The organism is Pseudomonas tumuqii (genome assembly GCF_013184545.1).
In the GTDB taxonomy this organism is placed as follows: Bacteria; Pseudomonadota; Gammaproteobacteria; order Pseudomonadales; family Pseudomonadaceae; genus Aquipseudomonas; species Aquipseudomonas tumuqii.
In genome coordinates this window covers 228,846-285,189 of sequence record NZ_JAAOJA010000004.1, presented here as the reverse complement: position 1 = coordinate 285,189, position 56,344 = coordinate 228,846, and the positions used below count along the sequence as shown (strand labels likewise).

At 65.8% G+C, this 56,344-nt stretch carries 50 protein-coding genes and 1 pseudogene (1 of these 51 running past the window's edge); 25 read left to right on the top strand and 26 right to left on the bottom strand.

Translation table 11 applies throughout. From position 1 onward, the window contains the following. A protein-coding gene (locus tag G9C89_RS10245) for a fumarate hydratase (protein ID WP_172147770.1) crosses the window boundary here: on the top strand, positions 1–1,331 show its 3' portion. The gene continues 193 nt to the left of window position 1, outside the view; only the last 1,331 of its 1,524 coding nucleotides appear in the window; its start codon lies beyond the left edge, outside the window; the stop codon is at positions 1,329–1,331. 62 nt (positions 1,332–1,393) lie between these two features. On the opposite strand, the gene G9C89_RS10240 is transcribed toward G9C89_RS10245, so the two are convergent. Together G9C89_RS10240 and G9C89_RS10235 are read right to left on the bottom strand one after the other, a co-directional pair. After that, entirely contained in the window at positions 1,394–1,795 is a 402-nt protein-coding gene (locus G9C89_RS10240; RefSeq protein WP_172147769.1) for a hypothetical protein, read from the bottom strand. Between the two features lie 97 nt (positions 1,796–1,892). Further along, positions 1,893–2,831, bottom strand: coding sequence for a class I SAM-dependent methyltransferase (locus tag G9C89_RS10235; RefSeq protein ID WP_172147768.1), 939 nt, complete (start codon positions 2,829–2,831; stop codon positions 1,893–1,895). Positions 2,832–3,083: 252 nt separating this feature from the next. Between G9C89_RS10235 and G9C89_RS10230 the strand changes: the two genes are divergently transcribed. The 7 genes from G9C89_RS10230 to G9C89_RS10200 all read left to right on the top strand — a co-directional run bounded on the left by G9C89_RS10230 (position 3,084) and on the right by G9C89_RS10200 (position 9,825). Next, the gene (locus tag G9C89_RS10230; protein ID WP_172147767.1) at positions 3,084–3,773 is read left to right on the top strand and encodes a thermostable hemolysin; all 690 of its coding nucleotides are present in this window, start codon (positions 3,084–3,086) and stop codon (positions 3,771–3,773) included. Next, on the top strand, positions 3,757–5,232 hold the full coding sequence (locus tag G9C89_RS10225; protein WP_172147766.1) for an AMP-binding protein: 1,476 nt from the start codon (positions 3,757–3,759) through the stop codon (positions 5,230–5,232). Before G9C89_RS10230 ends, G9C89_RS10225 begins: the two co-directional genes overlap by 17 nt. Next, positions 5,229–5,888, top strand: a complete 660-nt coding sequence (locus G9C89_RS10220) for a TenA family transcriptional regulator (RefSeq protein ID WP_172147765.1) — start codon at positions 5,229–5,231, stop codon at positions 5,886–5,888. Before G9C89_RS10225 ends, G9C89_RS10220 begins: the two co-directional genes overlap by 4 nt. Positions 5,889–5,893: 5 nt before the next feature. Further along, on the top strand, positions 5,894–6,718 hold the full coding sequence (locus G9C89_RS10215) for an SDR family oxidoreductase (protein WP_172147764.1): 825 nt from the start codon (positions 5,894–5,896) through the stop codon (positions 6,716–6,718). A gap of 97 nt (positions 6,719–6,815) precedes the next feature. Next, entirely contained in the window at positions 6,816–7,466 is a 651-nt protein-coding gene (locus tag G9C89_RS10210; RefSeq protein WP_172147763.1) for a hypothetical protein, read from the top strand. Between the two features lie 200 nt (positions 7,467–7,666). Further along, on the top strand, positions 7,667–8,326 hold the full coding sequence (locus tag G9C89_RS10205; protein ID WP_172147762.1) for a response regulator: 660 nt from the start codon (positions 7,667–7,669) through the stop codon (positions 8,324–8,326). Beyond that, a complete protein-coding gene (locus G9C89_RS10200) occupies positions 8,326–9,825 on the top strand; it encodes a sensor histidine kinase (RefSeq protein WP_172147761.1) in 1,500 nt (499 codons plus the stop codon). The genes G9C89_RS10205 and G9C89_RS10200 overlap by 1 nt, the downstream gene beginning before the upstream one ends. Here G9C89_RS10200 and G9C89_RS10195 read toward each other — a convergent pair. Further along, a complete protein-coding gene (locus G9C89_RS10195; RefSeq protein ID WP_172147760.1) occupies positions 9,818–10,537 on the bottom strand; it encodes a hypothetical protein in 720 nt (239 codons plus the stop codon). The two genes, G9C89_RS10200 and G9C89_RS10195, sit on opposite strands and share 8 nt — an antisense overlap. Positions 10,538–10,604: 67 nt before the next feature. After that, entirely contained in the window at positions 10,605–11,417 is an 813-nt protein-coding gene (locus G9C89_RS10190; RefSeq protein ID WP_172147759.1) for an SDR family NAD(P)-dependent oxidoreductase, read from the bottom strand. 143 nt (positions 11,418–11,560) lie between these two features. Here G9C89_RS10190 and G9C89_RS10185 point away from each other — a divergent pair, with 143 nt between their 5' ends. The 5 genes and pseudogenes from G9C89_RS10185 (at position 11,561) to G9C89_RS10165 (ending at position 19,677) form a co-directional block, all read left to right on the top strand. Continuing rightward, a complete protein-coding gene (locus G9C89_RS10185; RefSeq protein ID WP_172147758.1) occupies positions 11,561–12,496 on the top strand; it encodes a GlxA family transcriptional regulator in 936 nt (311 codons plus the stop codon). 337 nt (positions 12,497–12,833) lie between these two features. Continuing rightward, positions 12,834–13,951, top strand: a pseudogene (locus G9C89_RS10180) (S1C family serine protease). 361 nt (positions 13,952–14,312) lie between these two features. After that, positions 14,313–17,516 carry an ATP-binding protein gene (locus G9C89_RS10175; RefSeq protein ID WP_172147757.1) on the top strand — a complete coding sequence of 1,068 codons (3,204 nt, stop codon included), beginning with the start codon at positions 14,313–14,315 and terminating at the stop codon, positions 17,514–17,516. A gap of 72 nt (positions 17,517–17,588) precedes the next feature. After that, positions 17,589–18,971: an FAD-binding oxidoreductase gene (locus tag G9C89_RS10170; RefSeq protein ID WP_172147756.1), complete on the top strand. Its 1,383-nt coding sequence runs from the start codon at positions 17,589–17,591 to the stop codon at positions 18,969–18,971. Positions 18,972–19,008: 37 nt separating this feature from the next. Then, positions 19,009–19,677, top strand: coding sequence for a DUF1326 domain-containing protein (locus G9C89_RS10165; RefSeq protein ID WP_172147755.1), 669 nt, complete (start codon positions 19,009–19,011; stop codon positions 19,675–19,677). Between the two features lie 133 nt (positions 19,678–19,810). Here G9C89_RS10165 and G9C89_RS10160 read toward each other — a convergent pair whose 3' ends face one another. The 7 genes from G9C89_RS10160 to G9C89_RS10130 form a co-directional block, all read right to left on the bottom strand. Continuing rightward, entirely contained in the window at positions 19,811–20,152 is a 342-nt protein-coding gene (locus tag G9C89_RS10160) for an FKBP-type peptidyl-prolyl cis-trans isomerase (protein ID WP_172147754.1), read from the bottom strand. A gap of 315 nt (positions 20,153–20,467) precedes the next feature. Continuing rightward, the gene (locus tag G9C89_RS10155; RefSeq protein ID WP_172147753.1) at positions 20,468–20,770 is read right to left on the bottom strand and encodes a ribbon-helix-helix domain-containing protein; all 303 of its coding nucleotides are present in this window, start codon (positions 20,768–20,770) and stop codon (positions 20,468–20,470) included. 154 nt (positions 20,771–20,924) lie between these two features. Continuing rightward, positions 20,925–21,506 carry a DJ-1/PfpI family protein gene (locus G9C89_RS10150; protein WP_172147752.1) on the bottom strand — a complete coding sequence of 194 codons (582 nt, stop codon included), beginning with the start codon at positions 21,504–21,506 and terminating at the stop codon, positions 20,925–20,927. Between the two features lie 113 nt (positions 21,507–21,619). Further along, positions 21,620–22,777, bottom strand: coding sequence for a phospholipase D-like domain-containing protein (locus tag G9C89_RS10145; RefSeq protein WP_172147751.1), 1,158 nt, complete (start codon positions 22,775–22,777; stop codon positions 21,620–21,622). A 123-nt stretch (positions 22,778–22,900) separates the two neighbouring features. Continuing rightward, positions 22,901–23,239, bottom strand: a complete 339-nt coding sequence (locus G9C89_RS10140) for an amidase (RefSeq protein WP_172147750.1) — start codon at positions 23,237–23,239, stop codon at positions 22,901–22,903. Beyond that, positions 23,236–24,354, bottom strand: a complete 1,119-nt coding sequence (locus G9C89_RS10135; protein WP_172147749.1) for a serine hydrolase domain-containing protein — start codon at positions 24,352–24,354, stop codon at positions 23,236–23,238. Before G9C89_RS10135 ends, G9C89_RS10140 begins: the two co-directional genes overlap by 4 nt. Positions 24,355–24,664: 310 nt before the next feature. Beyond that, a complete protein-coding gene (locus G9C89_RS10130; RefSeq protein ID WP_172147748.1) occupies positions 24,665–25,555 on the bottom strand; it encodes an acyl-CoA dehydrogenase in 891 nt (296 codons plus the stop codon). 153 nt (positions 25,556–25,708) lie between these two features. Between G9C89_RS10130 and olsB the strand changes: the two genes are divergently transcribed. Beyond that, positions 25,709–26,467 (top strand): L-ornithine N(alpha)-acyltransferase, encoded by a 759-nt coding sequence (gene olsB, locus G9C89_RS10125; protein ID WP_172147747.1) that lies wholly within the window; start codon positions 25,709–25,711, stop codon positions 26,465–26,467. A 78-nt stretch (positions 26,468–26,545) separates the two neighbouring features. Continuing rightward, complete coding sequence (locus G9C89_RS10120; RefSeq protein ID WP_172147746.1) at positions 26,546–27,316, top strand: lysophospholipid acyltransferase family protein; 771 nt, start codon at positions 26,546–26,548, stop codon at positions 27,314–27,316. 49 nt (positions 27,317–27,365) lie between these two features. Here G9C89_RS10120 and G9C89_RS10115 read toward each other — a convergent pair whose 3' ends face one another. After that, entirely contained in the window at positions 27,366–28,214 is an 849-nt protein-coding gene (locus tag G9C89_RS10115; protein WP_172147745.1) for a universal stress protein, read from the bottom strand. A gap of 132 nt (positions 28,215–28,346) precedes the next feature. On the opposite strand from G9C89_RS10115, the gene G9C89_RS10110 reads away from it, so the two are divergent. Then, positions 28,347–31,064 (top strand): HAD-IC family P-type ATPase, encoded by a 2,718-nt coding sequence (locus tag G9C89_RS10110; protein WP_172147744.1) that lies wholly within the window; start codon positions 28,347–28,349, stop codon positions 31,062–31,064. A 69-nt stretch (positions 31,065–31,133) separates the two neighbouring features. Here G9C89_RS10110 and G9C89_RS10105 read toward each other — a convergent pair whose 3' ends face one another. Next, on the bottom strand, positions 31,134–31,718 hold the full coding sequence (locus G9C89_RS10105; protein WP_172147743.1) for an acyl carrier protein phosphodiesterase: 585 nt from the start codon (positions 31,716–31,718) through the stop codon (positions 31,134–31,136). 129 nt (positions 31,719–31,847) lie between these two features. Here G9C89_RS10105 and G9C89_RS10100 point away from each other — a divergent pair, with 129 nt between their 5' ends. Together G9C89_RS10100 and G9C89_RS10095 are read left to right on the top strand one after the other, a co-directional pair. Then, entirely contained in the window at positions 31,848–32,150 is a 303-nt protein-coding gene (locus G9C89_RS10100; RefSeq protein WP_172147742.1) for an ArsR/SmtB family transcription factor, read from the top strand. 61 nt (positions 32,151–32,211) lie between these two features. Continuing rightward, the gene (locus G9C89_RS10095) at positions 32,212–33,261 is read left to right on the top strand and encodes an alkene reductase (RefSeq protein WP_172147741.1); all 1,050 of its coding nucleotides are present in this window, start codon (positions 32,212–32,214) and stop codon (positions 33,259–33,261) included. A gap of 75 nt (positions 33,262–33,336) precedes the next feature. Here G9C89_RS10095 and G9C89_RS10090 read toward each other — a convergent pair whose 3' ends face one another. The 4 genes from G9C89_RS10090 to G9C89_RS10075 all read right to left on the bottom strand — a co-directional run bounded on the left by G9C89_RS10090 (position 33,337) and on the right by G9C89_RS10075 (position 37,531). After that, on the bottom strand, positions 33,337–34,098 hold the full coding sequence (locus tag G9C89_RS10090) for an amino acid ABC transporter ATP-binding protein (protein WP_172147740.1): 762 nt from the start codon (positions 34,096–34,098) through the stop codon (positions 33,337–33,339). An 11-nt stretch (positions 34,099–34,109) separates the two neighbouring features. Further along, positions 34,110–35,207 carry an amino acid ABC transporter permease gene (locus tag G9C89_RS10085; RefSeq protein WP_172147739.1) on the bottom strand — a complete coding sequence of 366 codons (1,098 nt, stop codon included), beginning with the start codon at positions 35,205–35,207 and terminating at the stop codon, positions 34,110–34,112. 10 nt (positions 35,208–35,217) lie between these two features. After that, positions 35,218–36,402, bottom strand: a complete 1,185-nt coding sequence (locus tag G9C89_RS10080; RefSeq protein WP_172147738.1) for an amino acid ABC transporter permease — start codon at positions 36,400–36,402, stop codon at positions 35,218–35,220. 100 nt (positions 36,403–36,502) lie between these two features. Next, positions 36,503–37,531 (bottom strand): amino acid ABC transporter substrate-binding protein, encoded by a 1,029-nt coding sequence (locus G9C89_RS10075; RefSeq protein ID WP_172147737.1) that lies wholly within the window; start codon positions 37,529–37,531, stop codon positions 36,503–36,505. A 481-nt stretch (positions 37,532–38,012) separates the two neighbouring features. Here G9C89_RS10075 and G9C89_RS10070 point away from each other — a divergent pair, with 481 nt between their 5' ends. The 3 genes from G9C89_RS10070 to rhlB all read left to right on the top strand — a co-directional run bounded on the left by G9C89_RS10070 (position 38,013) and on the right by rhlB (position 42,307). After that, the gene (locus tag G9C89_RS10070) at positions 38,013–38,699 is read left to right on the top strand and encodes an alpha/beta hydrolase (protein ID WP_172147901.1); all 687 of its coding nucleotides are present in this window, start codon (positions 38,013–38,015) and stop codon (positions 38,697–38,699) included. Further along, the gene (locus G9C89_RS10065) at positions 38,696–40,597 is read left to right on the top strand and encodes an acyl-CoA synthetase (RefSeq protein ID WP_172147736.1); all 1,902 of its coding nucleotides are present in this window, start codon (positions 38,696–38,698) and stop codon (positions 40,595–40,597) included. Before G9C89_RS10070 ends, G9C89_RS10065 begins: the two co-directional genes overlap by 4 nt. 249 nt (positions 40,598–40,846) lie before the next feature. Beyond that, positions 40,847–42,307, top strand: coding sequence for an ATP-dependent RNA helicase RhlB (gene rhlB / locus G9C89_RS10060; RefSeq protein WP_315852809.1), 1,461 nt, complete (start codon positions 40,847–40,849; stop codon positions 42,305–42,307). Positions 42,308–42,440: 133 nt separating this feature from the next. Here the strand turns inward: rhlB and G9C89_RS10055 are convergent, their stop codons facing one another. The 6 genes from G9C89_RS10055 to G9C89_RS10030 all read right to left on the bottom strand — a co-directional run bounded on the left by G9C89_RS10055 (position 42,441) and on the right by G9C89_RS10030 (position 48,168). Continuing rightward, positions 42,441–43,421, bottom strand: coding sequence for a LysR family transcriptional regulator (locus tag G9C89_RS10055; RefSeq protein WP_218575923.1), 981 nt, complete (start codon positions 43,419–43,421; stop codon positions 42,441–42,443). Between the two features lie 138 nt (positions 43,422–43,559). Next, positions 43,560–45,011, bottom strand: a complete 1,452-nt coding sequence (lysA, locus tag G9C89_RS10050) for a diaminopimelate decarboxylase (RefSeq protein WP_172147734.1) — start codon at positions 45,009–45,011, stop codon at positions 43,560–43,562. 79 nt (positions 45,012–45,090) lie between these two features. After that, a complete protein-coding gene (locus tag G9C89_RS10045; protein WP_172147733.1) occupies positions 45,091–45,873 on the bottom strand; it encodes an ATP-binding cassette domain-containing protein in 783 nt (260 codons plus the stop codon). Continuing rightward, positions 45,870–46,613 carry an ABC transporter permease gene (locus G9C89_RS10040; RefSeq protein WP_172147732.1) on the bottom strand — a complete coding sequence of 248 codons (744 nt, stop codon included), beginning with the start codon at positions 46,611–46,613 and terminating at the stop codon, positions 45,870–45,872. Before G9C89_RS10040 ends, G9C89_RS10045 begins: the two co-directional genes overlap by 4 nt. Beyond that, positions 46,610–47,335, bottom strand: coding sequence for an ABC transporter permease (locus G9C89_RS10035; protein WP_172147731.1), 726 nt, complete (start codon positions 47,333–47,335; stop codon positions 46,610–46,612). The genes G9C89_RS10040 and G9C89_RS10035 overlap by 4 nt, the downstream gene beginning before the upstream one ends. A gap of 41 nt (positions 47,336–47,376) precedes the next feature. Next, entirely contained in the window at positions 47,377–48,168 is a 792-nt protein-coding gene (locus G9C89_RS10030) for an ABC transporter substrate-binding protein (RefSeq protein ID WP_172147730.1), read from the bottom strand. A 705-nt stretch (positions 48,169–48,873) separates the two neighbouring features. Here G9C89_RS10030 and G9C89_RS10025 point away from each other — a divergent pair. The 4 genes from G9C89_RS10025 to argE all read left to right on the top strand — a co-directional run bounded on the left by G9C89_RS10025 (position 48,874) and on the right by argE (position 52,685). Next, on the top strand, positions 48,874–50,193 hold the full coding sequence (locus G9C89_RS10025; RefSeq protein WP_172147729.1) for a flavin-containing monooxygenase: 1,320 nt from the start codon (positions 48,874–48,876) through the stop codon (positions 50,191–50,193). Positions 50,194–50,241: 48 nt separating this feature from the next. After that, positions 50,242–50,661: a RidA family protein gene (locus G9C89_RS10020; protein WP_172147728.1), complete on the top strand. Its 420-nt coding sequence runs from the start codon at positions 50,242–50,244 to the stop codon at positions 50,659–50,661. A gap of 98 nt (positions 50,662–50,759) precedes the next feature. Next, a complete protein-coding gene (locus G9C89_RS10015) occupies positions 50,760–51,434 on the top strand; it encodes a DUF1028 domain-containing protein (protein ID WP_172147727.1) in 675 nt (224 codons plus the stop codon). 93 nt (positions 51,435–51,527) lie between these two features. Continuing rightward, positions 51,528–52,685, top strand: coding sequence for an acetylornithine deacetylase (argE, locus tag G9C89_RS10010; protein WP_172147726.1), 1,158 nt, complete (start codon positions 51,528–51,530; stop codon positions 52,683–52,685). A 243-nt stretch (positions 52,686–52,928) separates the two neighbouring features. Here the strand turns inward: argE and G9C89_RS10005 are convergent, their stop codons facing one another. The 3 genes from G9C89_RS10005 to G9C89_RS09995 all read right to left on the bottom strand — a co-directional run bounded on the left by G9C89_RS10005 (position 52,929) and on the right by G9C89_RS09995 (position 56,293). Then, positions 52,929–53,819: a DUF2950 domain-containing protein gene (locus G9C89_RS10005; protein ID WP_172147725.1), complete on the bottom strand. Its 891-nt coding sequence runs from the start codon at positions 53,817–53,819 to the stop codon at positions 52,929–52,931. Positions 53,820–53,833: 14 nt separating this feature from the next. Then, the gene (locus G9C89_RS10000; RefSeq protein WP_172147724.1) at positions 53,834–55,222 is read right to left on the bottom strand and encodes a DUF3300 domain-containing protein; all 1,389 of its coding nucleotides are present in this window, start codon (positions 55,220–55,222) and stop codon (positions 53,834–53,836) included. Positions 55,223–55,378: 156 nt separating this feature from the next. Further along, complete coding sequence (locus tag G9C89_RS09995; protein ID WP_172147723.1) at positions 55,379–56,293, bottom strand: LysR family transcriptional regulator; 915 nt, start codon at positions 56,291–56,293, stop codon at positions 55,379–55,381. Between the last annotated feature and the right edge of the window lie 51 nt (positions 56,294–56,344).

Below are 56,344 nucleotides of genomic sequence, written 5' to 3'. Positions count from 1 at the left end.
TCTGCCAGGACACCGGCATCGTCACCGTGTTCGTCCGCGTCGGGATGGACGTGCGCTGGGACGGCGCGACCATGAGCATCGACGACATGATCAACGAAGGCGTACGGCGCGCCTACAACCTGCCGGAAAACGTCCTGCGCGCCTCGATCCTGGCCGACCCGGCCGGCGCCCGCAAGAACACCAAGGACAACACCCCGGCGGTGATCCACTACTCCATCGTCCCCGGCGCCAAGGTCGAAGTGGACGTCGCGGCCAAGGGCGGCGGCTCCGAGAACAAGTCGAAGATGGCCATGCTCAACCCGTCCGACTCGATCGTCGACTGGGTGCTCAAGACCGTGCCGGAAATGGGCGCCGGCTGGTGCCCGCCGGGCATGCTCGGCATCGGCATCGGCGGCACCGCCGAGAAGGCCGCGCTGATGGCCAAGGAAGTATTGATGGAGTCCATCGACATCCATGAACTGAAGGCCCGCGGCCCGCAGAACCGCATAGAGGAACTGCGCCTGGAACTGTTCGACAAGGTCAACCAGCTGGGCATCGGCGCCCAGGGTCTCGGCGGCCTGACCACCGTGCTCGACGTCAAGATCATGGACTACCCGACCCACGCCGCCTCCCTGCCGGTGTGCATGATCCCCAACTGCGCCGCCACCCGCCACGCCCACTTCGTCCTCGACGGCTCCGGCCCGGCCGAGCTGACCCCGCCGCCGCTGGACGCCTACCCGGAAATCGTCTGGGAAGCCGGCCCGAGCGCACGCCGCGTCGACCTGGACAGCATCACCCCGGAAGACGTGCAGAGCTGGAAGCCGGGCGAGACCGTACTGCTCAACGGCAAGATGCTCACCGGCCGCGACGCCGCGCACAAGCGCATGGTCGAAATGCTCAACAAGGGTGAACAACTGCCGGTCGATCTGAAAGGCCGCTTCATCTATTACGTCGGCCCGGTCGATCCGGTCGGCGACGAAGTGGTTGGCCCGGCTGGCCCGACTACCGCCACGCGGATGGACAAGTTCACCCGGCAGATCCTCGAAAGCACCGGCCTGCTCGGCATGATCGGCAAGTCCGAACGCGGTCCGATTGCCATCGAGGCGATCAAGGACAACAAGGCCGTGTACCTGATGGCCGTCGGCGGCGCCGCCTACCTGGTATCGCAAGCGATCAAGAAATCCAAGGTGCTGGCGTTCGCCGAACTGGGCATGGAAGCCATCTACGAGTTCGAAGTGAAAGACATGCCGGTCACCGTGGCGGTCGACACCAAGGGCGAGTCGGTGCACATCACCGGCCCGGCGATCTGGCAGAAGAAGATCCACGACAGCCTGGCGGTTGAAATCAAGTAACCGCTAATCCGCTTAAACGACAAACCCGGCCATGTGCCGGGTTTGTCGTTTAAGCGCCAGCCTCAGTCCAGCGGTTCATCGTCGCGGATGAGGGTGTAGTGCCTGCCCTGCTGGTCCTCGCTGTAGTCGTGCACATAGAACATCACCACCTCGCCCAGCCCCGGCATGGTCGCCACATAGTCGCCGATGTCGGCCACAAAGAAGCCGGCCGAACCGGGCTTGGCCTCGCACTCGATATAGGCGGTGACGAAGGTATCGGGCTCGGCATCGCCGAAGAAGTCGGCACGCTCGAGTTCGTCCCAGTCGGCAGGCGCCTGGAACGCACCGCTGAACAGGATTTTGGCATCACCGAGGTCGAGTTCTTCGGCCTCGGGATCATCTTCATCCGGCCGGTAGACGGTGCAGTCCTGGGCGTCCGGGTTGCTGAGAATGGCCAGGCGCTGCTGGGGATCAATCGGGGGCATGTGGATCTCCTTGGGTCAGGATTGCAGCCTACAGGAGGCATCGGAGTCTGGGAAAATATCCAGCGCCGATGCAAGACGGGCGCAGTAGACGAGCGTCTCACGGCCGCTCGAAGACCAGGGCTTTCAAGCCGCTGTCGGGCTGGCTGTCGGCGAACTCCGGCGGGTTTTCCAGGCGCTGGACAAAGCTCAGGCTCGGTGCTTCAAGGGCCATGCTTTGCAGTAAAAAGTCGGGGCCGATGTCCGGGTCATTCATGCAGGCCAGGACCATGCCGTGCTCGCTGAGCAACTCGGGCAGGCGGCGCAGGACTTTTCGATAATCCTGGGTCAGGACAAAACTGCCCTTCTGGAAAGACGGCGGGTCGATGATGACCAGGTCATAGGGACCGCTCTTCTTCACCTTGCCCCAGGATTTGAACAGGTCGTGAGCGAGGAAACTCACCCGGCTCAGGTCATGCCCGTTCAGCCGGTGATTGTCCCGCCCGCGGCTCAGGGCCGCCCTGGCCATGTCCAGGTTCAGCACATGCTCGGCGCCCCCGGCGATGGCGGCCACCGAGAAACCGCAGGTGTAGGCGAACAGATTGAGCACCCGCTTGCCCTCGGCCTGGGCTTGCACCCAGCGGCGGCCGTAGCGCATGTCGAGAAACAGGCCGCTGTTCTGCTTCTTGCCCAGATCCAGCTGGAAACGCAGGCCATGCTCGCTGATCGGCCATTCATCGCGCACCTCGCCCAGCAGCCACTCCGTCGCGCTGTCCGGCAGGTAGCGGTGTTGCAGCAACAGGCTGTGCGCCTGGCTGTGCAGCCAGGCGGGCGACTGGGTCAGCGCCATGAGCATGTGTTTCAGCGCGGCCAGCTCGGCCTGCCCCGGCTCGCGGAACAGCGACACCAGCAGCACGCCCTGCAGCCAGTCGACGGTGACCTGCTCGAGCCCCGGCCAGCAGCGCCCGCGGCCGTGGAACAGGCGCCGCGCTTCGACGGGGGCGGGGTTCAATGCGGCGAGCAACTGCTGCTGCAGGGTAGCGATGGCATCTGAATTCATGGGGGGCTTATCACCTGGTCGTTGCGGCGCATTTTAAACGCAATGAAGGCCTGTCCCCGGAAAAACTCGGCGGTGGTGACAATATCCGGCGCCATCGCGAGACCGTCTCCCGGCGTTCGCGGCAAGCCGCACTGCGTTCAGCCCGGAGCGCAGCGACAGCCCGCCGCTCCCCGCACAAATGCCGATCGCTTAAGTCTGCGTTAAGACTCACCGCCGACACTCACACCCACGCCAACAGATGAGGTTCCGGTCATGGAGCTGCCTTGGGTGCAACACGACAACGCTTTGGCTCGAATCGGCCGCGATCACCCCCTGAGCCTGTACCTGGCTCAAGCCTCCAGCCCACGCCGGGCGCAACTGGAAGCCTTTATCCATGAGCGCTTCGCGCTGCAGCATGGCGCCCGGGTGCGCCACTTCATGCCCTGCCTGTTCGGCCTGGAGGATCTCGCCGGCCAGTTGCTCGGCGCGGTCGGCCTGCGCAGTGGCGCCAGTGGCCCGCTGTTTCTCGAGCGCTACCTGAAGCAACCGGCCGAGGCGGTGATCGCCGCGCAGCACGGGCCTAATCCGCCCAGCCGCCAGCAGATCGTCGAAGTCGGCAATCTGGCCGCCAGCAGCCCTGGCGCCGCACGCCTGCTGATAGTCGCGCTGACCGACCTGCTGGTGGCCCTGGGCTTTCGCTGGGTGACCTTCACCGGCACGCCGACCCTGCTCAACAGCTTCCAGCGTCTGGGCCTGACGCCCTTGCCGCTGGGCCCGGCCGATCCCGACTGCATGGGCGACGAGCTGGCCGACTGGGGCAGCTACTACGACAGCCAACCGCAGGTGATGGCCGGCGATATCTACGCCGGCCATCAGCGCCTGCTGCACCTCGGCGCCTATCCGCGCCTGGGCCACCAAGCCTTTTATGCCCTGGAGGACATGCCCCATGTGGCCTGCCGCTGACAGTCTGTTCACCGAACTGGCCCTGCACGCCGAGCGTATCGCCCTGCGCCAGGGCCAGCGGCAATTGAGCTACCGGCAGTTGCTCGATGAGGTGTCGCGGCGCAGCGCGTACCTGACGCAGCTCGGCGCCCAACGCATCGCCCTGGCCCTGGACAACGGCATCGACTGGCTGCTGTGGGATCTGGCCGCACTCAAGGCCGGCCTGGTCTGCGTGCCGCTGCCCGGCTTCTTCTCGCCGGATCAGCAACGCCATGTGCTCGACAGCGCCGGCGTCGACTGCCTGCTCGGCCAGGACAGTCCCGCGTATCGCGAGCTGGGCTTCGTTGCCAGCGGCGCCGGCCTGCTGCTGCGCCCGCTGCCGCAGACAGCCGAACTGCCGGCCGGCACCTGCAAGATCACCTACACCTCGGGCACCACCGGCCAGCCGAAAGGCGTCTGCCTGGATGCCCACACCCAGCTGCAAGTCGCCTATAGCCTGGTCAGGGCCAGCGCCGCCTGCCAGGTCGAACGCCACCTGTGCGTGCTGCCGCTGGCCACCCTGCTGGAGAACATCGCCGGGGTCTACGCGCCGCTGCTGGCCGGCGCCTGCGTCGAGCTGCTGCCGATGGCCGAGGTCGGCCTGCTCGGCGCCAGCCAGTTCGACCTGCCGCGTTTTCTCGGCGCGCTGCAGCGCGTGCAGCCGCACAGCCTGATCCTCCTGCCGCAGTTGCTGCTGGCCCTGGTCGGCGCCGCCGAACGCGGCCTGCCGCTGCCTGACTCGTTGCGTTTCATCGCGGTGGGCGGCGGCCGGGTGGCGCCGCAGCTGCTCGAGCGCGCCGACGCCCTCGGCCTGCCGGTGTTCGAAGGCTATGGCCTATCCGAATGCGCCTCGGTGGTCTGCCTGAATACCCCGCAGCAGCGCCGCATCGGCAGCGTCGGCAAGCCGCTCGAGCACCTCGAGATCCGTCTCGGCCCGGATCAGGAAGTCCTGGTCAAAGGCCCGCGCCTGCTCGGTTACCTGGGCGAGCCGGCACCCCAGGGCGACTGGCTCGCTACCGGCGACCTCGGCCATTTCGAGGAGGGCTTCCTGATCCTGCACGGGCGCAAGAAGCACCAGTTCATCACCGCCTTCGGCCGCAACGTCAACCCGGAATGGGTCGAGGCCGAACTGGTCCAGCAACTGCCGATCGCCCAGGCCTGGCTGCATGGCGAAGCGCTGCCGGCGAATGTCGCGGTGCTGGTGCCACGCTTCGCCGACAGCAGCGACGAAGACCTCGCCGCGGCAGTCGAGCAGGTCAATCGGCAACTCCCCGATTACGCCCGCGTGCACCACTGGCTGCGCGCCGAGCAACCCTTCAGCAGCGCCAACCAGCTGGCCACCGCCAACGGCCGCCTGCGCCGCGCCGCCCTTTATCAGCACTACCAGAGCGCCATCGACGAGTCGATGGCCGATGACCCCTGCCACGGAGATGCCCGATGAGTTTCTACGACCACCTGCTCGAACAGACCAGCAGCGAGCGCCATTACCTGCTCGGTGCGCCGATCATCCAGCAGGCCATGCGCGGCCAGGTCAGCCTGCCCAGCTACCTGGCCTTCCTCACCGAGGCCTACCACCACGTCAAGCACACCGTGCCCTTGCTGATGGCCTGCGGCGCGCGCCTGCCCGAACGTCTGGAATGGCTGCGCGAGGCGATTGCCGAATACATCGAGGAGGAATACGGCCACCAGGAATGGATCCTCAACGACATCCGCGCCTGTGGCGGCGATGCCGAGGCGGTGCGCGCCGGCACGCCGCAGATGGCCACCGAACTGATGGTCGGCTACGTCTACGACCGCATCGCCCGGCACAACCCGGCGAGCTTCTTCGGCATGGTCCAGGTCCTCGAAGGCACCAGCATCGCCCTGGCCACCCAGGCCGCCGGGATCATCCAGGAGCAACTGCAACTGCCGGCCCAGGCCTTCAGCTACCTGACGTCCCACGGCAGCCTCGACCTCGAGCACATCGAACTGCTGAAGACCCTGATGAATCGCCTGGACGACCCCGCCGACCAGGCCGCCGTGGTACACACCGCCAAGGTGGTCTACCGCCTGTATGGCGATATCTTCCGCAGCCTGCCGCTAGCCGGCGAGGAGTGATACCCATGCAACTTTGCGATTGTCGCGCCCTGCTTACCGGAGCCGGCGGCGGCATCGGCCAGGCACTGGTCGAGCGCCTGGTCGACGAGGGCGCGCGCCTGCTGCTGGTCGGGCGCCAGCTCGAGCCGCTGCAGCGCCTGGCCCTGCGCCACCCCGACAGGATCGAAGTGGTGCAGGCCGATATTGCCGAGCGCAGCGGCCGCGAGGCCGTGGTCGCCGCCGCCCAGCGTTTCGGCGGGATCAACACCCTGATCAACGGCGCCGGGGTCAATTGCTTCAGCCTGCTCGAACAACACGACGAGCAGGCCATCGCCGAGCTGATCGGCATCAACGTCACCGCCACCCTGCAACTGACCCATCGCCTGCTGCCGCTCTTGCGCCAGCAAGGCCGGGCACTGGTGATCAACCTGGGCTCGACCTTCGGCTCCATCGGCTACCCCGGTTTCACCGCCTACTGCGCCAGCAAGTTCGCCCTGCGCGGCTTTTCCGAAGCGCTGCGCCGCGAGCTGGCCGACACCCGGATCAAGGTGCTCTACTTCGCCCCGCGCGCCACCCGCACCACGATGAACGCAGCCAACGTGGTGGCGATGAACGACGAACTCAACGTCGCCATGGACGACCCGCAGAGCGTCGCCGCGCAACTGGTCGAAGCGATCCGCCGCGAACACGAGGAAAGCTACCTGGGCTGGCCGGAAAAGCTCTTCGTGCGCCTCAACAGCCTGCTGCCACGCCTGGTCGACCAGGCATTGCGCAAGCAGCTGCCGATCATTCAACGCTTCGCCCGCAGCAAGCCCTCAAGTGATAAATCAGCCCCGCGCGCGATTCCCTGACAGCGGTCTGCGGCCACGCCCGGTCGACCCGGCACTGCGCAAGCAGTTGCCGATCATGCAACGCTTCGCCCGTTCCAAATTCTGAAGGAGTTTCACCATGAAGTTTGCCCGCACCCTCGTCTGCACCCTGCTCTGCCTGGGCAGCCTGCCCGCCTTCGCCCTCAGCGAGCAAGGCCAGCAGCAACTGCAGCAGCTGCAAAGCCGCTGGGCCGAGATCAACTACCAACTGCCGGAGAAGCAGCGCGAGGCGGCCTTCGCCACACTCGCCGAGCAGGCGCAACAGGCGGTCAAGGCCGAACCCAAGGCCGCCGAACTGCTGATCTGGCGCGGCATCATCCTCAGCACCCAGGCCGGCGCCAAAGGCGGGCTGGGCGCACTGGGCCTGGTCAAGCAGGCCAGGGCCAGCCTCGAACAAGCCCTGGCCGCCGATCCCCAGGCGCTGGCCGGCTCCGCCTACACCAGCCTCGGCAGCCTCTACTACCAGGTGCCGGGCTGGCCGATCGGCTTCGGCGACGACAAGAAGGCCGAAGCCATGCTCAAGCAGGCCCTGGCGCTCAACCCGGACGGCATCGACCCGAACTATTTTTACGGCGACTTCCTCCAGCGCAACCAGCGCTACGCCGAGGCCAAGGTCGCCCTGGAAAAAGCCCTGCAGGCGCCCGACCGCTCCGGCCGCGCCAGTGCCGATGCGGGTCGCCGCGCCGAAGCGCGGCAACTGCTCGCCGAAGTCATCAAGAAGCTGGAATAAGTCCGCCGAGCGGAGTTGAATGAGCACAGCTCGCCAGCCGCCCATGTGCGCATGGCCGGGGCGGCCCCGCGCAGCCTGCATAAGGCTATGTCCCGGCGCGATTTGCTTCCCTCTCCCCAGGGGGACGGGGGGACTCATCAGCGCAAGCCGTACAATCGCGCAACACATCGTTGGGACATAACCCTACACAAGGAGTCGCCATGCGCATTCTGCTGGTCGAAGACGATACCGCCCTCGGTGAAGGCATTCGCACCGCCCTCAAGCCCGAGGGCTACACCGTCGACTGGGTGCAGGACGGCAGCAGCGCCCTGCACGCCCTGACCCATGAAAGCTTCGAGCTGGCGATCCTCGACCTCGGCCTGCCGCGCATGGACGGCCTGCAGCTGCTCAAACACCTGCGCGCCGCCGCCAACCCGGTGCCGGTGCTGGTGCTCACCGCGCGCGACTCCACCAGCGATCGCATTGCCGGGCTGGATGCCGGCGCCGACGACTACCTGGTCAAGCCGTTCGACGTCGACGAACTCAAGGCGCGCCTGCGCGCCCTGCTGCGGCGCAGCTTCAACCGCCCGCAGCCGGCCCTGGAGTACCGCGGCATCAGCCTCGACCCGGTCAGCCAGGCCGTGAGTTTCCAGGGCCAGGCGGTCAATCTGCCGCGCAAGGAATTTCTCCTGCTGCATGAACTGCTCGCCCAACCCGGCCGCGTACTGACCCGCGACAAGCTGCAACAGGCGCTCTACGGCTGGGACGAGGAGCTGGAAAGCAACGCCCTGGAAGTGCATGTGCACCACCTGCGCAAGAAGTTCTTTCCCGAGCTGATCCGCACCGTGCGCGGCGTCGGCTACCTGGTGGACAAAGCCTGATGCTGTCGATTCGTGCCCGTACCCTGCTGCTGGTTCTCGGCTTGCTCAGCCTGTCGATGAGCCTGATTTCCTACAAAAGCTACCGCGACGCCCAGCATGAGATCGAAGAGCTGTTCGATGCCCAGCTGGCACAGACCGCTCGGCTGCTGCAAGGCATGGTCAGCCGCGACATGCCCCCGAGCGCGCGCCAGAGCCTGCAAAATGCTCTGAACCAGGCAATCCTGGCGCAACATGAAGACGGCGATGCCGGCACGGCCAGCGGCCACCCCTACGAGGGCAAACTGGCCTTCCAGGTGCTCGATGAGCGGGGTCAGATACTCCTGCAGTCGGCCAGCGCCCCGACCGGCGTGCTGGAAAAAATGGTCGAAGACCTGCAACAAACGGACAGCCTCCCTCCCACACTGGCAACGGAAGAGCTGCTGGTCCACATCACCGAGCAGTTGGCCGGCTACCACACGGTGCCCCTTGGAAACTATCACTGGCGCCTGTTCATCCTGCGCGACCGACTCGATGGTCACTGGATTGTGGTTGGCGAACGAGAAGACGTGCGTGGCGAACTGGTGGGTAAAGTCGCCCTGCGCAGCCTGTTGCCCGACCTGGTCGGCCTGCCCCTGCTCGCCCTGCTGGTCTGGCTCGCGGTGGGCTGGGGGCTGCGCCCGCTGCGGCGCATGGCCGAGCTGATCAAGGCGCGCGCCCCGGACAACCTGGCGCCCCTGCTGCTGTCGCCGCTGCCCGCCGAACTGGAACCCATGGGCGCCGCACTCAACCGCCTGCTGATGCAGGTCAACCAGTTGCTCAACCAGGAAAAACGCTTCATCGCCGACGCCGCCCACGAACTGCGCACGCCGCTGGCGGTGCTGCGCATCCACGCGCAAAACGCCCTGCAAGCCCCCGACCCGGCCGACCGCAACGAAGCCTTGCGCCAGCTCGGCGGCGGCGTCGAGCGCGCCACCCGCGTGGTCGCCCAGCTGCTGACCCTGGCCCGCCTCGATCCCAGCGTGGTGCAGCTGGCGATGGTCAAACTCGACCTGCTCGGCTTCGTGCGCAACGAACTGGCCGAACTCATCCCCCTGGCCCTCGACCGCCAGCAGGAACTCAACCTCGACGCCGACGAAAGCGGCGACTACCAGCTGCTCGCCGACGGTCCGAGCCTGGGCACCCTCCTGCAAAACCTGATCGGCAACGCCGTGCAATACACCCCAATCGGCGGACGCATCCAGGTGCAACTGCAAGCGCAAGCCGATGCCCTGCTGCTGCGCGTCCAGGACAGCGGCCCCGGGGTCGAACCCGCCCTGCGGGAGAAACTCTTCGAGCGCTTCTACCGCCAGGGCGACGGCCAAGGCGCCGGCCTGGGCCTGTCGATAGTGTTGCGAGTGGTCGAACTGCACCGCGGCAGCATCAGCCTCGACGAGTCGCCATTGGGCGGCCTGGAAGTCTGCGTGCGCCTGCCACGGCGGCCCGGTGCCGAGTGCCCGTCCACGGCGCCGCGCCTCAGCTGAACTGCAGTTCGCTCAGGTCGATCGAAACCAGCAACTGGTCCTCCAGCGCCTGGTTGTCCGGCCCGCGCCTGAAGGCCCTGCGCGTGCAGGGGTAGCGGATGCCGTCCGCTTCGGCATAGTCGTGGACATACTGGGCGGCGGCGAGGCCGCCAGCCACCTCCAGGCTGTAGTCATGCCGGCGCAGCCGCAACTCGCGGTCGAAGTAGAAGTCCTGCACTGCGCTGTGGGTCGCGATCGAGCGCGGAAAATGCACCCGCAGCCGCCGCCATTCCCCGCTTGCCGCATGCCAGGGCTCGATCTCCTGCACGCTGACGCCGGGCCAAAGCAGGAAGAACGGCGTGGTCAGGTACGTCCACATCGCGTAGCCATTGAAGTACGCCCGCTGCAGCGGATCCCAGGGCGTGTCCAGTGCATGTCCGGCAAAGGACTCGCGGGGGTTCGCCCGCTGGGCGACAACCTGTCCGTCGAGGGTCTCGATGGCGATCCGCTGCGGCATGAAGGCGGTTCGCCGGTCAGGGGCGCCGAAGGGGCTGACCGACGCCCGCTGTTCGTGCAGCGAGACGCTCATCCGCCGCGGCGCAGCGTCCTGTTGCAAGCCCTTGAGCCCCCACAGGGTGCCACCGGTGACAATGGTCGCCTGCACCTGTTGCAGTCCCATCCAGCGTTTCAGGCCGCCATGCGCCTCGATGATCTGTTCGACGAAATCGCTCATCTGATTCTCCTGCGGCCGCTCGGGCCGTTGCTCCAGTCAGGACAGTTCGCCGCGCGGCGGACCGAGTTCAGCGGGCCGCGCCAGTCAGGCGATAGCGCGGCGCCGGCACCTGGCGCGACAGGTTGGGCAGCAGTTGCTGCCGCGCCGCCTGGTAGGCCTGCCAATCGGCGATTTCCGGCAGCGAAGGCAGCGTGATCGACTCGCCCTGGTCGAGGCCGGCCAGCGCCGCATCGACCAGGTCCTGCGCCTGCATCACGATCGCGCCGGGCAGATGATCGACCGGGATGCCGGCGCCTTCCCAGAAGTCGGTGGCGATGGCGCCGGGCAACACCACCTGGATGCGCAGCTTGCTGTCCTTCAGCTCGTGCTGCAGCGCTTGGCTGAAGGCCAGCACGAAGGCCTTGGTGCCGCCGTAGACGCCGTTGAGGAGTTCCGGGGCGACGCCGACGATCGAGGCGATATTGATGATGGTCCCGCCCTGGCGCGCGACGAATCCCGGCACCGCGGCATAGGTCAGGCGGGTCAGCGCGGTCACGTTCAGTTCGATCATCCGGGTCATCTGCTCGACGTCGGAGTCCAGCAGCGGCGCGGTCGCCCCCACCCCCGCATTGTTGACCAGCAGGCTGATGCGCGAATCGCTGCGCAGCAGCTGCTCGACCCGCGCCAGGTCGGCCTTGTCGTTGAGGTCGGCGACCAGCACTTCGACGCGGCGCCCGCTCTGCTCGCTCAGGCGTTGCGCCAGCCGCTGCAGGCGCTCGCGGCTGCGTGCCACCAGGATGAGGTCGTAGCCGCGCTGGGCGAGGCGCTCGGCATAGATCGCGCCGATGCCAGTGGAGGCGCCGGTGATCAGGGCGGTGCCGTTCGAGGGGTGGATAGCCATGTCTGTCTCCTGGTCCGTTTCGGGAAAGCGCCGGGAGCGGCGTTTCAGCAGGAGAATATTCGCCCTTGAGTCCGTCTTAAATGTCATATATACAGCTTTTTAGGACACCAGCCTTTCCTCTCGGCCAGCACCCAGGAGCAGACATGCAGCGCATCGGTTTCGTGGTCTTTCCCGAGTTCCAGGTGATGAGCTTCGCCGTGGTCACCGTCTTCGAGCTGGCCAATCTGGCCGTCCCGGAACCGCTCTACAGCGTCAGCCTGCTGTCGGAACAGGGCGGGCTGGTGCGCTCCTCGGCAGGCTTCGCGGTCGAGACCGAAGCCTTCGGCACGCAGTCCCTGGACACCCTGATCATCGGCGCGGCCACCCAGGTCCAGCCGGCGTCCGCGGCGCTGCTGGCGTTCGTGCGGCACTCGGCGTGCGGCGCCCGGCGCGTCGCCGGGCCATGCACCGGAGCCTTCACCCTGGCCGAGGCGGGCCTGCTGGATGGCCGGCGGGCGACCACCCACTGGCATTTCGCCGGCGAACTGCGCCGCCGCTTTCCCCGGGTGAAGCTGGAGGAAGACCGCATCTTCATCGTCGACGGCAACCTCTGGACCTCGGCCGGCATGACCGCGGTCATCGACCTGGCCCTGGCGATGGTCGAGCAGGACCTGGGCGCGCAGATCGCCCGCTCCGTCGCCAGAAGCCTGGTGGTCTATCACCGGCGCGCCGGCGGGCAGTCGCAGTTCTCGGCGCTGGCGAAGCTGGAACCCAAGTCCGACCGCATTCAGAAGGCCCTGGATTTCGCCAAGCACAACCTGCGCAGCCCGCTGGCGGTGGAGCAACTGGCCGCAGCCGCGAGCCTCAGCGTCCGCCAGTTCAGCCGGGCATTTCGCAGCGAGACCGGCCAATCGCCGGCCAAGGCGGTGGAGAACCTGCGCGTCGAGGCGGCGCGCCTGCTGATCGAGCAGGGCCGCCTGTCCATGGACACGATCGCCGATGAAACCGGCTTCGCCGACCGCGAGCGGATGCGCCGGGCCTTCCTGCGCACCATCGGCCAGCCGCCGCAGATGGTCAGGCGCAACGCCAGGGTGAGCTGATCGCCGGCCCTGCCGATCTTGGGAAAAGTCGCCGTAAACGAGCAGACAAGAGCAATCGGGAACAGGCCGCGATATTCATGCAGAGCGTCAGCTATGGGCGATTGCGCCTACGCTCAAGAGCGGTAGTCGTTCCAGACCGATGGTCGCGACAGGCGGGGATATTAATGGCCGGAGTCAATTTCCAAGTAAATCGACTCCGGCCCTGAGTGATCATCGTGCTGGCTGTTGGTCTGAGGCGGGTGGGTCCCGCGTCGGGAGCTCCCGCTGCACGGCAGGCCTGGCGCCCTCGGCGCTCGGCCGGCGGAATCCGAAACGCAGGAAATGGCTAGGAGCCCCCATGGGAGATCGCCTGCTCGTTCGATTGTTCTGGCTCGCGGTGGCCGCCGCACTGCTGATCCTGCTGTGGCGCGGCGGGACCTATCTCGCCGCCTGGACCTCTGGCCGGCCGGACGCCGTACCGCGGCTGGTGACGCCCCGCGGTGATCTGGCCGGCGACGAGCAGACCACCATCGAACTCTTCGAGAGATCGCGCGACTCGGTGGTGTTCATCACCCCCCGGGCGCAGGTGGTGGACGTTTGGACGCGCAATGTCTTCTCCGTGCCGCGCGGCACCGGCTCCGGGTTCATCTGGGATGATGCCGGGCACGTCATCACCAACTTCCACGTGGTCGAGAACGCCAGCGAGGCCACGGTGAAGCTGGCCGATGGGCGCAGCTTCCAGGCCACCCTGGTGGGCGCCTCCCCCGCCCACGACATCGCCGTGCTGCGCATCGGCGTCAGTTTCCAGCCGCCGGTGCCGCTGGGCAGCAGCGCCGACCTCAGGGTGGGGCAGAAGGTCTTCGCCATCGGCAATCCCTTCGGCCTGGACTGGACCCTGACCACCGGCATCGTCTCGGCCCTCGACCGCAGCCTCTCCGGAGAGCGCGGGCCGGCCATCGACCACCTGATCCAGACCGACGCCGCCATCAACCCCGGCAACTCCGGCGGGCCCCTGCTGGACTCCGCCGGCCGCCTGATCGGCATCAACACCGCCATCTACAGCCCCAGCGGCGCCTCCGCCGGCATCGGCTTCGCCGTGCCGGTGGATACCGTCAACCGCGTGGTACCCCAGCTCATCCGCAGCGGCCGCTATGTGCGCCCGGCCCTGGGCATCGAGGTGGACACAGCGCTCAACCAGCGGCTCGCCGAGCTGCGCGGGGAGCCGGGCGTGATCATCCTGCGCGTCGCCCCGGGCTCGGCCGCCGACGCGGCCGGGCTGAAAGGCGCCAGGCTCTCCCCGAGGGCAGCATAGTACCCGGCGACATCATCATCGCGGTGAACGACCAGGCGGTCGACTCGGTCGAGCAGTTGCTGGCGCGGCTGGACGAATACCGGGTCGGCGACATCGTCCGACTGACGCTGGAGCTTGACGGCAAGCGGCGCGAGGTGGAAGTGGCGCTGCAGCCGGGGACTTAGCCTAGTGGCGTATTGGGTTAGTTCGATGAGTCAACTTCGGAGGGTGTTCGAGAGTTTGTGTATTCCCCATTGACCGGATAAGGCCGAACACTCGTTGGCCGCCTTCCAGGGAGGGATGGACCCGCGTCGGCGCGCAGTCGAGCGGTGGATTGCCTGGATCCTTGGCCCGCCCCGGCAACGCTCGCGGGAACGGACCTACAATGAAACTGAGCCAGGTGGGCGGTGAACATCACAATACAATCCCGCGGTGCCGGCGCGGAAACGCGGAGCCGACACTCATCCAGCGGCTGACCGGCTTGTTAGCCATACAGATGGGAAAGACTGTGGACTTTCAGGGCTGGACCGCAACCGGAGGCGCCCTATGCCGAGTGACAGGAGCGGGGTCGGTGGCGAACGGCCGCCGCGGTTACAGGTCCGGCTGTTTGGTGCGGTCGAGATCATCCTGGACGGCCGGCGTCTTCGCGCCTTCGACTCGCTTCGCTTGCAACGCTTCCTGGCGCTGATCGCGTTGCGGAGAGACCCGCAGCACCGCTCCCGACTCGCGTTCGAGCTCTGGCCCGACTCCGACGAAGCGCAGGCACGCACCAACCTCAGAAAGCTGCTCCACGACTTCCGCCATGCCCTTCCCGACATCGGCGAGTTCGTCGAGATCGATCACGAGACGGTGCGCTGGATTGCCAGCGGGCCGAGCGAGGTCGACGTGCTGAGGTTCCAGGATGCCAGGGCCGCGGGTGATTTCGAGCTCGCCGCGCGCCTCTATTCCGGCGATCTCCTTCCGGCTTGTTACGACGACTGGGTCCTGGATGAGCGAGCGAAACTTCGAGCGCAGGCGTACGAGGCCCTGGTGCGGCTGGCCGAAGCGGCGGCGCGGCGCGACGACCACAAGGCCGCGATCCGGCATGCCCAGCGCATCATCGACCTGGAGCCGAGCGACGAAGCGGCCGTTCGAGTGCAGATGCAAGCCCATCTCGCGCTCGGCGACAGAGCCGCGGCGCTGCGCGCCTACCACCGCTATGCGCAGGTGCTCGAGCGCGACCTCGCGGTGGCGCCGGGCGAGACGATCGCGGCCCTGTACCAACAGCTGCGGGCCGGCGCCCGCAGTCACGACGAGGTGCAGGGCCAGAGCCTGGCCGTCGGCGAATCGCCTTTCGTCGGCCGCGACCGCGAATGGCAGTGGCTCTGCGCGGCATGGAACAGCGCGCGGAAGCGTGGGGCACATCTGCTGTTGCTGACCGGGGAGCCGGGGATCGGCAAGTCCCGCCTCGCCCTGGAACTTGGCCGCCGCGTTCGAGCCGAGGGACACGCGGTGGCATCGGCGCGTGCCTACGAGGCGGCGGGCAGACTGCCGTGGGGGCCGGTCGTCGAGCTGCTCCGATCCGATGCTCTGCGAAGCCATATCGACACGCTCGACCCGGTCTGGAGGGCCGAGCTCGCCCGTCTGCTGCCCGAACTCCGCGACCTTGCCCGGCCATCCGAACGGGGCCAGTCGGGCGACCCGGCTCAGCGCCATCGGTTGTTCGATGCCGTGAGCCGAGCCATCGTCGCCGGCGACCGCCAGCGCCTGCTGATCATCGACGATCTGCAGTGGTGTGACGCCGAGACCATCGAGTTGATCGGCTTCGTGGTCCGTTGCGGACAGACCGCCCCGGTCCTCATCGTCGGCACCGCCCGCTGGGAGGAGGTCCAGGAGCATCATCCCCTGGTGGAACTCGTCAACGCCCTGGGCCACGACCAGGCGGTGACCACAATGCCACTCGAGCGATTCGACCGAGCCACCACCGCGACGCTCGCTGCCCGGCTACGCGCCGAGAACAGGATCGATGCGAAACTGGCGGCGCGACTCTGGCGCGAGACCGAAGGCAATCCACTCTTCGTCATCGAGGCGCTTCGCGCCGGGATCTCCTCCGATGGCAGTCAAGCCGTGCTCACGCCGACGATGCGGGCGGTGCTGCACGCCCGACTGGGCCAACTCAGCGACGGCGCGCGGCGACTGGCCGAGGTGGCGGCCGTCATCGGGCGGCCCTTCTCGGTCGCTCTGCTGGTCTCGGCCGCGGGGATCGATGAGCACGAGCTCGTCGATCAGGTCGACGAACTCTGGCGCCGGCGGATCATCCGCGATCAGGGGCTCAGCTACGATTTCAGTCACGACAAGCTGCGCGCGGTCGCCCTGGAGATGGTCAGCCCGGCGCGCCGCCGTCAACTGCACCGGGCGGTCGCCGCGGCGATCGCGCTCGAGCACCACGGCGACCTCGACGCGGCCAGCCCGCAGCTGGCTGCCCACTACGACCAGGCCGGGATGCTCGAACCGGCGATCGATGCCTACCGCGTGGCGGGGCGCCGAGCGGTGGCCGTGTCGGCCCTCGAGGAAGCGGTCAGCCTGTTGCAGCGCGCGCTCGCCCTGCTCGCGGAGCTGCCACCGGCACCCGAGCGCGATGCACGCGAGCTCGACATCCGGATCGCCCTCGGCTCCCCCCTTGTGGCCCGCAACGGTTACGGCTCCAAGGCTGCCCACCAACTCTACGAGCGCGCCCTTGCCCTGTGCCGCAAGCTGCGCCGCCCGGTGGCACCGCCGATCCTCCGTGGTCTCGGCCTCGCCCGGCTGCAGGGCTGCCGCTTCGACGATTGCGATGAACTCGCTCGGGCCCTTCTCGAGCATCAGAGTCATGATCCGGTCGCCAGGACCGAGGGCCGCTATCTCCTCGGCGTGAGCGCGTTCTGGCGCGGCGATCTGGCCAGAGCCCGCCACTATCTCGTTGGCGCTATCGAAGCCTATGACCTATCCCATCGCGACGAGCATCTGGCGTTGTACGCCCAGGACCCGAAGGCAGTTTGCCTGGTACGGCTGGCCTGGGTCGAGCTGTGGGCCGGAGATGCCGGCCGGGCCGGCCAGACATCCCGATCTGCACTTGAGATCGCCGTGGATCTCGATCATCTGATGACCTTGGGCTACGTGATCACTTACGCGGCGATCGTCGCGGCCGAATCCGAAGATCTCGCCCGCCTCGCCGAGCTCCTCGCGGACGCCGAGCGTCTCTGGCAGCGGTTTTCGGACCGCTACCTCATGGTCGTCCTGGAAGCCCTGCGGGGCTGGCTGGACGTCTGCGCGGGATCGGCGGGTGGCATCGAGAAGATCCTGCGCTCGGTGGCGCGCTCGCGTGCCGAAGGGGAGACCCTCCACCTGACCTACACCCTGCTGCTCCTCGCCCGGGCTCGCGGCATGCTCGGCGAGTTCCGCCAGGGACGCGCCGCCGCACGCGAGGCCCTCGCCTGGGCACGGCGCTGCAACCAGCGCTATCTCGAGGCCGAGCTGTGGCGAGTCGACGGTGAGCTGGCTTATCGCTGCGGGGAAACCGAAGCCGCCGCCGCTTCTCTGCGCAATGCCGTCGCGACCGCCAGCGCTCAAGGGGCGGGCTGGCTGGAGCTGCGGGCGCTGCACGCCTTCGCCAGGCGCTTTCCCGATCAGACCCTGCGCGAGCAGCTTGGCGACCTCCTCGCGAGCCTTCCGTCGGGCCACGATCTCCCGGCGTTCCGGGCAGCCAGCGGCTTTCTGAGCGAGACCGGTTGAGCGGGAACGCTTTGGGAACGCCCGAGGGCGCACGCTCAAGACGAAACAGCGAAGCACCCGGAGGATCAACCCATGAGCGACATCATCAAGGCATTGAGCGAAAGGTTACGGGGGCGCGTCATCAGCCCGTCCGATTCTGACTACGACGACGCACGCGCCGTCTACAACGCCATGCACGACCGCAGACCCCGCGCCGTCATCCGCTGCGTGGATTCGGCCGACGTGATGGCCGCGGTCAGGGCTGGCCGCGACGCCGGCCTCGACCTGGCGATTCGCGGTGGCGGACACAGCGTTCCCGGCTTCGGCACGGTGGATGACGGCCTGGTCATCGACCTGTCGAGGATGAACAGCGTGCGAGTCGACCCGCTGAAGAAGATCGCCCGGGTCGGGGGCGGCGCGACCTGGGGTGATGTCGACCACGCAACCTATCCCTTCGGCTTGGCCGCGCCCGGCGGCGTCGTCTCCACAACCGGCGTAGGCGGCCTGACGCTGGGTGGCGGCATCGGCTACCTGACCCGCAGCGTCGGTCTCTCCATCGACAACCTGCTGGCGGCCGATGTCGTGCTCGCCGATGGCCGGCAGGTCACCGCGAGCGATTACCAGAACGAAGATCTGTTCTGGGCCCTGCGCGGCGGCGGCGGCAACTTCGGTGTCGTCACCAGCTTCGAGTTTCAGCTCCACGAGGTCGGCGACATCGTCGGCGGCCCGCTGTTCTACGAGTACGCCGATGCCGCGGCGGTCCTGCAGTGCTACCGCGAATACATTGCGGCTGCGCCCGAACAGCTCGGCTGCTTTTTCGGCTGGCAGATTGCCCCGCCCCTGCCGTTTATCCCCGCGGACCGGGTCGGGGATCTGTTCTGCGTGCTGGTCACCTGCTGGAACGGTCCACACGAGGAGGCTGCACGAGTGCTCAAGCCACTACGCGACGCCGCCGAAGTGAAGGCGGAGCAGGTCGGCGTCATGCCGTTCCCGGCCCTGCAAAGCGCCTTCGACGGCCTGGTGCCGAAGGGCCTGCAGCATTACTGGAAAGCAGACTTCATCACCGAGCTGAGCGACGCGGCGATCGCTGCTCACCTCGCGCATGGCAGGAAGACCCCGAATATCAGCTCGAGCATGCACCTGCATCCGATCAACGGTGCGGCGCAGCGGGTCGGCGCCAACGAGACCGCGTTCGGTCACCGGGACAAGAGCTTCGCCCCGGTGATAGTGGGAGTCTGGTCGGACCCTGCCGACAACCAGGCCAACATCCAGTGGGTGAAGGACTACTACGCCGCCATTCATCCCCACTCGGGCGGCGATGGGGGCTACGTCAACTTCATGTCCAGCGACGACGACCAGCGGGCGCCGGCCAACTATGGCGCCAACTACCAGCGGCTCGCGGCGGTGAAGGCGACCTATGACCCGGACAATCTCTTCCACATCAATCAGAACATCGTTCCAGCGCAGGGACGCTGAGACGCACGACGGTCATCCAGTCAGGAGCATCGACGACATGAGCGATCAATGGCTGTTCAAAAGCGAAACCTATGACAACTGCAGTTGCGCGGTGAACTGCGGCTGCCAGTTCAACCTGCCGAGTACCCACGGCTATTGCCAGTCGGCCTTCGTCGGCAACCTCGTGGCAGGCCACTTCAACGATACACCGCTCGCGGGGCTGAAGTGGGCGGCGCTGTACAAGTGGCCCGGCGAGATCAAGGACGGAAACGGCAAACGTCAGATCATCATCGACGAACGTGCCGATGCCGCTCAACGGGTTGCCCTGGAAACCATTATCTCGGGCGGCGCCTGCGCACCCTTGAGCAATCTGTTCGCCGTATTCGCGACCACCTGCGCGGAGTCTTGCGCGACCTTATTCCTGCCGATACAGCTCGAGGCGAACCTGGAACTCAGAACCGCCACAGTCGACATACCCGGCCTCATGAGGAGCAGCGGCAGACCCATCATCAACGAGTTCACCGGTGAGCCGTTCCACATTGCCTTGGCGCGCCCGCGCGGCAGTTTCGAGTTTACCTACGCGGAGATCGGCCAAGGCACGACCTCGGTGACGGGCGACATGGCGATGGCGTTCGAGGATTCATGGGCGCATTTCTGCATTCACCACTTCAACCAGGAGGGCATGGTCCGCGAAAGATCGAGGCTCACGGCATGGCTTGGCGGGTGACATCCGGCAGAGGCCGGAGTCGGGAAAAGTGTCTGGGCGCAAGCTGACAGGTAGACACTGGCCGGGTCCAGCCAGCCCCCACGAAAGACCATCTGCCGAAGGTCCGAAACCCAAGGGTCGCTGCAGGCCCTTATCAATCGTCCCGGGTCAGCACTTCCAGCAGTTCGATCTCGAAGATCAGGTTGGAGTTGGGCTTGATATGGGGGCCGAACTCTGTTTCGCCGTAGCCGAGGTGGGCCGGAACGAAGAGTTTGCGTTTGCCGCCGACTTTCATGCCCATCAGGCCTTGATCCCAGCCTTTGATCACGCGTCCGGTGCCGATCACGCACTGGAAGGGTTTGCCGCGATCGTAGGAGGAGTCGAACTTGGTGCCGTTTTCGAGAAAACCGTCGTACTGGGTGGTGATCAGGGCGCCCTTGACCACTGCCTTGCCCTCACCCACCCGAATATCTTCGATCTTTAATTCGCCGCTCATCACCCGCCTCCGTTGTCCTGCCTGGTAAGCGAGTTTAATCCACTCGGCGCAAGAACGCTGTTGCCGGCATCACTCGGCCGTCGGCGGCAATGCCGCCAGACGAGCCGCCAGCTCGCGCAGCAGGATCGAGACTGGATGGGGCTACCCGGCAAAAATTTCAGGTTTCGCGGCTTTCGTGGATAACGACCAGGCGTCCCCTGCGCTCCGGCAAACAGCACGACTTGCTTGGGCCACACGCAACAGCAACCTGGCCTTTCAGTTGGCTGCACAAGCCACGGCAACCAGAATCGCGCAGTATCCGCTGTGCCTGCCTGGTTATTGTGCCCGCTGCGCCAGTGACAGCTCGCGCACATTGCTCGGTCGCTGGCTGAGAAAACGCGTACAGCTGACGCGCAGGAAGGAGGCGAAATTCACCACCTCGCCGCGGTAGTCCATGACTTCGTCGTAGAGCTTGCTGATCAGCTGGTTGGTGGTCATGCCGTCGACCGCGGCGATCTCGGCGAGGATGTCCCAGAACTGGTTTTCCAGGCGCAGGGTGGTGACCACGCCGCGGATGCGCAGCGAGCGCGAGCGGGATTCGTAGAGGATGGGGTCGGCTTTGACATAGAGCTCGCACATGGCATGCCTTTCCTCGGTCGGGAGATGGGTCGTGGGTAGGAGCCAGGGAGACGCGTAGTCCTTGCTGCGGTTCGGCGCTCCGACGATGCTTTTGATCAACAAATATCGCCGGGACGCCGGATCGCCAGCAAGCTGGCTCCTACGGGTTTGCAGTCTACAGGCTGATCTGGGTGCCCAGCAGCCTGAGGAAGCCGGCCAGCCAGGCCGGATGCGCGGGCCAGGCCGGGGCGGTGACCAGATTGCCCTGGACATGGGCCTGGTCCACGGCGATCTCCATGTAGCGGCCACCGGCCAATTGCACTTCCGGCGCGCAGGCCGGGTAGGCACTACATTCGCGGCCATCGAGCACACCGGCAGCGGCCAGCAGCTGGGCGCCATGGCACACCGCGGCGATCGGCTTGTTGGCGGCATTGAAGGCCTGCACCAGGGCCAGCACCTCGGCATTCAAGCGCAGGTATTCCGGGGCGCGGCCGCCGGGAATCAGCAGGGCGTCGTAATCGTCGGCCTTGACCTGGCTGAAGTCGAAGTTCAGGCCGAAGTTGTGCCCCGGCTTTTCACTGTAGGTCTGGTCGCCCTCGAAGTCGTGGATGGCGGTGCGCACGGTTTCTCCGGCGCTCTTGCCCGGGCAGACCGCATGCACGCTGTGGCCCACCATCTGCAAGGCCTGGAACGGCACCATCACTTCGTAGTCTTCGACATAGTCGCCGACCAGCATCAGAATCTTTTTCGCAGCCATGAGCTTTCTCCTGTAACGGGTTGAGGGCGCGCAACCAGTATCCGCGCGCCATCCAGCGGACAGGTAATAGCCTAGGACTACATCGCCAGGAAACATGCCCGCACGTCGGACTGCTAGCGACGGCGGTCGAGCAGGTTCACCACCAGCCGATCCAGCCAGCCCCACAGGCGCTCCTGCACGCGTCGCCACCAGGGCCGGGCGTGCCAGAATTCCTGGCTGATCTCCAGGCTGTCGGCGAAATCCGCCTGGAAGCTGGCGACCACGGCGGCGGTCAGCTCCGGGTCGAGCGCTTCCACATTGGCGTCGAGATTGAAGCGCAGGTTCCAGTGGTCGAAGTTGCACGAGCCGATGCTGATCCAGTCGTCCACCAGGACCATTTTCAGGTGCAGGAAGCGTGGCTGGTATTCGTAGATCTGCACCCCAGCCCTGAGCAGCTTCGGGTAGTAGCGCTGGCCGGCATAGCGCACCGGCGGATTGTCGGTGTGGCGGCCGCTCAGCAGCAGGCGCACCTCGACCCCGCGCTCGGCCGCCTTGCGCAAGGCGCGGCGAACTTTCCAGGTCGGCAGGAAATACGGCGTGGCCAGCCAGATGCGTTGCTTGGCGCCGCGCAACGCACGCACCAGCGACTGCAGGATGTCGCGGTGCTGGCGGGCGTCGGCGTAGGCCACCCGGCCCAGGCCCTGCCCCACTGGCGGCGAGAGCGGCAAGCGTTTCAGCCCGGGCGTCGCTCGCGGTCGCCAGGCAAAGCGTGTATGCAGGGCATGCCACTGTCGGTCGAACAACGCCTGCCAGTCCGTCACCAGCGGCCCGGCGATCTCCACCATGACCTCGCGCCAGGTGCTATCCGCCTCGCCGGGGATCCAGAACTGATCGGTCGCGCCGGTGCCGCCGATAAAGGCCAGCCGGCCATCGACCAGCAACAGCTTGCGGTGGTCGCGATAGAAATTGCGCATGCCGCGGCGCCAGCGTAGCGGGTTGTAGCGCCGCAGTTGCACGCCGGCCGCGCTCAGGCGCCGACGATCGATCTGCAGCAGTGCCTGGGAGCCGTAATCATCGAACAGGCAACGCACTGCGACACCGCGCTGCGCCGCTGCGCACAGGGCTTGCAACAGGACTTCCATGCAGGCGCCACTGGCCACCAGGTACAGCTCCAAGGCGACCAGCTCGCGAGCTTCGTCGATAGCCTTGATCATCCGCGGGAAGAATGTCGGGCCATTGTTGAGCAAGGCAAATTGGTTGCCGTTGCGCCAGGGGAAAACCATCCCTGGCATCAGTACGTAGCCGGCAACAAGGAGCAGGTCAGGCGGATTCGCATAAGTCCCCGTAGGTTGAGCGTCCAGCCCGCCACGATAGTCGCCCGTGGCAGCCTTGCAAAGCCCGCTGCGCCGAGTCGCTTACGGCTGTGGCGGGATTAACACGGCGGGCAGCAACTGGCAGCCCTGTCGCGGGCCGAGCCAGATGGCGCTGTGGCTACGGCCCAGGCCGCTGGCGGTGACCCGTTTGCGGCTCTGATCATCGAGCAACTGGCTGACCGGCACGTACTGGCTCACATAACCTTCACAGTATGGCGCGGGGTTGTTCATCACGTAGCGGCAGGAACAATATTCCTTGGCCGTGTAGGCGCCGATGATGTCGGGGAAGGCCTGCAGGTGCGCACGATTCTGCCAGCCGAGCCCCACCAGCAGCAGGACGATCGCCAGCAGTAGCGTGCGCAACGGACGCCGGCGGATCATGGCTGCACCTCGCGGGCAAAGGCGGCGCTGACCCGCTTGAGCAGTTGGTTGTGCTGGAAGCTGGCGTCGCGATCATCGGCGTAACGCACGATCACCAGTTTCTCTGTCGGCAACACATACAGCCCCTGGCCCCAATGGCCGAGGGCGGCGAAGGCATCGGCCGGCGCATCCGCCCAGGGTCTGGCCGCGCCCGGCAGCTCGGCGTTCAGCCACCAGTGCCCGCCCGGCACGGCGTCACCCGCCTTGGCGCTCTGCGCCTGGTAGCTGGCCAAGGGCGTGCGGTTGAACGCGACCCAGGCCTGCGGCAGCACCTGCTGCTCGCCCCAGCGGCCATCACGCTGCATCAACAGACCGATGCGGGCCAGATCACGGGCGCTCATGTAAGCGTAGGACGAGCCGACGAAGGTGCCGGCGGCATCGGTTTCCCAGACCGCCGAGGTGATGCCGAGCGGCTCGAACAGCGCGTTCCAGGGATAATCCGCATAGGCCTCGACGCCGACCATGCCCTTCAGCGCGGCGGCCAGCACGTTGCTGTCGCCACTGGAATAGCGAAACCGTGCGCCAGGCTCGGCAGCGGCGGCGTGCGCCGCGGTAAAGGCCGCCATGTCCGAGCGACCACGGGTATAGAGCATGGCCACCACCGAGGACTTCAGCGGCGCGTATTCGTAGTCTTCGTGCCAGTCCAGGCCCGAGGCCCAGTTGAGCAGATGGCCGACCTTGATCCGCGGGTGCCTGGCAAACGGCGGGTAATACTGCGCCACTGGCGCATCGAGCTGGAAGCGACCCTGGCCGTAGGCGACGCCCAGCGTGGTGGCGAGCAGGCTCTTGCTCATCGACCAGGTCAGGTGCGGGGTGTCGGCTCGAGTCGGCCCGGCGTAGCGCTCGTAAACCACCCGGCCATCGCGGACGACCAGCAAGGCATCGGTGCGCACGCCCGTGCGGTTTTCGTCGTCGCGGGCGGGAAAGGCATAGGCCTCCAGTTCGGCGATGGCCGGGCTCGCAGGCACCGGCTCCAGCGCCCAATCGGCCGCCGGCCAGCTTTCGGCCTGGACCAGGCCGGCGCCGCCCGCCATGGCGAGGCTCAAACCGAGCCGATGCAGCAGGGATACGGGCATTGCAGTGCCTCCGCGGATGACCAAACGCCACCCTAGCACGCCGTCGATGACGCTAAAAAGCGCGTGTTTCTGGTGCGCAGGCGACAGCATCGCGAGCAAGGACCAGGCGTCTCCCTGGTTCTGATCAGACAACCCGCATGCCATTGATTTAATGGGTTATGACGTTTTTGTAGGAGCCAGCTTGCTGGCGATCCGGCGTCCCGATGACTTTTGCTGATCAAAAGCATCGTCGGAGCGCCGAACCGCAGCAAGCTGGCTCCTACATGGTTTGCTGCGCGACAGCGCGGCGTCGTAGACGCGGCGGGGTCTGCTACGGCTGCAGGCCCAAGGCGGCCTGGGCTTTGGCCAGGCGTTTGCCGCGTGCGGAGCCGCCGATCGACAGCAGGCCGCGGTCGCGTTGCCACAAGGCGGCCCAGTCCGCCGGCCCTGCGGCAAAGGCCGTGGGCAACTCGGCGTCGAGTGCTTCGAACTGGGCAAACAGCCCGGCCAGCAGCAGGTGCGTGGCGGTTTGCCTCGGGCCTTGCCGGGCCACTTCGGCGCAGCCGGCGAGCAGGCCGAGCAGGCGCAACTGCACTGCCTGCGGCCAGTTAGAGTCCTGCCCCACGCCATACAGCCAGGCGCCCACGGCGGTGAGGACGTGCAGGTCCTCGATGCTGCGAAAAGGCTTCACGTAGTCGTCCCAGCCATCGCCGGCCAGGCGCTCGCAGTGGGCGCCATCCAGATGCAGGCGGGCGTGGCCGATATCGGGCATCAGGGGCAGGCTTGGCAGCACCTCGATGCGCACCCCGGGATTGCCATTGCGCACCACGCCCAGGGCCAGCCGCACCGGTTGCGCCGGCGGCTCTTCGCGGGCGGCGACCAGCAGCCAGTCGGCGGCATCGCCTGCCGTGACGAAATCCTTGCGCCCATGCAGCAGCAGGTCGCTCAGGCGGGTCTGCAGATCCGCCGGGCGCACGCTTTTGTGCTCGGTGACACAGAGCGCGCCCAGCGACCAGGGCGCGCCAGGCCAGAGCACCCGCAGCGCACCTTGATAGCCAGCGAGGAAGGCCAGCCCCGGGGTAGCCGCCAGTCGCCCGCCGAGCAAGGCCAGTTCGAATGGCGACAGCCTGCCCAGCCGCGCCAGCAGCGCGGCATACCAGGCCTCCAGGCTGTCGGCGGCCGGCAGGCGTTGATGGGTTTGCAACAGGATTTGCCAGGGCATACGCAGTTCCTCGACCGGGATGGAGTGGCAGGCGGCTGTCACACAAGCATCACCAAAACTTCACAGGGGTGACACCGCTGCTACCTAGCCTGAGCTTGCCCAACAAGATCGACCGGCTGCAAGGCAAAAAAGCCGGCCAACGGAGATGACGGCATGACCCAGATGGCAATCACCCGCGACCGCACCACCCCAGCACGTCGCTTGCAAGCCGAGCGGCTAGTCGGCCCCGCTGCCCTGCGTGAAGCCCAGGCCCTGCGCTTTCGCGTGTTCAGCGCCGAATTCGATGCCAAGCTCAAGGGTGCCGAGTTCGGCCTGGACATGGATGACTACGACCTTCACTGCCAGCACATCGGCGTGCGTGACCTGAACAGCGGCCTGCTGGTGGCCACCACCCGCCTGCTCGATCATCAGGCCGCCGCCAGCCTGGGCCGCTTCTACAGCGAAGAGGAATTCAGCCTGCACGGCCTGCCGCACCTGCAAGGCCCAGTGCTGGAAATCGGCCGCACCTGCGTCGATAGCGCCTACCGCAACGGCGCCACCATCGCCGTGCTCTGGGGCGAACTGGCCGAAGTCCTCAATCAGGGCGATTACCGCTACCTGATGGGCTGCGCCAGCATCTCCATGCAGGACGGCGGCATCCAGGCCCAGGCGATCATGCAGCGCCTGCGCGAACGCTACCTGTGCACCGAACACCTGCGGGCCGAGCCGAAGACGCCGCTGCCGGCCCGGGAGGTGCCGAGCAACGTCATTGCCGAGCTGCCACCGCTGCTCAAGGCCTACATGCGCCTGGGCGCGAAGATCTGCGGCGAGCCCTGCTGGGATCCGGACTTCCAGGTGGCCGATGTGTTCATCCTGCTCAAGCGCGACGAACTCTGCCCGCGCTACGCCCGCCACTTCAAGGCGGCGGTCTGAACCAACATGACTTGCAGGATCGCCCGGCGCTGTGTAGACAGTGCCGGGCCATGTCGCCCGCCCGGTTTGGAGTACCCGATGAAGAAGCTGCGCCTGTACCTGCGAATGCTGCACCTGCTCGCCATCATCGGCCTGGTCACCCTGCTGGCCGGGGTGGTGAGTCTGCTCGAGCGTTTGCTGCGGCATGACCTGATGGGCCTGCGTCAGCGCATGAGCCGCTGGTTCTTCGCGCGCCTGAGCAATGCCCTGCCGTTCCGCCTGAGCGTGCACGGCGAACTGCCGCAGGAACCGATGTTGTGGGTCAGCAACCACATCTCCTGGACCGATATTCCGCTGCTCGGCATGCTCGCCCCACTGTCGTTCCTGTCCAAGGCCGAGGTGCGTTCCTGGCCGCTGGCCGGCTGGCTGGCGCACCAGGCCGGCACCCTGTTCATCCGCCGCGGCGCGGGCGACAGCAGCCTGCTCAACCAGCAACTCGGCCACTATCTGGGACGGGGCCGACCGCTGCTGATCTTCCCGGAAGGCACCACCAGCGACGGCCAGGTCCTGCGCACCTTCCACGGTCGCCTGCTGAGCAGCGCCATCGAGTCCGGGGTGGCGCTGCAACCGGTCGCCATCCGCTACCTGCGCGACGGCCAGCCGTGCATGATCACGCCCTTTATCGGTGACGACGACATGCTCTCGCACCTGTTGCGCCTGCTCGCCAGTGACCCTATCGACGTGCAGATCCGCCTGCTCCAGCCGATTGCCAGCACCACGCTGAATCGCAACCAGCTGGCACGCCGTGCCCACGCAGCCGTGGCCAGCGCCCTGGCCGTGGACAGCGAGACTCAAGCCCGGGCCGCGTGAATCAGTTGTGAAAAATCGAGCGCTGTAGCGGGAGTTTTTTCACAGCCTCTCAACCCTGTGGCGGCACGCAGAGAATGTCGCACGGCAACTCGGCCAGCAGCGCCGCGGCGACGCTGCCGAGCACCAACCGCGGCAGCCCCTTGCGCCCGTGCGTGGCGATCACCAGCAGATCGGCTTGCGTCGCCTGCAGCTCTTGGGCGATCAGCTGCCGGGGCTCGCCATCCTGCACCCGCACGCAGCCATCGGGCAGGGTCAAACCGGCGTCATGCAGGTTGCCAAGCAGGCTCAGCAAGGCCTCCCTGGCCTGAGTTTCGAGCAAGTGATGATTGATCGCCGCCTCCGTCAGCATGCCCATGGGAAAGGGTTCCAGGGCATGCAGCACCGTGCAGTGCTGCGGATCGAGCAGGCCCAGCCGCTGGGCACTGGTCATGGCCTGCACGGCGCCGGGCGACAGATCCAGCGCCGCCAAGGCATGCTGGTAATCGGCAGCGGCCGGTTGCGCGACGCGCAGTACCGGCAGGTGACTGCCACGGATCAGGCGCTCCACACTGGTGCCGAGAAAGAAGTCGCGCAGCGGCGTCTTGCGGTGGCAGCCGACCACCAGCAGGTCGGCATCCATGCCCAGGCACGCCTCGAAGATGATCGATTCGACCGCGCCGCTGCTCACCAGCACCCGCGGCCGGCTACCGGTCTGGACGGCCAGTTGCTGCGCCTGCTCGTCGAGCAAGCGCTCGACCCGCCGCACATGCTCGGCGACGAAGTCCTGCGGCGCCTCGTCGTCGACCACATGAACCAGGGTCCAGTCGCCACCACCCTGCTTTTCGATCAAGCGGGAGGCACGCTGCACGGCATGCGCCGAACGTGGGGAAAGGTCGGTTGCCACCAGTAGCTTGATCATCTCGTTCACCGTGCCAGGCTGTGCGTGTCTGAACATTCGACCGCAAAACATGCCCGGCGGTTTTGATGCAGATCAGCGCATGCCCCGTGAATAAGGCTACTGTGCCCACAGTGCAAGCATGGAGATGCCTGAATGGACACCCGACCACCCGTTCACGCCGCAACGGAGTGGCACGCCCTCGATACGCAACAGGCGCTCGACAGCCTGGGCAGCAACCCGACGGGCCTCGCCGCGGGCGAGATCGCCAGCCGCCGGCAACGCTACGGGGCCAATCGCCTGCCGCCGCCCAGGCGCCGCGGCCCGCTGCTGCGCCTGCTGCTGCAATTTCACAACCTGCTGCTGTACATGATGATCGCCGCGGCGGCGGTCACCGCCCTGCTCGGGCACTGGGTGGATACCGCGGTAATTCTCGTCGTGGTGCTGATCAATGCACTGATCGGCTTCATTCAGGAGGGCAAGGCCGAGCACGCCCTGGACGCCATTCGCGACATGCTGTCGCTGCATGCCATGGTCCTGCGCGATGGCGAACGCCGGGAAATCCCCGCCGAACAGCTGGTGCCCGGCGATATCGTCGCCCTGGTTTCCGGGGACAAGGTACCCGCCGACCTGCGCCTGCTCAGGGTGAAGAATTTCGTCGTCGAGGAAGCGGCGCTGACCGGCGAGTCGGTGCCGGTGGAGAAATCCATCGCCCGCGCGGCCGCCGACGCCGTGCTCGGCGACCGCCGCTGCATGGCCTACTCCGGCACCCTGGTCAGCAGCGGCCAGGCGCTCGGCCTGGTGGTGGCCACTGGCCCGGCCACCGAACTGGGACGTATCGGCAGCATGCTGCAACAGGTGCAGCCGCTGACCACCCCACTGCTGCGGCAGATCGACGGCTTCAGCCGCTGGCTGAGCGTGGCCCTGCTGGTCCTGGCGATCGTCACCTTCGCCCTCGGCACCCTGTGGCGCGAGCAGGATCCGGAGCAGATGTTCATGATGGTGGTGGCGCTGACCGTCGCGGCTATCCCCGAAGGATTGCCGGCGATCATGACGGTGATTCTGGCCCTCGGCGTGCAGCGCATGGCCCGGCAAAACACCATTGTGCGGCGCTTGCCGGCGGTGGAAACCCTCGGTTCGGTCACCGTGATCTGCACGGACAAGACCGGCACCCTGACCCGCAACGAGATGACCGTGCAACGGCTGGTCAGCGCCGATCGCATCATCGACGTCAGCGGAGTCGGTTACGCACCCGCCGGAGGCTTCCATCTCGCTGGCGCGCCCCTGGAAATCGACCAGCCCCTGCTCGAGATCGGCCGCGCGGCGCTGTTGTGCAACGATGCCCGGCTGGAAGAAGACGCCGCCGGCGACTGGCTGCTGCACGGCGACCCGACCGAAGGCGCACTCGCCACCCTGGCCCTGAAAATGGGCCTCGCCGCGCTGGAGACGCAGGCCGAGCTGCCGCGCAGCGACGCCATTCCCTTCGAGGCGGAACACCGCTTCATGGCCACCCTGCACCATGACCATAGCGGTCATGGGCTGATCTACCTCAAGGGCGCCCCCGAGCGCCTGCTGGAGATGTGCAGCCAGCAACGCACTGGCGACGGCGACCAGCCACTCGATGCGGACTACTGGCGGCGCCAGGCCACTGACCTGGCCGCCCATGGCTTGCGCCTGCTGGCCATTGCCAGCCGACCGGCCGCTGCCGAGCAACGCAGCCTGAGTTTTGCCGATGTGGAACAGGGCTTCACCCTGCTGGCGCTGTTCGGCATCATCGACCCGCCACGCGCAGAGGCCATCGCCGCGGTGGCCGAATGCCGCAGCGCCGGCATCGCGGTGAAGATGATCACCGGCGACCATGTCGAAACCGCCCGCGCCATCGGTGCGCAACTGGGCATCGGGGTTGGCCGGCCGGCCCTGACCGGCGCCGAAATCGAACTGCTCGACGAACGTAGCCTGCGCGAGTTGCTACCCGGCATCGAGGTGTTCGCCCGCGCCAGCCCGGAACACAAACTGCGCCTGGTGCAGGCCATGCAGGCCAGCGGCGAAGTGGTGGCGATGACCGGCGACGGGGTCAACGATGCGCCGGCACTGAAGCGCGCGGATGTCGGCGTGGCGATGGGCCACAAGGGCACCGAGGCGGCCAAGGAAGCGGCGGAAATGGTCCTCACCGACGACAACTTCGCCACCATCGCCGGGGCCGTGCGCGAAGGTCGGGCGATCTACGACAACCTGAAGAAATTCATCCTGTTCGTCCTGCCCACCAATGGCGGCGAAGCCTTGATCGTGATCGCCGCCATCCTGTTCCAGCTGAATCTGCCGCTGACCCCGGCCCAGGTGCTGTGGATCAACATGGTCACCTCCATCACCCTGGCCCTGGCCCTGGCTTTCGAACCGTCCGAGCAAGGTCTGATGATTCGACCGCCACGCCCGCCAGCCGAGCCGCTGCTCACCGGCTTCTTCGTCTGGCGCGTACTGATGGTCTCGCTGCTGATGATGGGCGGCGCCCTCGGCCTGTTTCTCTGGGAACTGCAGCACGGCAACAACCTGCAAAGCGCGCGCACCATGGCCGTCAACACCGTGGTGATGTGCGAGATGTTCTACCTGTTGAACAGCCGGCATATCTTCGCCTCGGTACTCAATCGCGAAGGCTTGCTCGGCAACCCCAAGGTGCTGCTGGCCATCGCCGTGTGCCTGGCGCTACAACTGTTGTTCACCTATGCACCGCCCATGCAGCAGGTATTCGGTTCCAGCGCACTGAGTGGCGGCGAATGGCTGCGCGTGCTGCTGGCCGGCTTGCTGCTGTTCAGCGTGGCGGAACTGGAGAAGGCAGTGATCCGCCGCTTTCACCTGCATCCCCATGCGCCGGGTTGAACCCGGCGCGCGCGGCACACCCTACCAGCCGTGGCGCCCAGGCGCAGGGCGCGCCGGCTTGCATCCAGGCTACGGCTCGCCGCGCAACTCGCCACGGGCGAAGGCCATCAGCTCGGGGTAAAACTGGCGAAAATCTTCGCTCAGCGGTCGGTACAGGCGCTCCAGTTCACCCAGGCTGCCGTCCAGCACGCCCGGCCGCGACAGCCGCCGGCCCATGCCGGCGAGCACCTGCTCCAGCACGGCAAACTCGCGGTAACTGCCCAGCCAGTCCTGGGCCGCCATGCGCGGTGCGATCAGGGCCAGGCGCCCAGGCAAAACCGGCTCGTCGGCCAGGACCCGATACACCCGCCCGGTGAACTGCGCCAGCGGCTCGTCGGCGTAATCCGGCCAATTGCGCGCCAGGCAGTGGTCGAAGAACAGATCCAGGAGGATCCCGGCATAGCGCCGCCGCTCGGCGGGGAAGCGCGCACGGGCCTGGGCCAGCAGCGCGTGGCTGTCGGTAAAGGCATCGATGCGCCGATGCAGGACGATCGCGGCTTCGATATCCGCGGGCCACTGTCCGGCCAGCCGGCCTTTGACGAAATCGCCATACAGGCTGCCGAGCAGTTGCGCCGGCGCGTCGCCGCCAAGGTGCAGATGAGCGAGGTAGTTCATTGGCCAGAGCTTACACATCAGCGCGGGCAATGAGCACTATCGGCGTAAACGATCTGTGTATCGCCTCAACCCGATATACAGTTCGCCCCATCGCGAAATGGCGCGACGGCAACCCTGGAAACGACACCAATGCCCATCGATATCGATGAAGTGATCAAAGCCCTGGCCCACCCGGTGCGCCGCGACATCCTGCACTGGCTGAAGACTCCCGAGGCGTATTTCGCCGACCAGGAGCACCCGCTGGAGATCGGCGTGTGTGCCGGCAAGATCGACCAGCGCACCGGGCTGTCGCAATCGACGGTCTCGGCCCACCTGGCGACCCTGCAACGGGCCGGCCTGGTGACCAGCAAGAAGGTCGGCCAGTGGCATTTCTTCAAGCGCAACGAGGACGCCATCCAGGACTTTCTGCGCCATATCAGTCACGAACTTTAACCACCCTACCCCTGCGCCTGAACGCACGCTCAGGGCATGCCCGCCGATGGAGAATCACCCCATGCCGACACTTTTCGACCCGATCAAGATCGGTGACCTGGAACTGAACAACCGCATCATCATGGCGCCGCTGACCCGCACCCGCGCCGACGCCGGCCGTGTACCCAACGCGCTGATGGCCGAGTACTACGTGCAACGTGCCTCCGCCGGGCTGATCATCAGCGAGGCCACCGCGGTCACGCCCATGGGCGTCGGCTACCCGGACACCCCCGGCATCTGGTCCGACGCCCAGGTGCGCGGCTGGAGCAATATCACCAAGGCGGTGCATGCCAATGGCGGCAAGATCGTCCTGCAACTGTGGCATGTCGGGCGCGTCTCCCACCCCAGTTATCTCAACGGCGAACTGCCGGTGGCGCCCAGTGCCTTCGCGCCGGCCGGGCATGTCAGCCTGGTACGCCCGATCACCGAATATGTCACCCCGCGTGCCCTAGAAACCGAGGAAATCGCCGATATCGTCGAGGCCTATCGCCAGGGGGCGGAAAACGCCAAGGCCGCCGGTTTCGACGGCGTGGAAATCCACGGCGCCAACGGCTACCTGCTCGACCAGTTCCTCCAGGACAGCACCAACCAGCGCAGCGACCGCTACGGCGGCTCCCTGGAAAACCGTGCGCGACTGATGCTGGAAGTCACCGATGCGGTGATTTCGGTATGGGGTGCCGGCCGGGTCGGCATGCACCTGGCGCCGCGCGCAGACAGCCACGACATGGGCGACAGCAACCGCGCCGAGACCTTCACCTACATTGCCCGCGAGCTGGGCAAACGCGGCATCGCCTTTATCTGTGCCCGCGAGAAGGAAGCCGATGACAGCCTGGCACCGGCCCTCAAGCAAGCCTTCGGTGGCGTGTTCATCGCCAACGAGCGTTTCACCAAGGCCCAGGCCAACGCCTGGCTGGAAAGTGGCAAGGCCGATGCCGTGGCCTTCGGCATCCCCTTTATCGCCAACCCGGACCTGCCCGCCCGCCTCGCCGCGGACGCCCCGTTGAATGAGCCGCAGCCGCACACCTTCTATGGCGCAGGACCGGTCGGCTATATCGATTACCCACGGCTGTAACGCTGCTGCGGCATGCCCGATGCGTTGAAATGAAAAAAGGAGCCCGAGGGCTCCTTTTTTCATTGCAGCAGGTCCTCAGTGCAGGATCTGGCTGAGGAACAGCTTGGTGCGCTCGTTCTGTGGGTTGTTGAAGAAGGTTTCGGGATCGGCCTGTTCGACGATCTCGCCCTTGTCGAGGAAGATCACCCGGTTCGCCACGGTGCGGGCGAAGCCCATCTCGTGGGTCACGCAGAGCATGGTCATGCCGTCTTCGGCCAGGCCGATCATGGTATCCAGCACTTCCTTGACCATTTCCGGATCGAGTGCCGAGGTCGGTTCGTCGAACAGCATGATCTTCGGCTTCATGCACAGCGCCCGGGCAATCGCCACGCGCTGTTGCTGGCCACCGGACAGCTGCCCCGGGTACTTGAGGGCCTGTTCGGGGATGCGCACGCGCTCGAGGAAGTGCATGGCGACTTCTTCAGCCTGACGCTTGGGCAGCTTGCGCACCCACATCGGCGCCAGGGTGCAGTTCTGCAGCACGCTCAGGTGCGGAAACAGGTTGAAGTGCTGGAACACCATGCCCACTTCGCGGCGTACCGCCTCGATGTGCTTGAGGTCATGGGTCAGTTCGGTGCCATCGACCACGATGCGCCCCTGCTGGTGTTCCTCCAGACGGTTGATGCAGCGGATGGCGGTGGACTTGCCGGAACCGGACGGACCGCAGAGAACGATACGCTCGCCCGGCTTCACGTTCAGGTTGATGTCCTTGAGCACGTGGAACTCGCCGTACCACTTGTGCACGCCCTCCATCAGGATCATCGGCTCAGCGCTGGTTTGTTTGTTTGCTACAGACATTGAAATAACTCCTAACGCTTGTGGCCAGTGTTCAGCTTACGTTCCAAATGCATGGAGTAGCGCGACATGCCGAAACAGAAAATCCAGAAAACCAGGGCGGCAAATACATAGCCTTCGGTGGCCATGCCCAGCCAAACCGGATCGGTGGTGGCTTGCTTGATGCTGTTGAGCAGGTCGAACAGGCCGATGATGATCACCAGACTGGTGTCCTTGAACAGGGCGATAAAGGTGTTGACGATGCCGGGAATCACCAGCTTCAGGGCTTGCGGCAGAATCACCAGGCCCATCATCCGCCAGTAGCCCAGGCCCATGGCCGCAGCGGCTTCGTACTGGCCCTTGGGAATGGCCTGCAGGCCACCGCGCACCACTTCGGCGATATAGGCCGACTGGAACAGGATCACCCCGATCAGCGCGCGCATCAGCTTGTCGAAGCTCATGCCTTCGGGCAGGAACAACGGCAACATCACCGACGACATGAACAGCACCGTGATCAAGGGCACGCCGCGCCAGAACTCGATGAAGGTCACGCAGATCACCCGGATCGCCGGCATCTCCGAACGCCGTCCGAGCGCCAGCATGATGCCCAGCGGCAAGGCGCCGGCGATCCCCACGGAGGCGATCACCAGGGTCAGCATCAAGCCGCCCCATTGACTGGTGGCCACTTCGCGCAAACCGAAGGAGCCGCCGTGCAGCAGCCAGAACGCCAGCAGCGGATACACCACCAGGAAGCCCAGGCCATACACGGCCTTGCGCGGCATTGCCGAAATGAACAGCGGGGCGGCACCGATGACGGCCAACCACAGGGTCAGGTCGACACGCCAGCGCAGCTCGGTCGGGTAGAAGCCGTACATGAACTGGCCGAAACGCTGCTGGATGAAGACCCAGCAGGCGCCGCCCGAGGTGCAGTCGGCACGGGTCGTACCCACCCAGTCAGCATCGATAATCGCCCATTGCAGCAGCGGCGGCACGACCAGCCAGATCAGGTAGGCGGCGAACAGGGTCAGCAGGCCGTTGAACCAGCTGGAGAACAGGTTGGCGCGCAGCCAACCGAGTACGCCGACGCTCAGCAGCGGTGGCGGTAGATCGGGTTTGAAAGTATGAGTGCTCATGGCTTGTCCTCTAGCGTTCGATCAGCGCCATGCGCTTGTTGTACCAATTCATCAACATGGAAATGCTGATGCTGATGGCCAGGTACACACTCATGGTGATGGCAATCACCTCGATGGCTTGCCCCGTCTGGTTGAGTACCGTACCGGCGAACAGCGAGACCATGTCCGGATAACCGATACCTGCCGCCAGCGAGGAATTCTTCGCCAGGTTGAGGTACTGACTGGTCAGCGGTGGAATGATCACCCGCATGGCCTGGGGAATGATCACCAGACGCAGGGTCTTGCCGGCCGGCAGGCCCAGCGAACGGGCTGCCTCGGTCTGTCCATGACTGACCGCCATGATCCCGGAGCGTACGTTCTCGGCGATGAACGCCGCCGTATAGATGGACAAGGCCAGGGTCAAGGCTATCAGCTCGGGAATCAGCACCCAGCCGCCACGGAAGTTGAAACCGGTCAGCTCGGGTGTGCTCCACTGCAACGGATTGCCGGTCAGCAGCACGGCCAGGCCAGGCAGCACCAGCAACAGCGGGATCGCCCCCAGGGACACCGGAAAGTACCTGCCGGTGGCCTCGAACCGCGCCCTCGACCAGCGTGTCAGCAACACGATGCCGATGATCGCCACCACTACAGCCCCGAAAAAGGTGACAAAGCTGTCCGAGGGGCTCGGCGCCGGCATATACAAACCGCGACTGTTGAGGAAGAAGGTCTGACCTATCTCCAGGCTGGCACGCGGGCCGGGTAGCGAGAGCATCACCGCGAAGTACCAGAAGAAGATCTGCAGCAGCGGCGGGATATTGCGGAAGGTCTCGATGTAGACGGTAGCGACTTTGCCGATCAACCAGTTGGGCGACAGCCGCGCCACACCGAGGATGAACCCCATAATGGTCGCCAGGACGATGCCGATCACCGACACCAGCAGGGTGTTGAGCAAACCGACGAAGAAGACCCGTCCATAGGTGTCGCTTTCGTTGTAATCGATCAGGTGCTGAGCAATGCCGAACCCGGCACTGTTGTTGAGAAAGGAGAACCCGGAGGTAATCCCGCGCTTCTCGAGGTTGGTCTGGGTGTTGTCGAACAGAAACCAGCCGATCGCCACGACGGCAATAACGGCAATGATCTGGAATAGCCATGCGCGCACTTTGGGGTCGGTCCAGACCGATCCACGTGGGCGCGAGACATTTGCAGGAGTTTGCATAGGAGCCCTCTAGGAACCCCCATGCCCGCATTGGCGGGCATGGGGGTTCACGTCATCTAGAACCTGCCGGCGCCCCAGGACGGGACGTCGGCAAAGACGATCAACGCACTGGCGGTGCGTATTGCAGACCACCTTTGTTCCACAGGGCGTTGAGACCGCGCTCGATCTTCAACTCGCTGCCGGCACCGACGTTGCGGTCAAAGCTCTCAGCGTAGTTGCCCACTTGCTTGATGATCTGCACGGCCCAGTCCTTCGGCAGTTTCAGATCCTTGCCAAACTCACCCTCGACTCCCAGCAGGCGGGCGATATCCGGGTTCTTGGTGGTTTTGGCCGTTTCCTCGACGTTCTTCGAGTCGATGCCCAGTTCTTCGGCGTTGAGCATGGCGAACAGGCTCCAGCGCACGATGTCGAACCACTCTTCGTCGCCCTGGCGCACAACCGGACCCAGCGGCTCTTTCGAGATCACTTCCGGCAGTACCACGTACTCCAGCGGCGCAGCCAGCTTGATGCGCTGAGCATAGAGTTGCGACTGGTCGGAAGTCAGCACGTCACAACGACCGGACTCCAGAGAAGTAGCGCTCTCGTCGGAAGTATCGTAAGTGATCGGGGTGTACTTCAGGCCGTTGGCGCGGAAGTAGTCCGAGAGGTTCAGCTCGGTGGTGGTACCGGCCTGGATGCACACGGTAGCGCCGTCGAGTTCCTTGGCACTGGTCACCCCGAGTTTCTTGTTAACCAGGAAACCCTGACCGTCATAATAGTTGGTGCCGGTGAAGTTCAGGCCCAGGCCGGAGTCACGCGAACTGGTCCAGGTGGTGTTGCGCGACAGCACATCGACTTCGCCGGATTGCAGCGCGGTGAAGCGCTCCTTGGCGGTCAACGGGCTGTATTTGACCTTGGTCGCATCGCCAAACAGGGCAGCGGCCACTGCGCGGCATACATCGACGTCGAGGCCGAAATAATTGCCTTTTTCATCGGCGTAGGAGAAGCCAGGCAGACCATCGCTGATACCGCACTGAACGAAACCTTTCTTTTGTACCGCGTCCAGGGTCGCGCCAGCGTGCACGAAGCCGCTGACACCCAGAACGGTTGCGGTAGTCAGAATAGCCAGGGTGGATTTCACCATCTTCATTAAAACCTCCAGTTGCTTTTGTTGTGTTTGGAGTCTCGGCCTCACCTCCGTACCCTTATGGGGCACGTCGATCGTGTCGGCAGCAACGCGATCAACCGGGGATCGGACCTCAGCGAGAGTCTAGTAGCCGTTTGTTTCATCGGCCATTAAACCTCGCTCGCCCATTGGTCGAATGGGCTGGAGACGGATAGCGATTCGCTTATCGTCAAACATGCAGCGTTCGACGAGTCTTGTGGAAACCCCCATCAAATGGCTTCCCGTCTGTTCCATACCCGGTTTGGTAGCAGTGTTACCGAGCCGGGCTACAGCATCAGTCCCGGTTGGTTATAGCAAAGCCCGTACCAAAGCTTCGCCTTTATCACCATACGGACAGGTCAAGAGCAAAACTTGTAACCTTGCGACATCTTCTTCACAGATTAGCCACTCACTGAAATTTCAGGTGCACTAAAAGATGCACAGCTGCACCACCCTGGAGCTACCCATGAGCGACCCGTTGATCCTTCAGCCCACACTCGCTGCCGACGCCTGCGTCATTTGGTTGCACGGCCTGGGGGCTGACCGCTATGACTTTCTCCCCGTGGCCGAAGCATTGCAGGAACGTCTGCCCAGCACCCGCTTCGTCCTGCCCCAGGCGCCGACCCAGCCAGTGACCATCAATGGTGGCTGGGCCATGCCCAGCTGGTACGACATCCTGGCCATGAGTCCGGCACGAGCGATCAACCGCGAACAACTGGAGGCATCGGCCCAGCAGCTGATCAGCCTGATCGAAGCGCAGCGCGACAGTGGCATCGACCCTGCCCGGATCTTTCTCGCCGGGTTTTCCCAGGGCGGCGCCGTGGTGCTGCATACCGCCTTCCTGCGCTGGCAGGGGCCGCTCGGCGGAGTCATCGCGCTGTCCACCTATGCGCCAACCTTCAGTGACGAACTGCAACTGGCGGATACAAAAAAACAACTGTCGGTACTCTGCTTGCATGGCAGATTCGACGATGTTGTGCAGCCCGCCATGGGCCGCACGGTCCACGACCAACTGACCGCCTGCGGCGTCGCCGTGCAGTGGCGCGATTATCCGATGGCCCATGAGGTGCTGCCGGAAGAGATCCGCGACATCGCCGACTGGCTGGCGCAGCGGCTGAGCACGCCACTGCCACGAGCCGAGAACAACACATGACCAACCAGCCCATCATTCGCGGTTTAGCCGATATCGAGCAGATCGAAGCCACCCCACTGGCCGAACGCAACCTGCCGCTCAGCACCTACGAGCTGATCCGCCGCACGGCCGCGGCGCAACCGCAGGCACCGGCGCTGTCCTTCATCCTCCAGGGTAGCGGCGACGAACCCGTCTATCGACTCGATTACCAGGCACTGCTGGGCAAGATCACCCAGACCGCCAACGCCTTTCACCGACTCGGCCTGCGCCCGGGCAAGGCAGTGTCGTTCCTGCTGCCCAACCTGCCACAGACCCACTTCACCATCTGGGGCGGCGAAGCGGCCGGCATCGTCAACGCGATCAATCCGCTGCTGGAACCCGAGCATATTGCCGAGCTGATCCAGGCCTCCGACTCCGAGTTGCTGGTGACCCTGGCGCCTTTCCCCGGCACCGACCTGTGGGCCAAGGTCGAGTCGCTGCGCGGCCATCTCCCGGGCCTCAAGGCGGTGATCTGTGTGGACCTGGCCAACCTGCTGCCCGAGCCGCAGCGCAGCGCGCTCAAGGCGCAACGCGGGCCGCTGCCGGAAGGCGTGCTGGACTTCGACGAGCTGATCGCCGCCTGCCCGGCCGACCAGCTGGAAAGCGGCCGCCAATTCCAGCCGGACGATATCGCCAGTTATTTCCACACCGGCGGCACCACCGGCACCCCCAAGCTGGCCCCGCACAGCCACGGCAACGAAGTGGCGATGGCCTACAGCATGAATCTGGTGACCCGTTTCGCGCCTGGCGACGTGACCCTCTGCGGCCTGCCGCTGTTCCACGTCAACGGCGTCATCGTCACCGGCCTGACGGCTTTCGGCGGTGGTGCCGAAGTCCTCCTGGCCACCCCGCAGGGCTATCGCAACGGCGCACTGATCGAGAATTTCTGGCGCATCATCGAACGCCACAAGGTCAGCTTCTTCAGCGGCGTGCCGACCATCTATGCCGGCCTGCTGCAGGTGCCCAGCGCGGGCCATGACCTGAGCTCGCTGAAATACGCCCTGTGCGGCGCCGCGCCGATGCCGGTGGAGCTGATCCGCCAGTTCGAGGCCAAGACCGGGCTGACCCTGATCGAGGGTTACGGCCTCACCGAAGGCACCTGCGGCACCTGCGCCAATCCGCCCGCCGGCGAGCGCCGTCCCGGCTCGATCGGCCTGCGCATGCCCTACTGCGAAGTCAGCATCAAGGTCCTCGACGAGCAGGGCCGCTACCTGCGCGATGCCGCCCAAGATGAAATCGGCAACCTGTGCATCCGTGGCGCCACGGTGTTCAAGGGCTACCTGCAAGCCGGCAAGAACGCCGGCATCTGGGTCGACGGCGACTGGTTCAACAGCGGCGACCTGGGGCGCATCGACGCCGACGGCTACATCTGGCTGACCGGGCGCAGCAAGGACCTGATCATCCGCGGCGGGCACAACATCGACCCGCAGATGATCGAGGAAGCCCTGCACAGCCACCCTGCCGTGGCCTTGGCCGCCGCAGTCGGCAAGCCCGACGAGAAGGCTGGCGAACTGCCGGTGGTGTATGCCCAGCTCAAGCCGGGCTGCCAGGCCAGCGAGGAGGAACTGCTGGCGCATGCCGCCGCGCACATCTCCGAACGTGCCGCCGTGCCCAAGGACGCCTGGATCATCGACGCCATCCCGGTCACGGCGGTGGGCAAGACCTTCAAGCCGGCCCTGCGTTTCGATGCCATTCGCCGGGTCTATCAGGCGGCAGTGGCCGAACTGGACAGTGCCATCCGCGTCGAAGTGCTCGGCGACGAACGTCTCGGCCAGCTCGCCCACATCCATCTGCCGCGCCGCGACAGCCAGCTGGAGCAGGCCGTGAGCAAGCGCCTGGCAGGGTTCGCGGTGCCCATCCAGCTGCACTGCAGCGACTGACGCACCTGGCTGAGCGCCAGCGTAATCCGGGGCGGGTTTCCCGGATTGCGCCCAGGCTTATCCCGGTTACGAAGCGGGCCGCCCCGGCTAGCGACGGCACTCGATATTTTCACAACCTCGGAGGCCAGCAAGGACCCAAGGATGCGCCCAGCGCTGCTGACAGCACCCGCCAGCCATGGCACTTCGCCGCGCCGGCTTCTTGCTTTACACTGGCAGCCGTTCACTCCTTAACCAATTGACGAGATGACCGTGCTCAAAGCACTCAAGAAAATGTTCGGCAAAGCCGAGGGCGAGCAGCCCAGCCCAACCAGCACGTCTGCTTCGCCAACCACGCCCCGTAGCGGCGACTCCAACCACGAGCAACCCAAGCGCACGGCCAAGCCGCTCCACACGGCCAGCACTAGCGGCAACCCCTCTGCGCTGGTGGTCAGCCAAGAGAAACCCGCCGCCAAGGCCGACAAACCCCGGCGCCAGCGCCCAGCCAAGCCGCTGGACACCTGGAAACTGGAAGACTTCGCGGTCGAACCGGCCGAAGGCAAGACCCGCTTTCATGACTTCAAGCTCTCCCCCGAGCTGATGCATGCGATCCACGACCTGGGCTTCCCCTACTGCACACCGATCCAGGCGCAGGTGCTGGGTTTCACCCTCAAGGGCCAGGACGCCATCGGCCGCGCCCAGACCGGCACCGGCAAGACCGCCGCCTTCCTGATCTCGATCATCACCCAGCTGCTGCAGACCCCGCCGCCGAAAGAGCGCTACATGGGTGAGCCACGTGCGCTGATCATCGCGCCGACCCGCGAGCTGGTGGTGCAGATCGCCAAGGACGCCGCGGACCTGACCAAGTACACCGGGCTCAACGTGATGAGCTTCGTCGGCGGCATGGACTTCGACAAACAGCTCAAGCTGCTCGAGTCGCGCTATTGCGACATCCTGGTGGCGACTCCGGGTCGTTTGCTCGACTTCAACCAGCGCGGCGAAGTGCACCTGGACATGGTCGAGGTGATGGTGCTCGATGAAGCCGATCGCATGCTCGACATGGGCTTTATCCCCCAGGTGCGGCAGATCATCCGCCAGACCCCGCCGAAGAACGAGCGCCAGACCCTGCTGTTCTCCGCCACCTTCACCGAAGACGTGATGAACCTGGCCAAGCAGTGGACGACCGACCCGGCCATCGTCGAGATCGAGTCGGAGAACGTGGCCAGCGACACCGTCGAGCAGCATGTCTACATGGTCGCCTCCAGCGACAAGTACAAGCTGCTGTACAACCTGATCGCGCAGAACGACTGGATCCGGGTGATGGTCTTCGCCAACCGCAAGGACGAAGTGCGGCGCATCGAAGAACGCCTGACCCGGGACGGCATCAGCGCCGCGCAGATGTCCGGAGACGTGCCGCAGCACAAGCGGATCAAGACCCTGGAAGGCTTCCGCGAAGGCAAGATCCGGGTGATGGTCGCCACCGACGTGGCCGGCCGCGGGATTCACGTCGACGCCATCAGCCACGTGATCAACTACACCCTGCCGGACGTGCCCGACGACTACGTGCACCGCATCGGCCGTACCGGTCGCGCGGGCGCCAGCGGCACCTCGATCAGCTTCGCCAGCGAAAACGACGCCTACGCCCTGCCGCCGATCGAGCAACTGCTGGGGCGCAAGATCAACTGCGAGATGCCGCCAGAAGAGCTGCTCAAGCCGGTGCCGCGCAAGCACTAAGCTTGCGCTAGGCAAACAAAAGGCGAAGCCCAGGGGCTTCGCCTTTTTCGTTGGGCTCCCGGCCGTGTGCGTAGCTCCGTAGGGTGCGCCATGCGCACCAATGCCCCGGAAAAGCCGGTGCGCACGGCGCACCCTACTTGAAATAGCGCGCCCGCACCGCCGCCACCGTCGCTTCGCGCAGCAGGCCGATAAACAGCTGCTCCACATCGCTCAGCAATTGGTTTTCCGGGGTGACCAGGTACACCTCGTTGACCGGCAGGTTGGCGTAGGGCGGCAGCTGGAACAGCAGTTTCTGCGCCACGAAGGGCTTGGCCCCTTCCACGGTCAGGGCACCGAAGCCGAGGCCGGCGAGGATCAGGCGGCGCACCTCCTCCTCGTTGGGCGAGACCGCCACCAGGCGCCCCCAGAACTGCTGCTCGGTGCGCACCGAGTTGACCGCGCTGAGGCCCTCGCCGGGCTGGTCGCTCTCGAAGGAGACATAGGCCAGACCGCGCAGGTCCGCCGCGGTCAGGTCCGCGCGACCAAACAGCGGGTGACGCGGGCCGCAGTAGAAGGCCATCTGCTCGTAGCCAATCAGGTCGAAGTGCAGGCCGGTCTGAGCGGTCTTCTTGTTGCTGATGCCGATATGCAGGCTGTCCCGAGCCACCGCGTCGACGATGTCGGCGCTGGGCTGGGAACTGAGGCTGATCAGCACATTGGGATAGAGGCGGTGGAACTGCGCCAGGCTGTCGTCGAAGGGCTGGCAGCTGACATGGCTGGCGACCTGGATATGCAGCTCGCCGAGCACCGCGCCGGCCTCGCCGGCGTACTGCTCGGCCATCTTGTCGATGATGCTACCGGCCGAGGAAATGTACTCGTAGACCCGCAGGCCCTGCTCGGTGAGGGAGAACATGCCCTTCTTGCGCTGGATCAGGCGCATGCCCAGGTGTTCCTCCAGACGCTTGAGGGCATTGCTGACGCTGGGCTGGCTGAGCGACAGCTTGCGCGCCGCGCCGGTGATGCTGCTTTCCTCGACGATCACCAGGAAGGTGTACAGCAGATTCCAGTCCAGGTTGCGCAGCAAACGCTCGCGGGGCGACAGCATGATCGGTAGTTCTCCCAGGCAGGCCGTCATCCCGGCCACTCCGGAGGCAACAGTGCACCGCCCACAGCCCCTAGCGCAAGGCTATAAGGCCATCGAACCTCGTAGGGTGCGCCGTGCGCACCGGCAATCCGCAACCGGCTGGTGCGCACGGCACACCCTACCTGCAGCTCAGTCCAGATCATGGGCCAACAGGTCGACGTACTCGCCACGGCGACGGATCAAGCGGCTGCCCTGCTGCTGGTCCACCAGCACCGCGGCGGCGGACTGGCGGCCGCAGTACTGGCTCATCATCTCCAGGGCGTAGGCCCCCACGTCCAGCAGGGCGATCACATCGCCCAGCGCGGTGGCCGCCGGCAGCTCGCGCAGGTTGGGCTGATGCACCAGCACCTGTTCCAGCACCGCGCGATGCTGGGCCAGCGCCGGTTCCTCGGCGATCAGGTCCGCCACCGCGCCCTCGCCTTCGATGTCGTAGTAGGTGTCGCTGCTGTCGCACAGCGGCCCGGCCATGCGGCAGTGGCGGGTGTCCGGATCATCGGCGCGGGAGGCGTTGAGCATATGGAAGTACCAGCCGTTATAGAGGTCGAACAGCACGCTGTAGCCGGCGTCCAGGTAGAACACCGGGCGGCCCTGGCGCTGCTTGTGCGCCTCGATGCGGGTCAGCAGGATGGCGCTGTCGCTGACCATGCTGCGCCCCGGTTCGACGATCAGCTCGATCTCGCTCCCCAGGGCCTGGGCCATGGGTTTGATCAGGTGTTCGGCGAGCAGGGCGAAGTCGACCCCGGTGCGGTAGTTGGCGCGGTAGTGCGGCGCCACCGAGTCGAAATTCTCCTCGGCGCTGCTGTAGTTCTTCGGGAAGCCGCCGCCCAGGTTCACATGCTCCAGGGCATAGGGCAGGCGCTCGCTGACCTGACGCACGTAGTCGATGAGGAAGTTGGCCTCGGCCTGGTACACCGCAATGTCGGTGACCTGGGTGCCGATATGGGCATGCACCCCCACCAGCTTGAGCGCAGTGGGATGGGCCAGGATCAGCTCGATGGCCTCGGCCTGTTCCGCTGCGGTCATGCCGAACTTGGAGGTCGAGGTGCCGGTCTGCCAGCCGGCGGCGGCACCACCCTGGATCTCCGGGATGATGCGCAGGCTGACCCGCGCCTGCTGACCCAGCTCGGTCGCCACCGCCAGGATGCGCGCCAGCTCCGACAGTGAATCGACGTTGATCGCCTTGATCCCGGCGCCGATCACCTCGCGCAGCTCGCCCAGCTGCTTGGCCACGCCGTTGAACACCATCTGCGCCGGGGCGAAGCCGGCGATCTGCGCCTTGTAGAACTCGCCACCGGAGTTGACCTCCAGATCCAGACCGCTGTCCTTGAACACCTTGAGCACCGCCAGGTTGGCGCAGGCCTTGCTGGCGAAGCAGACCCGGGTGTTGCCGTGTACCCGGCGGAAGTTGTCCAGGATATCCCGGGCGTTATCGCGCAGCTTGGCTTCCGAGTAGACGAACAGCGGCGAGCCATAGCGCTCGACCAGTTCGATGGCGTTGACCCCGTCGATCAGCAGCTGATTGTGGGCACTGTTGAGGTGCTGCTGTCTTTTCCAGGGGTGCAGGGAGACGACTTGGCTCATGCAATTACTCACTTAAACAAGGCAGTTGAAAAATGGCTCGGTAGGGTGGTGCGCGCGGCGCACCCTACGGCTTAGGTCATCAGTACTGGCTCGCCAACAGGCGGCGCAGGTTGTCCGATTGCGGGGCGTTGAACAGCTGTTCCGGGCTGCCCTGCTCCTCGATCCGGCCCTGGTGCAGGTACACCACCTTGGACGACACCTCGCGGGCGAAGCGCATCTCGTGGGTGACCATGATCATGGTGCGGCCTTCCTCGGCCAGCTCGCGGATCACCAGCAGCACCTCGCCCACCAGCTCCGGGTCGAGGGCCGAGGTGGGTTCGTCGAACAGCATCACCTCGGGGTCCATGGCCAGGGCGCGGGCAATGGCCACCCGCTGCTTCTGCCCACCGGACAGGCAGTCGGGGTACATCTGGCACTTCTCCAGCATGCCGACCCGGGCCAGCAGCTTCTTCGCCTGGTCCTCCACCTCATCGCGCGGGCGGCGGTGCACCAGGCAAGGGCCGAGCATCACGTTCTCCAGCACGGTCATGTGCGACCACAGGTTGAACGACTGGAAGACCATGGCCAGGCGCGCCCGTATCCGCTCTATCTGCCGCTGGAAGCGCCGCGAGCGCACCCCGCGGCGGTTGGTACCCAGTTCAAGCTCCTCGCCGTGCACCCGCAGGCGGCCGCTGTCGGGGAATTCCAGCAGGTTCATGCAGCGCAGCAATGTGCTTTTGCCCGAGCCACTGGAGCCGATAATGCTGATCACGTCGTGCTTCTCGGCGGTCAGCGAAACACCCTTGAGCACCTCGATGCCGGCGAAGGATTTGTACAGGTTCTCCACCTGCAGGGCGGTGGTCTGGGGGATGCTGGCAGTCATGGCGACACTCCGGCGGATACGCGCTTCGAGGCGAGTGAAGTGGCAGTGGATGGGGCCTGGCGTACCCGCTGGTGGCGAGTCAGGCACAGCTCCAGGCGGTGCCAGAGCCAGACGAAGGCGCTGGTCATCAGCAGGTAGAGCAGCGCCGCCCAGAGGTACACCGACAGGTCGAAGGTCTGCGAGAAGATGCGCCGGGTCTGGCCCATCACATCGAACAGGGTGATCACGCTGACCACCGCGCTGCCCTTGAGCAGCAGGATGATCTCGTTGCCCAGGGCCGGAAAGGCGATGCGGTAGGCATTGGGCAGGATGATGGTGCGGTACTGGTTGAAGCGCGACAGGCCCATGGCCACGCCCGCCTCGATCTGCCCGTAGGGCACGGCGCGCAGGCCGCCGCGGAGGATTTCCACCTGATAGGCCGTGGAATTGAGAACGAAGGTCAGCAGCGCGCAGTAGTAGGGGTCGCGGAAGAACCACCAGAGCCCCAGCTGGTTCAGCTCGGCGCGGAACTGACCCGAGCCGTAATACACCAGAAACAGCTGGGCCAGCAGCGGCGTGCCACGGAAGAACGAGACGAACAGGCGAATCGGCCAGCGCAGCAGGCCGCGCTCGCTGCAGCGGGCGATGGCCAGGGGCAGCGCCAGGGCGCAGGCCAGCAGCGCGGCGATAACGGTGAGCTGCAGGGTCAGGCCGGCGCCGGCCAGCAACTGAGCGGAGAAGCGCGTGAGGATATCCATCATGCCGCTGCACCTCCGCTACGGTAGCCACGGTTGGCGCGGCGCTCCATCCGGCCCAGCAGGCACTCGCAGAGCAGGCACACCAGCCAGTAGGCCAGGCACACCACGAGGAAGAACAGAAAGGGCTTCTTGGTGGTGCCCACGGCGATATTGGCCATGCGCATCAGGTCGCTGAGGGCGATCACCGAGACCAGGGCGGTGTCCTTGAGCAGGTTGACCCACAGATTGCCCAGCCCCGGCAGGGCCAGGCGCAGCAGTTGCGGCAGCTCGATCACGCGGAAGATGGTCAGCCGGCGCAGGCCCATGGCCTGCCCCGCCTCGCGCTGGCCGCCGTCCAGGGCCTGCCAGGCGCCGCGCCAGACTTCGCTGGAATAGGCGGCGAAGACCAGGCCCAAAGCCAGCACCCCGGCGATAAAGGGGCTCAGTTCCAGAGAGCCGGCCGCCGGGTTGTACCAGCGCAGCAGGGCGTTCAGGCCCATGCCCACGCCGTGGTAGATGATAAACAGGGTGAGCAGCTCGGGCAGGCCGCGCAGGGTGGTGCTGAAAGCCAGGGCCAGGGCCCGCGCCGGGCGAGCGCCAAACAGCACCAGCGCCGCCACCAGCAGGCCCAGCAGCAGGCCGACCGGCAGGGTGGTCAGCGCCAGGGCCAGGGTTACCCCAAGGCCCTGCAGCAACTCGTCGCCCCAGCCGGCGTCACCGAAGCTCAGGTAGGTGAGCCAGTCCATAACAGTTCCTCTTCTCGTTCAGCAGATGGGCCGTGTTGGGCTCACTGCTCCAGGGTCAACAGGTTGACCGAGAAGAACTTGTCGTTGATGGCCTTGTAGGTGCCATCGGCGATGATCGACGCCAGGGCCTGGTTGAGCGCCAGACGCAGCTGTTCGTCTTCCTTGCGTAGCGCCATGCCGACGCCCTCGCCGACATATTTCGGGTCGCTGATCGGTTCACCGGCCAGGCGGCAGCAACTGCCATCGGTGGATTTCCGGGTCCAGTCGAGCATCGGGATCATGTCGCCGACCTGGGCATCCAGGCGTCCGGACACCAGGTCCAGGTTCACCGCATCCTGGGTCGGATAGAGGCGCACGTCGGAGTCGGGGAATCTGGCCATCAGGAAATCGGCCTGGGTGGTCGCGCCCTGGGCGCCGATGGTCTTGCCCGCCATGGCGGTCGGGCTGAAATCCTTGAGTTCGGAATCCTTGGGCACCACGAAGGTCATCGCCGATTTCTGGTAGGGATCGCTGAAGGCGACCTTCTGCCGGCGCTCCTCGGTGATAAACATGGAGGCGATGATCACATCGTACTTGCGCCCCAGCAGCGCGGGGATGATGCCGTCCCAGTCCTGGGCCACCAGGCTGCACTTGGCCTGCATGCGCTCGCACAGGGCCTTGCCGATCTCGATATCGAAGCCGGCCAGCTGGCCGTCGGCGGTGTAGTAGTTGAACGGCGGGTAGGCACCTTCGGTGGCTAGGCGCAGGGTTGGGCCTTCGGCGGCCTGGGCGACAGCGAACGGCAGGGCACCGAGGCTGGCGCAGAGCAACAGGGAGCGGAGAGTCTTATTCATCTTGTTTTCCTCTGGAATCAGGGTTCGCTATGAAGCCGGCCGTCACCTGCAAGCCCACTTCACATCGCACTGGATGACCGCTTGGTCACCGCCGCGAACCAAGAATCCGCCCGCACCTCGCATTTATCAAATGCATATTTATTATGTTATGCATAATCCTGAGCTATGTGTTTATCCGCAAAAACCTTGCGCTCGACACCCTTCATGCAAGGCGGCACCGGGCTGTCGCGCCGCGCTTGAAGCACTGCCCCTGCAGGCCCATGACGAATACCCTCCTTGCTGCCTTTACAAGGGCGCCTTGCCACAGAGGTTGTGAAATAGCGGGCGCCGTAGCGAAACCGTCTCCAGGCGTTCGCAGTAGGCGAGAGTCATGTCACATGCTTCCACGCTGCTGCAGTCGGAGGTTCGGGACGGTGGCAGGCGCATTTCGCTCACGAATCCTCTTCGCGGCAGAAAGCGTGGCCGCTGCGGCGAGCGCCGTGGAGTTGCGAACCTATCCAATTTGTCGCCCCTGACGCTAAAAACCTATAGCCCAAGCCTGCTGCCATGCGGGTCCCGCGCTTTGCCTGCGGGCACGTTTTTTCCTCGCCAGCGAGTACAAAAATCATCATTTCGCCAATCTCCTGCTCCGCTCAGAATGCGGCCAACACCTACAGACAGCCGCACCTGCAGAACAATAAAGATCGGAATCAGAGGAGCCCCACCATGACCGACCTGAATCAAAGCGCCTTGCAGAATTACAGCGACCTGACAGCCGCAAGAACAGAAATCGACACCCTGGTGGTTGGCGCCGGTCAGGCCGGCGTGGCTATCAGCGAGCACCTGAGCAATCTCGGCGTGCCGCACCTGGTGCTGGAGAAAAACCGCATCGCCGAGGCCTGGCGCAGCGGCCGCTGGGATTCGCTGGTGGCCAATGGCCCGGCCTGGCACGACCGCTTCCCGGGCCTTGCCTTCGAGGATATCGACGCCGACGCCTTTGCCCCCAAGGAGCGGGTCGCGACCTATTTCGAAGCCTATGCGCAGAAGTTCAACGCGCCGATCCGCACCGGCGTGGAAGTGAAAAAGGTGGTGCGCAACGCCGACCGCGCAGGCTTTACCGTGGAAACCTCGGAAGGGGTGATCCAGGCCAACCGCGTGGTGGTCGCCACCGGCCCCTTCCAGCGCCCGGTTATCCCGGCGATCGCGCCCCAGGATGAGCGCTTCACCCAGCTGCACTCGGCGCAGTATCACAACCCGCAGCAGTTGCCCGAAGGCGCGGTGCTGGTGGTGGGGGCCGGCTCGTCGGGGGTGCAGATCGCCGATGAGCTGCAGCGCGCTGGCAAGCAGGTCTACCTCTCGGTGGGGCCGCACGATCGTCCGCCGCGCGCCTACCGCAACCGCGATTTCTGCTGGTGGCTGGGGGTGCTCGGCGAATGGGACGCGGAGATCGCCCAACCGGGCAAGGAGCACGTCACCATCGCCGTCAGCGGTTCCCGTGGCGGCCATACCGTGGATTTCCGCCGCCTGGCCCAGCAGGGCATGACGCTGGCGGGGGTGACCAAGGCCTTCGACAACGGCGTGGTGACCTTCCAGCAGGACCTGGCCGATAACCTGGCCCGCGGCGATGAGAACTACCTGGCGCTGCTGGATGCGGCCGACGCCTATATCGCCCGCAATGGCCTCGACCTGCCGCAAGAGCCCGAAGCGCGCAGCATGCTGCCGGACCCGCAGTGCGTGACCCAGCCCCTTGCCGAGCTCGACCTGGCCGAGGCCGGGGTGACTTCGATCATCTGGGCCACCGGCTACGCCGTGGATTTCAGCTGGCTGCAGGTGGATGCCTTCGACGCCAAGGGCAAACCAGTGCACCAGCGCGGCGTGTCCCGCGAGCCGGGGGTGTATTTCCTCGGCCTGCCGTGGCTGTCGCGCCGGGGCTCCAGCTTTATCTGGGGCGTGTGGCACGACGCCAAGCACGTGGCCGGGCATATCGCCACGCAGCGCACCTACCTCGCCTATCGCGATAGCGCGCAGCGCCAGAACGCTGACTGAACCCAGCTTTAGAGCCTGTTACAGAAACCGAATAAAGGAAGCCAGTCGATGCCTACCCATACCCGCATCCGCATGTTCAACACCAAGGCCACCTACCCCAACCAGAGCCTGGACAACGACCTGTGCCAGGCCGTGCGCGCCGGCAATACCGTGTATGTGCGCGGCCAGGTCGGCACCGATTTCGAGGGGCGCCTGGTCGGCCTCGGCGACCCGCGGGCCCAGGCCGAGCAGGCGATGAAGAACGTCAAGCAACTGCTGGAAGAGGCCGGCAGCGACCTCAGCCATATCGTCAAGACCACCACCTACCTGACCGACCCGCGCTACCGCGAGCCGGTCTACCAGGAAGTCGGCAAGTGGCTCAAGGGCGTCTTCCCGATCTCCACCGGCCTGGTGGTCAGCGGCCTGGCGCAGCCGCAGTGGTTGATGGAAATCGATGTGATCGCCGTCATTCCGGACAGCCAGCCGTAAGCGAGATATGTAGGGTGGACGGCTCTTTTTCCGTCCACCGTGTGGCGCATGGTGGATGGGTGAAGCGTCATCCACCCTACCGATTCCAAGGAGTAAACATGACCTTTTCTATCGTCGGTCGCTGCGCCGAAACCGGCCAGCTGGGCATCGCCATCAGCTCTTCCAGCATCGCCGTCGGTGCGCGCTGCCCCTGGCTGCGCGCCGGGGTTGGCGCGGTGGCTAGCCAGAACATCACCCTGCCGGCCCTCGGCCCGCAGATTCTCGACGCCCTGGAAGCCGGCCTGGAACCGGCGGCAGCGCTGGACCTGGCGCTCAGCCGCAACGGCTACAGCCAGTATCGCCAGGTCGCGGTGCTCGACAGCCAGGGCCGCAGCGCGCTGTTTTCCGGCAGCGAAGCCCTGGGACAGCACAACGCCGTGGCCGGCGAGCAATGCGTGGCGGCCGGCAATTTGCTGGCGGCACCTGTGGTGATCACCGTCATGGTCGCAGCCTTCGAACAGACCCCGGGCCAACTGGCCGATCGACTGCTGGCGGCGATGCACGCGGCCATGGCCGCCGGCGGCGAGGCGGGCCCCGTGCATTCGGCGGCGCTCAAGGTGGTCGGCGACCTCACCTGGCCGATCATCGACCTGCGCGTGGACTGGGCCGAGACCAACCCGATCGGCGCGCTGGATCAGCTCTGGCAGGCCTACCGGCCGCAGATGCAGGACTACATCATCCGCGCCCTCGACCCCACCGCCGCGCCCAGCTATGGCGTGCCCGGCGACGAGTAACGAGCAACCCCGGCGGTGCGCGCGGTGCACCAATCACCGCGACCGGTAGGGTGCGCCGCGCGCACCAATCACCTGTCCTTGGAGACAAGCCCCATGCCCAGCAGCCGCGACCTCCTGGCCCAGCTGATCGCCTTTCCCACCGTCAGCCGCGACTCCAACCTGGCGCTGATCGAATTCGTGCGCGACTACCTGAATGAGCTGGGCGTGGCCTGCGTGCTGGATTACAACGCCGAGCGCAGCAAGGCCAACCTGTTCGCCACTATCGGCCCCAGCGACCGCGGCGGCGTGCTGCTGTCCGGGCATAGCGATGTGGTGCCGGTGGAGGGCCAGGCCTGGACACTGCCGCCTTTCGAGCTGAGCGAACGCGACGGCAAGCTGTATGGCCGCGGTGCGGCCGATATGAAGGGCTTTATCGCCTGCGTGCTGGCCGCCGTGCCACGTTTTCTCGCCCAGCCGCTGCGCCTGCCGGTGCACCTGGCATTTTCCTACGACGAGGAAGTCGGCTGCCTGGGCGTACGCTCGCTGCTGGCCGAACTGCAACAACGGCCAAACAAGCCTGCGCTGTGCATTATCGGTGAGCCCACCGAACTCAAACCCGTGCTCGGGCACAAGGGCAAGCTGGCCATGCGCTGCCAGGTGCAGGGCGCGGCCTGCCATTCGGCCTATGCGCCGCAGGGGGTGAATGCCATCGAATACGCCGCCAGGCTGATCAACCGACTCGGCGAGATAGGCCAGCGCCTGAGCGCAATCGAGCGCCAGGATGCGCGCTTCGACCCGCCCTACTCCACGGTGCAGACCGGGCTGATCCAGGGTGGCCGGGCGCTGAATATCGTCCCGGCCGAATGCCAGTTCGACTTCGAGGTACGCGCCCTGCCCAGCGACGATCCGCAGCGGGTCGCCGAGGAGCTGCGCGCCTACGCCGAAACTGAATTGCTGCCACAGATGCATGCAGTGAGCACGGCCAGCGCCATCGCCTTCCAGCCGCTATCGGCCTACCCCGGCCTGGCCACAGAGCCGCACAGCGAGGCCGCGCAACTGCTGGCGCTGCTGGCCGGCAGCCGCGACTTCGGCACGGTGGCTTTTGGTACCGAGGGTGGGCTGTTCCATCAGGCCGGCATTGCCACGGTGATCTGCGGCCCCGGCAGCATGGAGCAGGGCCACAAGCCGGACGAATTCGTCAGCCTCACACAGCTGGCCGGCTGCGGCGCCATGCTCGCGCGCCTGGCCGACTGGCTGCAGGAGAACGCCTGAGTCACCCTTGGCCCGCCAGCCGGCTTCACGAGCGGTTGGCGGGCGTTCATGGCTTGCGTACAAACGTAGCCCCCCACAAATGCGAGCTGCAACAGTTAGCAGGCCGTTGAAAAATGCAGGCGAGGCAGCCAAGACGAGGCCACTTTTAACGCAGTATTGGCAACGTAAGCGGTTTTTCAACAGCCTGTTAGCCTAGCGCGGTCTGGGCTGTCGCCCGCCTGCCGTCGCAGGTTCAGCCGATGCTCAGGGCGCTCCCGGCTCCTCGACCTCGTGCCAGTCGCTGTCCGGATCGAACAGGGTCATGGCCCTGGCCTGCTTGTCGCCGTCCGGGCCGCTATCGCTCTCGAACACCTGGCCGTCGTGACTGATCATGAAGCTCATCACGCCGCTGTCGCCATACTCGGCCGGCCAGGTGATCAGGGCGAAACCGCGGCTCATGTTGTCGCCGAGCTTGTAGCTGTAAGCGCCGCCGGGCGCCGACGGGCCTTGGCCGTCGAGGATGCGGTAGTGATAGCCGTGCCACACGCCGTCCGGCAGGTCGTCGCCAAACAGCGGGCCGAGCGGGCTTTCCTCGATACCCGGCTCCTCGGGCCAGTACAACCCATCGTACTGGCCGTCGCTGCTCATGAACTGCTGTGCGTACTCGAGCACGCCGTCGCCGTCGCGGTCGACCTCGGCGTAGTCCATCTGCGCATCATGGTAGGCCCGCACCGACTGGATGGTGGCCAGCTCGTTGCGACCGATGCGGCGCGCGCGAATCTCTTCGCCGCCGGCCTTGGTGTCGAAGCGCCAGCCGTCCGTGCCCTGGATGAGCGGCAGCGGAAAGATCCAGGGCGTGTTGCCGACCACCAACTGCGCGCGTCCTGGCGCAGCGGGCTGGATCGCGTGTTTTTCCCTGTAGAGGGCAAGGAAGGCATCGACATCCTTGCGTTCGATAGCGTCGGTAGGGATCCAGGTCTGCCAGTCGTCACCGAGCAACGCGGCCAGGCGCTCGGGATCGCCCTGCGTCGTACCCAGCGCGACGACCAGCGCCTCGGCGGCGCTATCCGGGTTGGCAAAGGCTTGCTGGGCGCGGGCGTCCAGCGCCAACAAGGTCAGCAGCGCGGGAACGATCATTCGGCATAGGGCATTCATGGCGAGCCTCCTACTCAGCGCCGACGGGCGCCACCTCGGGAAGATGAGCGGACAGGGCGCTGCACCGGCCGGCTGCTGCGCTCCGCCCGCGGCCGACTGGCGGTGGCACGACTGGTTTCGCCGCGGCTGATATTGACGCGCGACTGGGCGGGATTGCGGGCATCGGCGAAGGCATTGTCGCGCGTGCGCTGGGCGCTGGAATGCTGCTGACGGGCCTGCTGGCGGGCCTGCGAGCTGCTTTGCGCACGCTGGCGCGGCTGGGCACTGGCCTGGGCGCGCTGCGGCTGGTTGCGCAGATCGCGGTCGGCTCGCTGGGCCCGCTCGCGCGCCTCGCGGTTGCTGGTGGCCGGGGCCTCGATACCACGCTGGCTCAGACTCTGGCGGGCCCGCTCGCGGTCGGCGCTGCGTGCCGGATCGCGGCCGCGCAGGGCATCGCGCTGTTCGCTGCCGGCCAGGCGCTGGCCGTATTGCTCGCGGCTGGCACGGTCGCGGTAGGGCACGCCGTCGCGATTGACCGCGTTGTGCTGCCACTTGTTCTGGTTGGCGTTGATCTGCCGGTTGCTATTGATGTTGTTGTAGCGGTTGACGTCGATGTCGACGTCGCCGCGGCCCCAGTTGCAGTCGCCCCACAGCGAATCGATGATCGCTACGCCGGCGGCGAAGCCCAGGCCGGCGACCAGCGCGGAACCGAAGTAGTAGCCCGGTGGCGGCGGGTAATACACCGGCGGATAGGACGGATAAGGCCAGCTGCCATAAACCACGGTCGGGTTGTAGCTGGGCACGTAGACGACCTGCGGATCGGCCGGCTCGATGATGATGGTCTGACTGGCGGCCGGTTGCACCACCGTGGTCGTGCTGGCCGGTGCCGCAGGCTGCACGGTGACCGTTTGTTGCTCGTTGGATTGGAGGTTACCGGCAGCTTGCGCCTGGCGACGCAGGCGCTGCACCGAGTCCATCACCGCGTCGGGCTGGGCGAGGAAGGCATCGCCGACGCGCTGCACCCAGGCCGGATCCTGACCCAGGGTGACCAGCACCGCCGGGAAGGCGACCAGCGACTGCACGCTCGGATCCCAGGGCTGGTCCGCCACCTGGCGCACGGCGGCGTCGCCACTGGCGTCCGGATGCGCCTTGGACCAAGTCACGGCGTCGGCGACATTGCCGGGATAGGTCGAGGCCATCAGCACCTGGGCCAGCAGGGAATCCGGATACAGCGCCAGCGGCGCCAGCATCTGGTCGAGCTCCTCCGCGAGGAACACCGTTTCGACCTGATCCGTGCCGGCAGACACACCCGCCGCTGCGGGGACGGGGGCGGTCTGCGCGGCGGAGTGGGCGTCCCGGTCCGGCCAACCGGAGAGAACCAGCCAGGCAAGCAGGACGGTGCTGAAACGATGACAACTAGGCATGACGCTTCTCCTTGCAAGGGAAAGCGAGGCTGAACACTGGGGCTGGGTGATCGCCGTCGGCAGCTGGCCGGCAGCCAAGAGAGCATAGGTGGTTTTTCTAGAGAACGCTGGGGGCCAGGTGGGTGATTCGGTGCGGTTACTGCGGCCTGGCCGGCCTTACCTCGAGCCCGTCGAGCTCAGCTGCGCCTTGCAGAATTCGACGAACAATTGCGCCGGCTTGGTCAGTTGCGCGCGTTTCAGCCAGGCGGCGGCCAGCCCTGAGCTGGTCACCGGTTCGGCGATATCCACCATCACCACCCTCTTGCCGTCGTAGGTGCATTCCGAGTGCGGCCGGGTCACCAGCAGGGAAAAGCCGAAGCCCTGGCCGACCATGCCGCGCACCATCTCGATGGACGGCGAGCTGAAGACGATATTGGGCGTCAGGCCCAGCTCCTCGAACAGACTGACGAAATAGCTGCGGCTCGGCTGCACGTCGAGCAGGATCATTGGTTCGAGGCACAGGTCGCGCAGCGACACCTGCACCTGACTGGTGAAACGGTGGCCCTCGGGCAGCAGGGCATAGGGCTTCTGCGCCGCCATCAGCGCCTCGCACTCGATGGTCGCGTCTAGGTCATGGTCGTAGAGGATCGCCAGATCGAAACGCCCGGCGGTCAGGCCCTGCAACAGTTCCTGCTGCTCGCCGTCGCGGATGCGAATTTCCACCCCCGGGTAGAGCGCGTTGAAACCGGCGATCAGGCGCGGCAGGTAGAGCGGCGCCACGGTCTCGAAGCAGCCGATATCGATCTGTCCGGCCACCATTTCATTGTCGGCCAGGGCGTTCTGCTCGAACTCGTGGGCCATGCGCAGCAGCTCCTGGGCCTTGCGGTAGAAGCGCGCGCCACCGGGTGTGAGCGATACGCCCTGGGCATGGTGGCGGATCAGCAATTGGACGCCGAAACTCTCTTCCAGGCCCTTGACCGCCGTGGAGATCGACGGCTGGGCGATATACAGCTTGCGCGACGCCTCGGCCACGCTGCCGGCTTCCACGGTGGTGACGAAATACTTGAGCTGGCGCAGGGTATAGGCGGCCATGGGGTACCTCCTCGATTGCGGCCTGCTGGCCGTCTTGTGATGATCTTACCG

Bases quoted from the DNA above. Each gene is read 5' to 3' on its own strand.
- G9C89_RS10240 (WP_172147769.1), bottom strand. From the start codon at position 1,795: ATGCCCCCGATTGATCCCCAGCAGCGCCTGGCCATTCTCAGCAACCCG.
- G9C89_RS10235 (WP_172147768.1), bottom strand. From the start codon at position 2,831: ATGAATTCAGATGCCATCGCTACCCTGCAGCAGCAGTTGCTCGCCGCA.
- G9C89_RS10230 (WP_172147767.1), top strand. From the start codon at position 3,084: ATGGAGCTGCCTTGGGTGCAACACGACAACGCTTTGGCTCGAATCGGC.
- G9C89_RS10225 (WP_172147766.1), top strand. From the start codon at position 3,757: ATGTGGCCTGCCGCTGACAGTCTGTTCACCGAACTGGCCCTGCACGCC.
- G9C89_RS10220 (WP_172147765.1), top strand. From the start codon at position 5,229: ATGAGTTTCTACGACCACCTGCTCGAACAGACCAGCAGCGAGCGCCAT.
- G9C89_RS10215 (WP_172147764.1), top strand. From the start codon at position 5,894: ATGCAACTTTGCGATTGTCGCGCCCTGCTTACCGGAGCCGGCGGCGGC.
- G9C89_RS10210 (WP_172147763.1), top strand. From the start codon at position 6,816: ATGAAGTTTGCCCGCACCCTCGTCTGCACCCTGCTCTGCCTGGGCAGC.
- G9C89_RS10205 (WP_172147762.1), top strand. From the start codon at position 7,667: ATGCGCATTCTGCTGGTCGAAGACGATACCGCCCTCGGTGAAGGCATT.
- G9C89_RS10200 (WP_172147761.1), top strand. From the start codon at position 8,326: ATGCTGTCGATTCGTGCCCGTACCCTGCTGCTGGTTCTCGGCTTGCTC.
- G9C89_RS10195 (WP_172147760.1), bottom strand. From the start codon at position 10,537: ATGAGCGATTTCGTCGAACAGATCATCGAGGCGCATGGCGGCCTGAAA.
- G9C89_RS10190 (WP_172147759.1), bottom strand. From the start codon at position 11,417: ATGGCTATCCACCCCTCGAACGGCACCGCCCTGATCACCGGCGCCTCC.
- G9C89_RS10185 (WP_172147758.1), top strand. From the start codon at position 11,561: ATGCAGCGCATCGGTTTCGTGGTCTTTCCCGAGTTCCAGGTGATGAGC.
- G9C89_RS10175 (WP_172147757.1), top strand. From the start codon at position 14,313: ATGCCGAGTGACAGGAGCGGGGTCGGTGGCGAACGGCCGCCGCGGTTA.
- G9C89_RS10170 (WP_172147756.1), top strand. From the start codon at position 17,589: ATGAGCGACATCATCAAGGCATTGAGCGAAAGGTTACGGGGGCGCGTC.
- G9C89_RS10165 (WP_172147755.1), top strand. From the start codon at position 19,009: ATGAGCGATCAATGGCTGTTCAAAAGCGAAACCTATGACAACTGCAGT.
- G9C89_RS10160 (WP_172147754.1), bottom strand. From the start codon at position 20,152: ATGAGCGGCGAATTAAAGATCGAAGATATTCGGGTGGGTGAGGGCAAG.
- G9C89_RS10155 (WP_172147753.1), bottom strand. From the start codon at position 20,770: ATGTGCGAGCTCTATGTCAAAGCCGACCCCATCCTCTACGAATCCCGC.
- G9C89_RS10150 (WP_172147752.1), bottom strand. From the start codon at position 21,506: ATGGCTGCGAAAAAGATTCTGATGCTGGTCGGCGACTATGTCGAAGAC.
- G9C89_RS10145 (WP_172147751.1), bottom strand. From the start codon at position 22,777: ATGCCAGGGATGGTTTTCCCCTGGCGCAACGGCAACCAATTTGCCTTG.
- G9C89_RS10140 (WP_172147750.1), bottom strand. From the start codon at position 23,239: ATGATCCGCCGGCGTCCGTTGCGCACGCTACTGCTGGCGATCGTCCTG.
- G9C89_RS10135 (WP_172147749.1), bottom strand. From the start codon at position 24,354: ATGCCCGTATCCCTGCTGCATCGGCTCGGTTTGAGCCTCGCCATGGCG.
- G9C89_RS10130 (WP_172147748.1), bottom strand. From the start codon at position 25,555: ATGCCCTGGCAAATCCTGTTGCAAACCCATCAACGCCTGCCGGCCGCC.
- olsB (WP_172147747.1), top strand. From the start codon at position 25,709: ATGACCCAGATGGCAATCACCCGCGACCGCACCACCCCAGCACGTCGC.
- G9C89_RS10120 (WP_172147746.1), top strand. From the start codon at position 26,546: ATGAAGAAGCTGCGCCTGTACCTGCGAATGCTGCACCTGCTCGCCATC.
- G9C89_RS10115 (WP_172147745.1), bottom strand. From the start codon at position 28,214: ATGATCAAGCTACTGGTGGCAACCGACCTTTCCCCACGTTCGGCGCAT.
- G9C89_RS10110 (WP_172147744.1), top strand. From the start codon at position 28,347: ATGGACACCCGACCACCCGTTCACGCCGCAACGGAGTGGCACGCCCTC.
- G9C89_RS10105 (WP_172147743.1), bottom strand. From the start codon at position 31,718: ATGAACTACCTCGCTCATCTGCACCTTGGCGGCGACGCGCCGGCGCAA.
- G9C89_RS10100 (WP_172147742.1), top strand. From the start codon at position 31,848: ATGCCCATCGATATCGATGAAGTGATCAAAGCCCTGGCCCACCCGGTG.
- G9C89_RS10095 (WP_172147741.1), top strand. From the start codon at position 32,212: ATGCCGACACTTTTCGACCCGATCAAGATCGGTGACCTGGAACTGAAC.
- G9C89_RS10090 (WP_172147740.1), bottom strand. From the start codon at position 34,098: ATGTCTGTAGCAAACAAACAAACCAGCGCTGAGCCGATGATCCTGATG.
- G9C89_RS10085 (WP_172147739.1), bottom strand. From the start codon at position 35,207: ATGAGCACTCATACTTTCAAACCCGATCTACCGCCACCGCTGCTGAGC.
- G9C89_RS10080 (WP_172147738.1), bottom strand. From the start codon at position 36,402: ATGCAAACTCCTGCAAATGTCTCGCGCCCACGTGGATCGGTCTGGACC.
- G9C89_RS10075 (WP_172147737.1), bottom strand. From the start codon at position 37,531: ATGAAGATGGTGAAATCCACCCTGGCTATTCTGACTACCGCAACCGTT.
- G9C89_RS10070 (WP_172147901.1), top strand. From the start codon at position 38,013: ATGAGCGACCCGTTGATCCTTCAGCCCACACTCGCTGCCGACGCCTGC.
- G9C89_RS10065 (WP_172147736.1), top strand. From the start codon at position 38,696: ATGACCAACCAGCCCATCATTCGCGGTTTAGCCGATATCGAGCAGATC.
- G9C89_RS10055 (WP_218575923.1), bottom strand. From the start codon at position 43,421: ATGACGGCCTGCCTGGGAGAACTACCGATCATGCTGTCGCCCCGCGAG.
- lysA (WP_172147734.1), bottom strand. From the start codon at position 45,011: ATGAGCCAAGTCGTCTCCCTGCACCCCTGGAAAAGACAGCAGCACCTC.
- G9C89_RS10045 (WP_172147733.1), bottom strand. From the start codon at position 45,873: ATGACTGCCAGCATCCCCCAGACCACCGCCCTGCAGGTGGAGAACCTG.
- G9C89_RS10040 (WP_172147732.1), bottom strand. From the start codon at position 46,613: ATGATGGATATCCTCACGCGCTTCTCCGCTCAGTTGCTGGCCGGCGCC.
- G9C89_RS10035 (WP_172147731.1), bottom strand. From the start codon at position 47,335: ATGGACTGGCTCACCTACCTGAGCTTCGGTGACGCCGGCTGGGGCGAC.
- G9C89_RS10030 (WP_172147730.1), bottom strand. From the start codon at position 48,168: ATGAATAAGACTCTCCGCTCCCTGTTGCTCTGCGCCAGCCTCGGTGCC.
- G9C89_RS10025 (WP_172147729.1), top strand. From the start codon at position 48,874: ATGACCGACCTGAATCAAAGCGCCTTGCAGAATTACAGCGACCTGACA.
- G9C89_RS10020 (WP_172147728.1), top strand. From the start codon at position 50,242: ATGCCTACCCATACCCGCATCCGCATGTTCAACACCAAGGCCACCTAC.
- G9C89_RS10015 (WP_172147727.1), top strand. From the start codon at position 50,760: ATGACCTTTTCTATCGTCGGTCGCTGCGCCGAAACCGGCCAGCTGGGC.
- argE (WP_172147726.1), top strand. From the start codon at position 51,528: ATGCCCAGCAGCCGCGACCTCCTGGCCCAGCTGATCGCCTTTCCCACC.
- G9C89_RS10005 (WP_172147725.1), bottom strand. From the start codon at position 53,819: ATGAATGCCCTATGCCGAATGATCGTTCCCGCGCTGCTGACCTTGTTG.
- G9C89_RS10000 (WP_172147724.1), bottom strand. From the start codon at position 55,222: ATGCCTAGTTGTCATCGTTTCAGCACCGTCCTGCTTGCCTGGCTGGTT.
- G9C89_RS09995 (WP_172147723.1), bottom strand. From the start codon at position 56,293: ATGGCCGCCTATACCCTGCGCCAGCTCAAGTATTTCGTCACCACCGTG.